Annotated in this window: 51 protein-coding genes; 37 read left to right on the forward strand and 14 right to left on the reverse strand. The window is 65.4% G+C overall.

From position 1 onward, the window contains the following. Positions 1–146 precede the first annotated feature (146 nt). Both guaA and ACQR1D_RS19040 read left to right on the forward strand, forming a co-directional pair. Positions 147–1,754, forward strand: coding sequence for a glutamine-hydrolyzing GMP synthase (gene guaA / locus ACQR1D_RS19035; RefSeq protein ID WP_434839034.1), 1,608 nt, complete (start codon positions 147–149; stop codon positions 1,752–1,754). Between the two features lie 253 nt (positions 1,755–2,007). Next, entirely contained in the window at positions 2,008–3,984 is a 1,977-nt protein-coding gene (locus ACQR1D_RS19040) for an AAA family ATPase (protein WP_434839035.1), read from the forward strand. A gap of 777 nt (positions 3,985–4,761) precedes the next feature. Here the strand turns inward: ACQR1D_RS19040 and ACQR1D_RS19045 are convergent. From ACQR1D_RS19045 to ACQR1D_RS19060, 4 genes are read right to left on the reverse strand one after another with little or no spacing between them, the layout of a single operon-like run. Beyond that, a complete protein-coding gene (locus tag ACQR1D_RS19045; RefSeq protein ID WP_434839036.1) occupies positions 4,762–5,961 on the reverse strand; it encodes a 2Fe-2S iron-sulfur cluster-binding protein in 1,200 nt (399 codons plus the stop codon). Further along, positions 5,958–6,788 carry an FAD binding domain-containing protein gene (locus ACQR1D_RS19050; RefSeq protein WP_315805029.1) on the reverse strand — a complete coding sequence of 277 codons (831 nt, stop codon included), beginning with the start codon at positions 6,786–6,788 and terminating at the stop codon, positions 5,958–5,960. Before ACQR1D_RS19050 ends, ACQR1D_RS19045 begins: the two co-directional genes overlap by 4 nt. After that, positions 6,785–9,157, reverse strand: coding sequence for a xanthine dehydrogenase family protein molybdopterin-binding subunit (locus ACQR1D_RS19055; RefSeq protein WP_434839037.1), 2,373 nt, complete (start codon positions 9,155–9,157; stop codon positions 6,785–6,787). The genes ACQR1D_RS19050 and ACQR1D_RS19055 overlap by 4 nt, the downstream gene beginning before the upstream one ends. Before the next feature lies 1 nt (position 9,158). Continuing rightward, positions 9,159–10,436, reverse strand: a complete 1,278-nt coding sequence (locus ACQR1D_RS19060; protein ID WP_434839038.1) for an amidohydrolase/deacetylase family metallohydrolase — start codon at positions 10,434–10,436, stop codon at positions 9,159–9,161. 174 nt (positions 10,437–10,610) lie between these two features. Here ACQR1D_RS19060 and ACQR1D_RS19065 point away from each other — a divergent pair, with 174 nt between their 5' ends. From ACQR1D_RS19065 to ACQR1D_RS19110, 10 genes are all read left to right on the forward strand, one after another. After that, positions 10,611–11,099 (forward strand): MarR family winged helix-turn-helix transcriptional regulator, encoded by a 489-nt coding sequence (locus ACQR1D_RS19065; RefSeq protein WP_316239091.1) that lies wholly within the window; start codon positions 10,611–10,613, stop codon positions 11,097–11,099. A gap of 436 nt (positions 11,100–11,535) precedes the next feature. Continuing rightward, positions 11,536–12,369: a nitroreductase family protein gene (locus ACQR1D_RS19070; RefSeq protein WP_316239090.1), complete on the forward strand. Its 834-nt coding sequence runs from the start codon at positions 11,536–11,538 to the stop codon at positions 12,367–12,369. A 25-nt stretch (positions 12,370–12,394) separates the two neighbouring features. Beyond that, on the forward strand, positions 12,395–13,249 hold the full coding sequence (locus tag ACQR1D_RS19075; RefSeq protein ID WP_315805024.1) for a transporter substrate-binding domain-containing protein: 855 nt from the start codon (positions 12,395–12,397) through the stop codon (positions 13,247–13,249). A gap of 136 nt (positions 13,250–13,385) precedes the next feature. After that, positions 13,386–14,030 carry an amino acid ABC transporter permease gene (locus tag ACQR1D_RS19080; RefSeq protein ID WP_316218580.1) on the forward strand — a complete coding sequence of 215 codons (645 nt, stop codon included), beginning with the start codon at positions 13,386–13,388 and terminating at the stop codon, positions 14,028–14,030. Continuing rightward, positions 14,027–14,683: an amino acid ABC transporter permease gene (locus ACQR1D_RS19085; protein WP_316182685.1), complete on the forward strand. Its 657-nt coding sequence runs from the start codon at positions 14,027–14,029 to the stop codon at positions 14,681–14,683. The genes ACQR1D_RS19080 and ACQR1D_RS19085 overlap by 4 nt, the downstream gene beginning before the upstream one ends. Before the next feature lie 12 nt (positions 14,684–14,695). Then, positions 14,696–15,463: an amino acid ABC transporter ATP-binding protein gene (locus ACQR1D_RS19090; protein WP_434839039.1), complete on the forward strand. Its 768-nt coding sequence runs from the start codon at positions 14,696–14,698 to the stop codon at positions 15,461–15,463. Between the two features lie 29 nt (positions 15,464–15,492). Further along, a complete protein-coding gene (locus ACQR1D_RS19095) occupies positions 15,493–15,885 on the forward strand; it encodes a RidA family protein (RefSeq protein ID WP_257165825.1) in 393 nt (130 codons plus the stop codon). Between the two features lie 11 nt (positions 15,886–15,896). Beyond that, positions 15,897–16,499, forward strand: coding sequence for an urea carboxylase-associated family protein (locus tag ACQR1D_RS19100; RefSeq protein WP_315805019.1), 603 nt, complete (start codon positions 15,897–15,899; stop codon positions 16,497–16,499). Continuing rightward, positions 16,496–17,305: an urea amidolyase associated protein UAAP1 gene (locus ACQR1D_RS19105; protein WP_434839040.1), complete on the forward strand. Its 810-nt coding sequence runs from the start codon at positions 16,496–16,498 to the stop codon at positions 17,303–17,305. The genes ACQR1D_RS19100 and ACQR1D_RS19105 overlap by 4 nt, the downstream gene beginning before the upstream one ends. Positions 17,306–17,314: 9 nt before the next feature. After that, positions 17,315–17,947, forward strand: coding sequence for an urea amidolyase associated protein UAAP2 (locus tag ACQR1D_RS19110; RefSeq protein ID WP_315805017.1), 633 nt, complete (start codon positions 17,315–17,317; stop codon positions 17,945–17,947). Between the two features lie 58 nt (positions 17,948–18,005). On the opposite strand, the gene ACQR1D_RS19115 is transcribed toward ACQR1D_RS19110, so the two are convergent. After that, a complete protein-coding gene (locus ACQR1D_RS19115; protein WP_434839041.1) occupies positions 18,006–19,394 on the reverse strand; it encodes an NAD(P)/FAD-dependent oxidoreductase in 1,389 nt (462 codons plus the stop codon). After that, the gene (locus tag ACQR1D_RS19120) at positions 19,391–19,804 is read right to left on the reverse strand and encodes a nuclear transport factor 2 family protein (RefSeq protein ID WP_434839042.1); all 414 of its coding nucleotides are present in this window, start codon (positions 19,802–19,804) and stop codon (positions 19,391–19,393) included. The genes ACQR1D_RS19115 and ACQR1D_RS19120 overlap by 4 nt, the downstream gene beginning before the upstream one ends. A 181-nt stretch (positions 19,805–19,985) precedes the next feature. On the opposite strand from ACQR1D_RS19120, the gene ACQR1D_RS19125 reads away from it, so the two are divergent. Next, on the forward strand, positions 19,986–20,804 hold the full coding sequence (locus ACQR1D_RS19125) for a sulfite exporter TauE/SafE family protein (RefSeq protein WP_434839043.1): 819 nt from the start codon (positions 19,986–19,988) through the stop codon (positions 20,802–20,804). A 4-nt stretch (positions 20,805–20,808) separates the two neighbouring features. Here ACQR1D_RS19125 and ACQR1D_RS19130 read toward each other — a convergent pair whose 3' ends face one another. Beyond that, positions 20,809–22,350, reverse strand: a complete 1,542-nt coding sequence (locus ACQR1D_RS19130) for a PLP-dependent aminotransferase family protein (RefSeq protein ID WP_315805013.1) — start codon at positions 22,348–22,350, stop codon at positions 20,809–20,811. A 183-nt stretch (positions 22,351–22,533) separates the two neighbouring features. Between ACQR1D_RS19130 and ACQR1D_RS19135 the strand changes: the two genes are divergently transcribed. The 8 genes from ACQR1D_RS19135 to ACQR1D_RS19170 all read left to right on the forward strand — a co-directional run bounded on the left by ACQR1D_RS19135 (position 22,534) and on the right by ACQR1D_RS19170 (position 31,871). Continuing rightward, positions 22,534–24,180, forward strand: coding sequence for an amidohydrolase (locus tag ACQR1D_RS19135; RefSeq protein ID WP_315805012.1), 1,647 nt, complete (start codon positions 22,534–22,536; stop codon positions 24,178–24,180). Next, positions 24,177–25,121: a CobW family GTP-binding protein gene (locus ACQR1D_RS19140; protein WP_315805011.1), complete on the forward strand. Its 945-nt coding sequence runs from the start codon at positions 24,177–24,179 to the stop codon at positions 25,119–25,121. Before ACQR1D_RS19135 ends, ACQR1D_RS19140 begins: the two co-directional genes overlap by 4 nt. A gap of 81 nt (positions 25,122–25,202) precedes the next feature. Continuing rightward, positions 25,203–26,798 carry an ABC transporter substrate-binding protein gene (locus tag ACQR1D_RS19145; RefSeq protein WP_315805010.1) on the forward strand — a complete coding sequence of 532 codons (1,596 nt, stop codon included), beginning with the start codon at positions 25,203–25,205 and terminating at the stop codon, positions 26,796–26,798. A 50-nt stretch (positions 26,799–26,848) separates the two neighbouring features. Then, the gene (locus ACQR1D_RS19150) at positions 26,849–27,829 is read left to right on the forward strand and encodes an ABC transporter permease (RefSeq protein ID WP_434839044.1); all 981 of its coding nucleotides are present in this window, start codon (positions 26,849–26,851) and stop codon (positions 27,827–27,829) included. Continuing rightward, complete coding sequence (locus ACQR1D_RS19155; RefSeq protein WP_434839045.1) at positions 27,826–28,731, forward strand: ABC transporter permease; 906 nt, start codon at positions 27,826–27,828, stop codon at positions 28,729–28,731. The genes ACQR1D_RS19150 and ACQR1D_RS19155 overlap by 4 nt, the downstream gene beginning before the upstream one ends. Further along, complete coding sequence (locus ACQR1D_RS19160; protein WP_434839046.1) at positions 28,731–29,726, forward strand: ABC transporter ATP-binding protein; 996 nt, start codon at positions 28,731–28,733, stop codon at positions 29,724–29,726. Before ACQR1D_RS19155 ends, ACQR1D_RS19160 begins: the two co-directional genes overlap by 1 nt. Then, complete coding sequence (locus ACQR1D_RS19165; RefSeq protein WP_316239079.1) at positions 29,723–30,733, forward strand: ABC transporter ATP-binding protein; 1,011 nt, start codon at positions 29,723–29,725, stop codon at positions 30,731–30,733. Before ACQR1D_RS19160 ends, ACQR1D_RS19165 begins: the two co-directional genes overlap by 4 nt. 469 nt (positions 30,734–31,202) lie before the next feature. Continuing rightward, positions 31,203–31,871, forward strand: a complete 669-nt coding sequence (locus tag ACQR1D_RS19170) for a helix-turn-helix transcriptional regulator (protein ID WP_315805005.1) — start codon at positions 31,203–31,205, stop codon at positions 31,869–31,871. 17 nt (positions 31,872–31,888) lie between these two features. Here ACQR1D_RS19170 and ACQR1D_RS19175 read toward each other — a convergent pair whose 3' ends face one another. From ACQR1D_RS19175 to ACQR1D_RS19185, 3 genes are read right to left on the reverse strand one after another with little or no spacing between them, the layout of a single operon-like run. Further along, positions 31,889–33,238, reverse strand: coding sequence for an aspartate aminotransferase family protein (locus ACQR1D_RS19175; protein ID WP_316218594.1), 1,350 nt, complete (start codon positions 33,236–33,238; stop codon positions 31,889–31,891). Between the two features lie 18 nt (positions 33,239–33,256). After that, on the reverse strand, positions 33,257–33,922 hold the full coding sequence (locus tag ACQR1D_RS19180) for an HAD family hydrolase (protein ID WP_434839047.1): 666 nt from the start codon (positions 33,920–33,922) through the stop codon (positions 33,257–33,259). Beyond that, the gene (locus tag ACQR1D_RS19185; RefSeq protein ID WP_434839048.1) at positions 33,919–35,184 is read right to left on the reverse strand and encodes a Tm-1-like ATP-binding domain-containing protein; all 1,266 of its coding nucleotides are present in this window, start codon (positions 35,182–35,184) and stop codon (positions 33,919–33,921) included. The genes ACQR1D_RS19180 and ACQR1D_RS19185 overlap by 4 nt, the downstream gene beginning before the upstream one ends. A 205-nt stretch (positions 35,185–35,389) precedes the next feature. Between ACQR1D_RS19185 and ACQR1D_RS19190 the strand changes: the two genes are divergently transcribed. The 12 genes from ACQR1D_RS19190 (at position 35,390) to ggt (ending at position 49,795) form a co-directional block, all read left to right on the forward strand. Then, positions 35,390–36,874: an aldehyde dehydrogenase gene (locus ACQR1D_RS19190; protein WP_315805001.1), complete on the forward strand. Its 1,485-nt coding sequence runs from the start codon at positions 35,390–35,392 to the stop codon at positions 36,872–36,874. Beyond that, positions 36,871–38,250: a transaminase gene (locus ACQR1D_RS19195; RefSeq protein WP_316218597.1), complete on the forward strand. Its 1,380-nt coding sequence runs from the start codon at positions 36,871–36,873 to the stop codon at positions 38,248–38,250. The genes ACQR1D_RS19190 and ACQR1D_RS19195 overlap by 4 nt, the downstream gene beginning before the upstream one ends. A 2-nt stretch (positions 38,251–38,252) precedes the next feature. Then, complete coding sequence (locus tag ACQR1D_RS19200; protein WP_315804999.1) at positions 38,253–39,044, forward strand: SDR family oxidoreductase; 792 nt, start codon at positions 38,253–38,255, stop codon at positions 39,042–39,044. A 231-nt stretch (positions 39,045–39,275) separates the two neighbouring features. Continuing rightward, a complete protein-coding gene (locus ACQR1D_RS19205; RefSeq protein WP_315804998.1) occupies positions 39,276–40,955 on the forward strand; it encodes an amidohydrolase in 1,680 nt (559 codons plus the stop codon). Continuing rightward, positions 40,945–41,991: a CobW family GTP-binding protein gene (locus ACQR1D_RS19210; protein WP_434839049.1), complete on the forward strand. Its 1,047-nt coding sequence runs from the start codon at positions 40,945–40,947 to the stop codon at positions 41,989–41,991. Before ACQR1D_RS19205 ends, ACQR1D_RS19210 begins: the two co-directional genes overlap by 11 nt. A 44-nt stretch (positions 41,992–42,035) precedes the next feature. Beyond that, entirely contained in the window at positions 42,036–43,337 is a 1,302-nt protein-coding gene (locus tag ACQR1D_RS19215; RefSeq protein ID WP_316218600.1) for an ABC transporter substrate-binding protein, read from the forward strand. Positions 43,338–43,348: 11 nt separating this feature from the next. After that, on the forward strand, positions 43,349–44,071 hold the full coding sequence (locus tag ACQR1D_RS19220; protein WP_434839050.1) for an ABC transporter ATP-binding protein: 723 nt from the start codon (positions 43,349–43,351) through the stop codon (positions 44,069–44,071). After that, positions 44,058–44,756, forward strand: coding sequence for an ABC transporter ATP-binding protein (locus ACQR1D_RS19225; RefSeq protein ID WP_434839051.1), 699 nt, complete (start codon positions 44,058–44,060; stop codon positions 44,754–44,756). The genes ACQR1D_RS19220 and ACQR1D_RS19225 overlap by 14 nt, the downstream gene beginning before the upstream one ends. A gap of 10 nt (positions 44,757–44,766) precedes the next feature. After that, complete coding sequence (locus ACQR1D_RS19230) at positions 44,767–45,633, forward strand: branched-chain amino acid ABC transporter permease (RefSeq protein ID WP_315804993.1); 867 nt, start codon at positions 44,767–44,769, stop codon at positions 45,631–45,633. A gap of 4 nt (positions 45,634–45,637) precedes the next feature. After that, complete coding sequence (locus tag ACQR1D_RS19235) at positions 45,638–46,645, forward strand: branched-chain amino acid ABC transporter permease (protein ID WP_315804992.1); 1,008 nt, start codon at positions 45,638–45,640, stop codon at positions 46,643–46,645. 6 nt (positions 46,646–46,651) lie between these two features. Then, complete coding sequence (locus ACQR1D_RS19240; protein ID WP_434839052.1) at positions 46,652–48,151, forward strand: amidase; 1,500 nt, start codon at positions 46,652–46,654, stop codon at positions 48,149–48,151. 21 nt (positions 48,152–48,172) lie between these two features. Next, complete coding sequence (gene ggt / locus ACQR1D_RS19245; protein WP_434839053.1) at positions 48,173–49,795, forward strand: gamma-glutamyltransferase; 1,623 nt, start codon at positions 48,173–48,175, stop codon at positions 49,793–49,795. Positions 49,796–49,982: 187 nt separating this feature from the next. Here the strand turns inward: ggt and ACQR1D_RS19250 are convergent, their stop codons facing one another. Beyond that, entirely contained in the window at positions 49,983–51,563 is a 1,581-nt protein-coding gene (locus ACQR1D_RS19250; RefSeq protein WP_434893955.1) for an endonuclease/exonuclease/phosphatase family protein, read from the reverse strand. Between the two features lie 24 nt (positions 51,564–51,587). Further along, a complete protein-coding gene (locus ACQR1D_RS19255; RefSeq protein ID WP_434893956.1) occupies positions 51,588–52,325 on the reverse strand; it encodes a hypothetical protein in 738 nt (245 codons plus the stop codon). Positions 52,326–52,496: 171 nt separating this feature from the next. On the opposite strand from ACQR1D_RS19255, the gene ACQR1D_RS19260 reads away from it, so the two are divergent. From ACQR1D_RS19260 to ACQR1D_RS19270, 3 genes are all read left to right on the forward strand, one after another. After that, entirely contained in the window at positions 52,497–53,144 is a 648-nt protein-coding gene (locus ACQR1D_RS19260; protein ID WP_316239066.1) for a hypothetical protein, read from the forward strand. Between the two features lie 216 nt (positions 53,145–53,360). Then, complete coding sequence (locus tag ACQR1D_RS19265; RefSeq protein WP_434893957.1) at positions 53,361–53,699, forward strand: hypothetical protein; 339 nt, start codon at positions 53,361–53,363, stop codon at positions 53,697–53,699. Positions 53,700–53,768: 69 nt separating this feature from the next. Beyond that, the gene (locus tag ACQR1D_RS19270; protein ID WP_315804985.1) at positions 53,769–54,224 is read left to right on the forward strand and encodes an RbsD/FucU family protein; all 456 of its coding nucleotides are present in this window, start codon (positions 53,769–53,771) and stop codon (positions 54,222–54,224) included. 271 nt (positions 54,225–54,495) lie between these two features. Here ACQR1D_RS19270 and ACQR1D_RS19275 read toward each other — a convergent pair whose 3' ends face one another. Continuing rightward, entirely contained in the window at positions 54,496–54,873 is a 378-nt protein-coding gene (locus tag ACQR1D_RS19275) for a hypothetical protein (RefSeq protein WP_315804984.1), read from the reverse strand. A gap of 416 nt (positions 54,874–55,289) precedes the next feature. Here ACQR1D_RS19275 and ACQR1D_RS19280 point away from each other — a divergent pair, with 416 nt between their 5' ends. Next, positions 55,290–55,442, forward strand: a complete 153-nt coding sequence (locus ACQR1D_RS19280) for a hypothetical protein (protein WP_315804983.1) — start codon at positions 55,290–55,292, stop codon at positions 55,440–55,442. Between the two features lie 225 nt (positions 55,443–55,667). On the opposite strand, the gene ACQR1D_RS19285 is transcribed toward ACQR1D_RS19280, so the two are convergent. Next, a complete protein-coding gene (locus tag ACQR1D_RS19285; protein WP_434873100.1) occupies positions 55,668–56,273 on the reverse strand; it encodes a GNAT family N-acetyltransferase in 606 nt (201 codons plus the stop codon). Between the last annotated feature and the right edge of the window lie 602 nt (positions 56,274–56,875).

Genomic DNA, 56,875 nt, shown 5'->3' on the forward strand with positions numbered 1-56,875 from the left:
GGATCCCGGCTCGGCGCGGCCCGGCGCAATGCTGCGCATTGCCCCAGCCCGCTTGGCCGGGACGACAGCGGTGGGCGCGGCACGCGCCGGTGAATCGCCCGCTTGCAAGGGTTGCGAGTCCCCCCGCAGCGGCGTAATTCCTTGCCATGACAGCCCCAGCCAACAACACCCCGACCGCCGCCGCCACCGACACCTCCGTGGCCGCGCTCCACGACAAGATCCTGATCGTCGATTTCGGCAGCCAGGTGACGCAGCTGATCGCGCGCCGGGTGCGCGAGGACGGCGTGTATTGCGAGATCGTGCCGTTCCAGAAGGCGGAGGCCGCCTTCCGGCAGATGAACCCGAAGGCCGTGATCCTGTCCGGCGGCCCCGAATCCGTCCACGAGGAAGGCTCGCCGCGCGCCCCGCAACTGATCTTCGACTCTGGCGTCCCGGTGATGGGCATCTGCTACGGCCAGATGACGATGGCCGCCCAGCTCGGCGGCACCGTCGAGGGCGGCCACCACCGCGAGTTCGGCCGCGCCGACGTCGAGGTCAAGACGAACAGCCTGCTGTTCGACGGCGTCTGGCAGAAGGGCGAGCAGCACCAGGTGTGGATGAGCCATGGCGACCGCATCACGCAGATGCCGCCGGGCTTCTCCGTCGCCGGCGTCTCGCCGAACGCGCCCTTCGCCGTGATCCAGGACGAGACGCGAAAGTATTACGGCCTGATGTTCCACCCCGAAGTGGTGCACACGCCCGACGGCGCCAAGCTGATCCGCAACTTCGTCCGCAACATCGCCGGCCTCGGCGGCGACTGGACGATGCACGCCTTCCGCGAGGAGGAGATCAAGAAGATCCGCGCCCAGGTGGGCAACGGCAAGGTGATCTGCGGCCTCTCCGGCGGCGTCGATTCCGCCGTCGCCGCGGTGCTGATTCATGAAGCGATCGGCGACCAGCTCACCTGCGTGTTCGTCGATCACGGCCTGCTGCGCCTGAACGAGGCCGAGACCGTCGTCGATCTCTTCCGGCACCACTACAACATCCCGCTGGTGCATGTGGATGCGTCACAACTCTTCCTCGGCGAGCTCGCCGGCGTCACCGACCCCGAACAGAAGCGCAAGACCATCGGCAAGCTCTTCATCGACGTGTTCGAGGCCGAGGCCAAGAAGATCGGCGGCGCCGATTTCCTGGCGCAAGGCACGCTCTATCCCGACGTGATCGAGAGCGTCTCCTTCACCGGCGGCCCCTCGGTGACGATCAAGTCGCACCACAATGTCGGCGGCCTTCCGGCGCGCATGAACATGAAGCTGGTCGAACCTTTACGCGAATTGTTCAAGGACGAGGTCCGCGTGCTCGGCCGCGAGCTCGGCCTGCCCGACGTGTTCGTCGGCCGCCACCCGTTCCCGGGCCCCGGCCTCGCCATCCGCTGCCCCGGCGAGATCACGACAGACAAGCTCGACATCCTGCGCAAGGCCGACGCCATCTACATCGACGAGATCCGCAAAGCCGGCCTCTACGACACCATCTGGCAGGCCTTTGCCGTGCTGCTCCCCGTCAAGACCGTCGGCGTCATGGGCGACGGCCGCACCTACGACTACGTCGTCGGCCTCCGCGCCGTCACGTCGACGGACGGCATGACCGCGGACTTCTATCCGTTCGACATGAAGTTCCTCGGCAACACGGCGACGCGCATCATCAACGAGGTGAAGGGCGTAAATAGGGTGGTGTATGACGTGACCAGTAAGCCGCCGGGGACGATCGAGTGGGAGTAGGGGAAACGTCAACTTCGATGGTGCTTTTCAGCGAAAGCCACCTACCATCTTGAGATGGAGTTTGTCGATCGTCTAACCTCTTTTTTAGCCACTAGTCGCGGTGCAGGGCCGCTTTCAGTAAAGAGTGCAGCGATTGGAGTGCCTCGCACCGACGATTATCATTCACAGATACCACTTGAAGTAGACGCTCGTTCGTTTCAGGTTTGTTTTTGTACCGAGCAACATTCTGGATATTGATTTAGGAGGGCGTTCAATGAGGCTCATCAAAGCGCGAGCGACCAACTATCGAAACATCATTGATTCTAATGAAGTCGAGATCGCGCAAACTACTTGCTTAGTCGGCAAGAATGAGGCTGGAAAGTCGGCCTTCCTTAAGGCCATCGAAGGCATTCGCTCGGTCGATCCCAATTTCAAGGACTATGGTAAGATCGAAAACTACCCCCGTCGGCATCTAGCCGATTATGCTGAGCGACATCCAGACGGGGATGCTGAAGTCATGCGAACGTATTGGGAGCTTGACGCTTTCGACATCAAAGCTTTGGAGGCTGAGCTTGGACAAGGGGCGCTAAAAAGCTCCTGTGTCTGCGTTTCCAAAACTTATGAATCTGAAACAACCACGTGGGAGATCGATGTCGATGAAGAAAAGGTTATTGGGCATCTCTCCAAGCTGGCAGGACTGACTGAAGAAGATGCGGCTCCGATCAGTGCCGCAAAGACCACGGCAAAGGTTTACGAAGCTCTGGCTGGCATAACAAGTCGGACCCCTAGCCAAGAAAGCATGATTGCGGTCATCGGGAAGTGGCGTAAGCATCGGGCAGTGCTGCGCGCAATCGATATTCTTTCGGCGCGAATGCCCAAGTTTATGTACTTCTCGCATTACGATCGAATGAGTGGCGCTCTCTCGGTCAACCAGTTGAATCAAGAGAAGCAAAATGGGGCGCTGCTGTCGAGCGGAGATCGCGTATTTCTCGATTTTCTTGAGTATGCTGGAACTACGTTGGAGGACTTGGTAGCTACCACTCATTTTGAGGAGCTAAATGCGAAGTGTGAAGCGGCTGCGCTCCGTATCACAGATCAAATTTTTGAGTATTGGACGCAAAATGATGAATTGAAGATAAAGGTAGTATTCTCGGAGGGAAAGAGCGGTGATCCGGCTCCGTTTAACTCCGGACCGGTCGCGCGTGCTCGCGTCGAAAACGCGCTTCATGGCGTGACAGTGCCCTTTTCTGAGCGGTCGGCGGGCTTCATCTGGTTCTTCTCCTTCTTGGTCAAGTTCGCTCAAATTCGAAAGACTAACGGCAATGTGATCCTATTGCTGGATGAGCCTGGCCTTACGCTTCACGGGACTGCGCAAAAGGATCTTCTGCGATTTTTCTACGAGCAGATTGCGCCTAAGCATCAGGTAATCTGGTCGACGCATTCACCTTTTATGGTGCCTGCTAACGATCTCGTTTCAGTTCGCACTGTTGAGGATGTTGTTGAGATCGATAGGCGCGGTCGGAAAGTGTCGATCGGTACTAAGATTCGGTCTGACGTGCTCACGACCGATCCTCAAACCAATTTTCCTATTTTTGGGGCAATGGGATTTGAAGTCACGCAAACTCTTGTTATCGGCACCAATACATTGTTAGTCGAAGGGCCGAGTGATATTCTTTTTCTTCAGGCAGCTTCGTCGGCGCTTAAGGAGGCGGGGAGGTCGCACCTTTCTCCATCCTGGGCTGTGTGCCCGTCGGGTGGCATCGATAAAGTATTGCCGTTCGTGCGACTGTTCTACGGCAATAAGCTCAATGTGGCCGTGCTAACCGACTATGAGCGCGGGCAGAAGCGAAAGTTAGAAGATCTTTACAAGGCGGCCCTCCTCAACAATGACCGTATAATTCTTGCTACCGAAGTTGCGGGGAAAGATGAGGCGGATATCGAAGACTTTTTCGACCCAGCTTTCTTTGTCGATCTTGTCAACAAAACATACGCGCTAAGAGGCGTTCATGAGCTAACGGTTGAAAAGTTGGAGGCAGCGGATACTAGTACGGCTAGGCTAGTAAAAAAGGCCGAAGCCTACTTCAAGCTGCTCCCGGCTGAGATTGCTGAGTACAGTCACTTTGATCCAGCTCTTTACCTTCTGCAGCACCCAGAGTTGCTTAAAGGAGAAGGCAAGCCAATTCAAGAAACCCTTGCGCGGTTTGAGGCTGCGTTCGTGCGAATCGCAAGGTTCTTGCCGCCGAGTCAATAGCTTCTTAGCTACTGTACAGGGTTGTGACGACATTGCGCCAAACTCGTTGTCCCTTCGCTACCATCGAGAAAGTTGGTCGAGACGTGGCGACGGCGAGAGCCATGCGCGGACAGTCCGTCGTCGTCCAACTGAGCATCTGCCCGACGGGCAATCCTTGCATGCCCCGCATGCGCCAACTGCCCGTCGTGCCAGTTTGTCGCGCACGTCTCCCTTGCGCCGTCGGGCAAATCACCTGCACATTTCCGCGCATCCCGGCTCGCTGAAGAGGGACGTTTCGCGATCGTCACGAGCGTCGAGCCGGAAGATGCGATGGGCGCGTTGCTCTGCAGCCGGGTGTCAAAGCCTGCGCCGACGAACGGAGTGAGGCGACGGCGAAGTGGTGTGGTCCTGGCATCCCGGTGCTGATGCCAAGCCGGCGGTGATGATGATCCGCTGGCGACGGGGGCAAAAAGCCGGTCCCCGGGGAGAGCGCCTATAACCCGTCAAACCGTCGCGCAGGGAAGGCCGGATATTGGGCTGAACCTGTGGTTCTGCCGCGTGCTTTTTGCTGCACGCGGACCGCGGGTATCAGCCGATACCCGGTCTTCCCTGCGCCTCTTCTTCGGACGAAGAGGTCGATTGATGGCAAAGCTCGGGCGAATCTCGCCGCGAGAAAGCCGGGGCATGCCCGTTGTTTGAAACGTGGAGACAGGTGCCGGGACGAGGCGCGCGCGGGTTTTCAGCGCCGATGTCACAGCCGGCCGTGAGCGAGAGCCGGTTCGCCGGTGCGCGGCGGTCTCATGGCCCGCGCAGGCGATGGGCCAAGCCGGTGAGGCGTTTGCGTACGACGTCGAGCAGCAGGGCAAGCGCGTTGAGGCGCTGCGGCTCCGGTGTCTCCGCCGGGCCCGCGGTGCCGTTGAGATGCCGCTCGCAGTTTTGCGCGAAGGTCGTGGTGATGCGCGACGCCAGATCGCGCACCAACCCATCACGCGCGATCTGCGCCAGCGGGCCGGAGAGGCTGTAGCCGATCGCGAGCTCGACGCGGGTGGCTCGTCCGTCGTCGATCGGAAGCATGCGCCAGCTGATCTGTCCGGAGGTCGAGGTGCGGCTCAGCCGGTCACGTCCGGTGCCGATGAGCCGGCCTGACAAGTCCGCCGCGTTGCGGTCGATGCGCGCAGAACCGCGGAACACGGCCGAGAGCGGGCCGATGGCGACACTGATCGCGCCTTCGATGCGATCGGGCGCAGGGAGATCCGTGATGGTGGCGCCGGGAAAGCATGCGGCGAGGGTCTTGGGCTGACCGAACAGCGCAAAGACCTGCTCTGGCGCGGCGTTCACCGTGAACGACGCATCGAAGCTCTTGGCGGGCATGACCTCGGAAGGATCGAGCGAACCGAGGGCCACGTCGCCGGAGCGCTTGATGCCCGTCGCCGCTGGCCGCGCTGGCGAGGCCGCGGCAGCGATGGCGCCGGGCTGCGATCCCAGCGGGCCGAGCGATGTCCGACCTGCGCCGATCACGGCCGCGATGCCTCGCTGCCGTCGTGCCGCGATCACAGCGCCGACCGCCCGTACGATCCCGGCGTAACCGGTGCAGCGGCACAGATTGCCGCTCAGGCCGACACGGATGGCGTGTTCGTCCGCGTGATCGAGGCGCAGCACGAGGTCGCGCGCCGACATGATCATGCCGGGCGTGCAGTAGCCGCATTGCAGGGCATGCTCGCGCGTGAAAGCCACGCGCAGCTCGGCGGCGATCTCATCCTCGTCCAGGCCTTCGATCGTCGTCACGGCAGCGCCAGCGCAGGCCACGGCGAGCGTGATGCAGGAACGGGCCGGAGCGCCGTCGAGCAACAGCGTGCAGGCGCCACAGACACCGTGCTCGCAGCCGAGATGCGTCCCGGTCAGGTCAAGCTGATCACGGAGGACGTCGGCGAGATGGGTGCGAGGTTCGACCGTTGGCTCGATCGCACTGCCGTTGACGGTGAGCTGGATCTTGTTCACGCGGCCGCCTCCGCGATCGCCCGCGCGAGCACGCTGACATGGATGTGCCGGGCGGCCGGATCGGCCACGCCGGCCTGGATGAGCCGGCGGTCGGCGAGGGCGCGATCGAACTGCGGGGTGAGATGGCTGGTCGCGCCGCCGAACAGGGATGAATCGTCGATGATGATCGGTGTCGTGTCGATGGCGCCGATGACGATGCGGCTGCGGGCGGTGTCGGGCTCGATCAGCACGGCGGCCATTGCATGGGCGAATTCTCCAGGCTTGCGACAGGCCTTGGCGTAGCCGAAGCGTGCCGTGGGTGACAGCGAGGGCAGGCGGATCGCGGTGACCAGCTCGCCGGGACGCAGCGCCGTCTGCAGCACGCCCTGGATGAACTCCGTCACGGCGAGGTCACGCCGTCCCGCCGCGCCTGTCAGTTGCACGCTGGCGCCGAGGGCCGTGAGCGTCGTCACCCAGTCGGCGGCCGGGTCGGCATGACCTAGCGAGCCGCCGATGGTGCCGCGATTGCGCACGGCGCGATAGGCGATGCCACGGGCGATCCGCGGCAAGATGCCATGGGTCACGTCGGGGAGGCGGCCGTCCTCGATGTCGGCATGGGTGACGCAGGCGCCGATCACGAGCGCATCGCCATCGCGCTCGACCGAACGAAGCTCGGCAAGGCCGGCGATGTCGATGATGAGCGGCGGCTGCACGAGACGCAGATTGAGCATTGGACCGAGCGACTGTCCGCCGGCCATGATCCGTGTGCCGTCCTCGGCCTTCGCGAGCAGGCCGACCGCGTCGCTGACGCTCTGGGGACGCGCGTAGTTGAAGGAGGCGGCCTTCACGGCGAGCTCGCCTGTTTCGCTGCCAGCACCGCCGCGACGATCCGGCGCGGCGACAGCGGCGACTGCATCATTTCAGCACCAAGCGGCCGCAGCGCGTCGTTGACGGCGTTGGCGATTGCCGCCGGCGGCGCGATCGCGCCGCCTTCGCCGATGCCCTTGACGCCGAACATCGTGTAGGGCGACGGCGTCTCCATGTGGAACAGGCGCGGCTCCGGGACTTCGGTCGGACCCGGCAGCAGGTAATCGGCCAAGGTTGTCGCCAGCGGCTGCGCGGCATCGTCGAACGGCATCTCCTCGTACAGCGCGGTGCCGATGCCCTGGGCGAGGCCGCCGAGAATCTGGCCGTCGACGATCATCGGATTGACGAGGACGCCGCCGTCCTCGACGACGACGTAGTCGAGCAGCTCGACCTCGCCGAGATCCGGATCGACGGCGACCGTCACGGCATGCGCCGCGTAGGAGAAGGTGCCGCTGTCACGCACCGGCTTGTAGCCGCCGGTCGCCTCAAGGCCCGCCGGATCGACGTCGTTGGGCAGGTCCTGCGGCCGGCGGTACCAGGTGTGAGCGATCTCGGCGAGGCTGACGCTGCCGTTCGGCCCGCAGGCCTGGCCCTCGCGCCACGTGACCGCCTCGGGCGCGAGCTGCAGCAGCTTGGCGCCGATGCGCGTGGCGCGCGCGACGAGTTGCGCGCAGGCCGTGCCCACGGCGCCGCCGGCCATCACCATCGACCGTGAGCCCCAGGTGCCGGTGGAGTAGGGCGTCATCGCGGTGTCGCCGAGCACGACGCGGATCTTGTGGGGATCGACGCCGAGGATCTCGTGCGCGACCTGGGCGAGCGTCGTCTCCAGTCCCTGGCCGTGGGAGTGGACGCCGACACGCAGCTCGAGTCCGCCGTCGGGCGTCAGCCGCGCGGTGGCCTGCTCATGGCCGGGCACCATCGGGATGCCCCACCCGGCATAGACCGAGGTGCCATGCGCGGCCTGCTCGCAATAGATCGACACGCCGGTGCCGATCAGCCGGCCGTCCGGCTCGCCGCGCTGCTGTCGTGCGCGCACGGCGGGGACATCGATCGCCGTCAGCGCCCGCTGCAGCGCGCCGGGATAGTCGCCGCTGTCGAAATGCTTGTTGGTGATGTTGTCGAACGGCATGTCCTGCGGCTGCACCAGATTGCGCAGCCGGACCTCGCCGGGTTCGAGCCCGGCCTCGGTCGCGACGGCGTCGAGCAGCAGCTCGAGGGCGAAGCAGACGCCGGTGCGGGCGACGCCGCGATACGGCAGGATCGGGCATTTGTTGGTCGCGACCGAGTAGGTCCGGCAGCGATAGGCCGGCATCCGATACGGCCCTGGCAGGATGCTCGCGATCTGCGCCGCTTCGAGGCAGGCCGAAAACGGATAGGACGAATAGGCGCCGGAATCGACCGTGGCCACGCAGTCGATGCCGCGCAGCCGGCCGTCGCGATCGGCGTAGACGGTGATGCGATAGGCGTGCTCGCGGCAATTCGCGCTGGCGCTCAGATGTTCGCGCCGGTCCTCGAGCCAGCGCACCGTCCAGCCCCTGTGCATGGCGAGCCAGCTGAGGCAGACCTCCTCGGGCAGCAGGATGCCCTTGTGGCCAAAGCCGCCGCCGATGTCAGGCGCGATGATGCGGATGCGGCCCTGTTCGATGCCGAGGCAGTCGGACAGACCGTTGCGCACGATGTGCGGCATCTGCGAGCCGGTGTGCAGCGTAAGCTGATCGAGCCGGTGATCGAACGTCGCGACGACACCGCGGCCCTCCAGCGGCGCCATGCACTGGCGTGCGGTCGTGATCTCGCGCGTCACCTTGATCGGCGCGTCAAGCGCGGCTGATATGTCGACCTCGAAGTTGGTTTCCAGGAAGACGTTGTCGCCCCAGTGCTCGTGCACCAGCGCGCTGCCAGCCTCGCGCGCCAGGCGCATGTCGTGCACCGCCGGCAGCGGTTCCAGGTCGAGCTCGACCGCCGCGGCGATGTCCTCCGCTTCGGCGCGGCTGCGGGCGACGCACATCGCCACAAGCTCGCCGACATGGCGCACCTTGCCGGTCGCCAGCACCGGCTGCTCGGAGATCTTGAAGCCGGGCAGGCCGGAGACCGCGCGGATCGGGTTGATGCCAGTGAGGTCATCGGCCGTGAACACGACGTCGCGGTATTCAGCGGGAACGTGGATCGCCTTGATCCTGGCGTGCGCGATAGGGCTGCGCACGAAGGCGACGTCCTTCAGTCCCGGCAGCCTGATGTCGGCGACGTACTGACCGCGGCCGCGCAGAAAACGGTCGTCCTCCTTGCGCGGCAAGCGCGCGCCGACACCGCGCGGCGCGCGGGCATCCGAGGCGGTCGAGGCCGCGTCCGTCACGTCAGGCCGCGACCGCTGCGGGCAGGATCGGCGCCGTGGCGTCGTGCCGGACGCCGGCGCGCAGGCAGCACACCGGCTGCAGCAGCTTCTCGGCGATCACCTCGGTCTTCTCGTTGTCGCGCAGCACGAAACGGCCCTGCTGCTCGCGGAGCACGCTCACATCAGCCTCCATGCCTGGACGCAGCGCGCCGATCTGATCGGACAGGCCGAGCATGGCGGCGGGGTTCGACGTCACCATCGGCACGACCTGCTCCAAGGTCAGGCCAAGCGCGACCATCGAGCTCATCGCCTGCACGAGGCTGAACTTGGCTTGGCCCGCGAACGGATGGTTCTCGTCGTCGGCATGCTCGTCCGGGGTGCCCGCGGGCGCCGGCACATGGGTGTTGTAGCCGTGGATGTCGGCGCCGAGCGTATGCGGCACGATGCCGGCGTCGATCGCCTTGCGTGCCAGGCGGTAGGAGAAATGGCTGCCATGGCCGACGTCGACCTTGAGCCCGCGATCGAGCGCGGCCTGGATCACCGGATGCACCTCGCCCTTGGTGTTGACGAAGCCGCCGGGATGCCGCGTGAACGGATGCGCCAGCACGTCGCTCGGACGCAGCAGCGGGATCACGCGCTCCAGGATGGTGTCGACATCCTCGCCATTGGTGCCGCTTGCGGGCAGGCCCCACAGTTGGCCGAAATGGACATAGACCGGCAAGTCGGCGCGGCGGCCGATCTCGGCCGCCATCTCGATGACGCGGATGCCCCAGCGGGCGAAGCCGCCGATCTCGGCATGCGCCTTGATGCCTCGGACGAGGTCGCGGTTGGCAACCGCGGATTTCACCGTCGCATCGATGTCGACGCAGTCGGGCCGGTAGAGATCGGGATAGTAGTGGCCTTCGAGGCCACCGACCAGATAGGCCGACAGGAACGCATAGACGCGCGATTGCGCCTGCTCGGCGACGAAGTGGCGGAAGCCGGGCAGGGTCATGCAGGACGGGCCGCCCTGGTCGATCACGCTGGTGACGCCCGACTGCACGCCGACCATGTCCGCGTTCATGCCGAAGCGGCCGGTGACGTACTGATAGACATGGGCGTGGGTGTCGATCAGTCCCGGAAGCACGAGCTGGCCGCTGACATCGATGACGTCCTTGGCGCTGGTCGGCAGAATGTCGGATTGGACGGCCGCGATGCGGCCGTTGCGGATGGCGACGTCTCTCAAGCCATCGATGCCGGAAGCGGGGTCAATGACGCGGCCACCGCGCAGCAGGAGGTCGAACGAGGCGCTCACGGACATGCAAGGTCTCCTTTCCGGGGCGCGTGGTCGTCCCGGTCAAAGCCTTCTTCGACGAGCCAACGCAAATGATGCGCCGACTTAGTTACGAAGCATGCTTCGCATTACATCAAGATCCGTGCCATAGACAGCTTCAAATTGATGCAACGTGATCAGCGCTTATGCGGGAGCCGTTCGATGGCCGGAAGGAACAAGCCTAAAGCCGATAGATCGTCTTGGCCGCTCGAGGAGCGTCCGGGCTACCTGATCCGGCGGCTGCACCAGATCCACGTCGCGCTGTTCCAGGAGAAATGCGCCGCCTATGAGATCACGCCGTTGCAGTACAGCCTGTTGACGGCGCTGGCGAAACGGGGAGCGGCCGATCAGACGGCGCTGGCCCAGGACATCGCCCTCGACCGGACCACCACGACAGGCGCGCTGAAGCGGCTGCAGGCGCGGGGTTTCGTCGATCGCAGCGTCGGACAGCACGACCGACGGTCGCGGACCTGTCGTTTGACCCCGTCTGGCGCGGCATTGCTGCGCAAGATCGAGCGGCCGGCACGGGCGGCGCATCTGGCGACGGTCGCGGATCTGACGAAGGCCGATCAGAAGCGGTTCATTGCCATGATGCAAGCGATTGTTGCGGCGCAGGGGCAAAGACTCGACGCGACACGCTCGCCGGACTGACGGCTCCGGCTTGCGATGAGCTCCGATTAGATAATGGGCATGTTGCTGCCCGAAAAGCAGCGCGTCATCGGAGCGCGGTATCCGGCCATGGCGTTCGTTGCGCCAACTACGAAGCATGCTCCGCATTTTCGCGCTGCGGCGTTTTGTCCGCAAACGGCGCATCTGCCAGCCCAATTTCTGCTGACGCCATCGTGGACGCCGATGCGCAGACGTTGCGCTGCGCGTGGCAGGGCGGCGTCTGGCATGTCCCTTGCTGACATGACCGACGACAGCTGCGCGGAAGCCGCGGCGAAATGAATCCGGGGCGGCGACATCGATGTCGCGGCGTGGAGTAAGCGATGCGATGTCTGCCGCGGCGCAACCCGCCGATCATTGCTCGGGCCAAGAGCGTTCGTGCGCCGTGGTGCGTTGCGCATGACGCGACGGGAGCACCCTGATGCCGGAGCATGCTGATGTCATTGCGACACGCTTCGGAGATGGCGGGCCCGACGGCGGCGACGCCGAGTCCAGCGCATTTTTGCACGGCGTGCTGTCCCGCAAGACGGTGCGCCGCTATAGCGACCGGATGCCGGAAGAGGGGCTGCTCGATCTGCTCGTCGCCTGCGCGCTGAGCGCCTCGGCCAAGTCGGATTTCCAGCAGGCCTCGATCATGCGCGTGCGTGACGCGGAGAAGCGGGCGGCGATCGGCAGACTGTTTCCGAGCATGCCCTGGATCGGAGTGTCGCCGGCGTTCTTCGTGTTTCTGGGCGATGCGCGGCGGCTGCAGCGGATCGGCGAACTGCGTGCCAAGCCCGTCAAGAACGGGACCCTGGAGGGCTTTTTCAACGCCTCGGTCGACGCCGCGCTGGCGCTGCAGACGATGATCCTGTGCGCTGAGTCGGCCGGTCTCGGGACCTGTCCGATCAGCGTCATCCGCAACGAGATCGACACGGTCGCCAAGGTGCTGGAACTGCCCGACATGGTGTTCCCCGTCGCCGGGCTGTGCCTCGGCTATCCCGCTGGGGAGGGCCATGTCAGCCTGCGGCTGCCGCGCAGCATCACCACGCATGTCGACCGCTACGGCGACAATGCGCTGCCCGCAGCGCTCGACGACTACGACCGGCGGCGTCATGCGCGGCACGCGATTCCGAAGGAGCAGCAGCGCGGCAATGCCGAGTTCGGCGAGGCCGACTTCTACGGCTGGTCGGAGGACAAGGCGCGTCAGGCCGCCAAGGCGGAGGGCGCGGCCTTCCCACCCTATCTGCGCGCGCACGGCTTCAGCTTCGACTGATCAGTTTCATATGAGGAGATGTGAGATGACCAAGCCTTCGTTTCTCCGCCTGTCGGCGCCGTCGCGGCGCGTCGCGCTGGCCCTGCTGGCGGCCGCGCTGACGCTGCCGGCCGCGTTCACCGCCAAGGCCGGCAGCATGGACGAGATCAAGAAGCGGGGCCTCATCGTTGCCACCGAGGACGACTTCCGGCCCTTCGAGTTCGTCAAGGACGGCAAGCCGACCGGCTTCGACAACGAATTGATCGAGGATCTGCGCAAATATGCGCCGTTCGAGATCAAGCAGCAGATCCTGCCCTGGACCGGCATCCTGGCCGGCGTCTCCACCGGCAAATACGACGTCGCCATCACCGCGGCGATCATCACCAAGGAGCGCAAGAAGTCGCTCGACTTCACCAGTCCGATTGCCGACGCGACGCATTATTACGTCAAGCGCAAGGACGACAAGAGCATCAACGCGATCAAGGATCTCAGCGGCAAGACGGTCGGCGTTCAGGCCGGCAGCGCGCTGCTGGGGCGGCTGCCCGAGCTCCAGGCGATGCTGGAGAAGGAGGGCGGCAAGCTCGGCAAGGTGGTCGAATACACCTCCTATCCGGAAGCCTATCAGGATCTCGCGCTCGGCCGCGTCGACTACGTCGTCAACACGATCATCAACATCAAGGCGCTGGTCGCCGAGAAGCCCAACGTGTTCGCGGTCGGCCAGCCCGTCTCCGGCAAGTCGTATCCGGCCTGGGCGGTCGCGAAAGGCAATACTGAGCTGGTGGAATTCCTGAACGGCTTCATCGCCAAGGAGAAGGAAAACGGGCGCTTCGCCGAGTTGCAGAAGAAGTGGTTCGGCGAAGCCTTCCCTGATCTGCCGGTCACGTTCGAGCCGGAATTCTGACGGCGCGGCGAGGGCAATTCATGTGCGGGTGGCGATCGCTGCGCGCCCATCCGTTTGACGGTCGCGTGGTCCTCCAGCGGGCGCGGTCGGCCGGTGCAGGGCGCCGGCCCCCGCGCGGCGCTGCGGATGGATGGTCATGAGCACGGCCGACGTCCTGGCCATCCTGCAGGGCGCCGTGGTCACGGTGACGCTGTCCTTCGTCGGCATCCTGATCGGGCTTCCCATCGGATTGGGTCTCGCGCTGTTGCGCTGGGCCGACGTGCCGGTGATCGCACGGATCGTGGCCGTCTACGTCTCGGTCCTGCGCGCGACGCCGCTCGTCACCCTGCTGCTGCTGTTGTTCTTCGCGCTGCCCAATATCGGGATCGCAATCGGGCCGGTGTCGGCGGCGATCCTGGCGCTGGTGATGAATACCTCGGCGTTCAACTGCGAGGTCTGGCGCGCCGCCCTGATGAATTTTCCCAAGGAGCAGTACGAGGCGGCGCAGTCCGTGGGCATGCATGCGAGCCTGCGCTTCCGCCGCATCGTGCTGCCGCAGATCGTGCGGGTCAGTCTTCCTGGCCTGGTCAACGAGATGTCGCTGCTGATCAAGGTAACGCCCGTGCTCGCGGTCGTGGGCGTGGTCGACATCACGCGCGCGGCGGTGCGGATCGGCGCCGAGACCTATGAGCCGCTGCCGCCGTTCCTGGTGGCCATCGCGATGTATGCGCCGATCGTGTTCGCGCTCGTCTCCCTGCAGCGCTTCATCGAGAAGCGCCAGCGCGCAAGCGAGGCGGCATGATCCGGGATTTCGCCATCGTCTGGAGCGAGCGGGATCTGCTGCTGAGCGGGCTCGGCAATACCACGATCCTGTCGGTGCTGTCGGCCATCGCAGGCCTCGTGATCGCGTTCGTGCTGACGCCGGCGCTGATGTCGCAGCGGCGCTGGCTGGCGCTCACCGTGCGCGTGTTCGTCGACGGCATGCGCTGCGTGCCGTTCCTGCTGTTCGCTTATATCGTCTACTATGGCTTGCCCTCGTTCGGCATCCGGCTCGACAACTGGAGCTCCGGGCTGGTGGCGCTGACGGTCTATCACGCCGCTTACCTTGCTGAGATCCTGCGTGGCGCCTGGGCGGCACAGCCGCGCGAGCCGCTTGAGGCCGGTGTCGCCTTCGGCTTCTCCGGGGCGCGATTGTTCCGCCGTATCATCCTGCCGCCGCTGCTGCTCGCGGCAGGGCCCGTCATCGGCAACCAGATGATCCAGATCGTCAAGGACAGCGCCTTTCTCACCATCATTGCGTTGCCCGAGCTGACGCATGCCGCAAGCTCGATCCAGTCGCGCCACTACGTGCCGTTCGCCGCCTTCATCACCGCCGTGGTCCTCTATTGGGGCCTCTGCCTGGTGATCGAAGCCGCCGTCAGCGGCATCGACCGGCTGGCGGCGGCGCGGCGCTGAAAGGAACCTGGGATGACCGACGACATGGCCGTGCTCGACGTCGCCGGCATCTCCAAGCGCTTTGGCGAATTGGAGGTGCTCTCCGACATCAGCTTCACGGTGACGCGTGGCGAGACGGTCTGCGTGCTCGGCCCGTCCGGTTCCGGCAAGTCGACCCTGCTTCGTTGCATCAACTGGCTGGAGCGGCCCGACGCCGGACAGATCTATCTCAATGGCGACCGCATCGGCATCAACAATGGCGGTGTCGTGATGTCCGATCGCGAGCTGTCGCGAGTTCGCACGCGGATCGGCATGGTGTTTCAGCATTTCGCGCTGTGGCCGCATTTGACCGTCCTTCAGAATCTCACGGAGGCGCCGGTGCAGGTGCAGAAGCGCCCCGTGGCCGAGGTGCGCGAGGAGGCGATGGCGCTGCTTGCCAAGGTCGGGCTCTCCGACAAATGCGATGTGTTCCCGGCGCGGCTGTCCGGCGGCCAGAAGCAGCGCGTCGGAATTGCGCGGGCGCTGGCGATGAAGCCGGATGTTCTCTTGTTCGACGAGCCGACCAGCGCGCTCGATCCGGAGCTGGTCGGCGAGGTGCTGGTGGTGATGCGCGAGCTCGCGCGTGAGGGGCGGACGATGGTGATCGTGACCCACGAGATGGGCTTTGCGCGCGACGCTGCGACCCGCATTCTGTTTATGGATCGCGGCCGCGTCGTCGAGACCGGGCCGCCGGAGCGCTTCTTCGTCAACCCGGATACCGAGCGCGCGCGCCAGTTCATCCAGCGCTATGCCGCCGGATGAACCAGAAACGACACGAGGAGAGACACGCCATGGATCCGATCTATCATCTGCTCCCGGATGCGCCGAAGCCGGTCACGCCCTACAGCCATGCCGTGCAGGCTGGGCCGTTCCTGTTCGTCACTGGCCAGCTCGCGACCGATCCCGACGACGACGCGCTGCCGCTGCCCGATGGCATCGAGGCGCAGACCCGCAAGGTGATGGACAATCTCGCGCGCGTGCTGAAGGGCTGCGGCATGAGCTTCGCGAACGTCGTGTTTGCCCGCATCTACCTGACCGACTTCAAGCGCGACTACGCGCCGATGAACGCAATCTTTTCGAGCCATTTCGACGATGCGCACCGGCCGGGCCGGACCACGATCGGTGTCTGCGACCTGGCGCGCGGCGGCATCGTCGAGATCGACATGGTCGCCTACAAGCCCTGAGGGAGAGGTCAATGGATCCGATCGAGATTCCGGCACGGCGCGGCAAGGCGGCCTTCGTCAGGGCAGGCCAGGTGGTCACCGTGATCAACACCCATGGCGAGCAGGTGGTCGACACCTGGGCCTTCAACCGCGCCGACCTCTCCGAGTTCATGTCGAATGAGCACACGCGGGCACATTCGCTGCATCTGGTGCCACGGCCGGGCGACGTGCTCCGCACCAATATGCGCCGGCCGATCCTGACCTTGGTCGAGGACACCTCGGGCGGCATCCACGACACGCTGATCGCGGCCTGCGACCGCCATCGCTACGCGTTCCTCGGACACGAGGGCCACCACGACAATTGCACCGACAATCTGTTTGCCGGCATGGCGGAGCTTGGCTTGACGCCGCCGGAGGTGCCGAGCCCGCTCAACCTGTTCATGAACATTCCGTGGGATGCCGAGGGCACGCTCGGCTTTGCCGCGCCGCCGCGCCCCGTTCCCGGCGGCCATGTGCGCTTGCGCGCGGAGATGGACCTGGTGATCGCGTTCTCGGCCTGTCCGCAGGACATCCTGCCGATCAACGGCAAGGCGGGGCAGCCGGTCGAGGCGCATTTCACGGTGACATCAGCATGAGCGCAGAGAGCAAGGCGGAGCGTGCCGCCGCCAACCGCCGCCGCTATGAGGAGTTGCGTGCGGCCGGGCAGGAGCTGAAGCAGCTGCCGCCGCCGACGGCGCTGGATGCCGCGCCGATCGCGGAGGGCGCGATCGTCCGGAGCGAGCGGGTGCCGTCCGGCTGGCACACGACGGTGCGGCTGTCGCGCGGCGAGGCGTTGCGCATCATCGATGATCACGGGCGCTCGAGCGCATCGTTGCTGGCATGGCGCGCCGAGGATCCGAGCGAACGGATCAACTGTGCCGACACGGTGAAGGTGCAATGGAGCGCAGCGCTGTCGAAGGGCCGGATGATCCTGTCGGACATGGGACGTGTGCTGCTGTCGGTGATCGAGGATACCTCAGGTGCGCACGATCTTCTGGTCGGCGGCTCGACCGCGGACTCGACGCTCGCGGCCTATGGCGAGGTGACGCGCAACACGCAGGCGAACTTCATCTCCGCCGCTGCCAAGATCGGACTGGGCGTGCGCGACATCCCGCCCTGCGTGACCTTCTTTGCGCCCGTGACGACGGACGTGACCGGGCGGTTCGTCTGGCACGCCGCGCGCAAGCGACCCGGTGATTTCGTCGATCTGCGCGCCGAGATGAACCTGATCGTCGCGGTCTCCAACTGCGCCCATCCGCTCGATCCGGCACGGCCGGTGGCGAGCGCGCCGATCACCCTGATCCAGCATCGGCTGCCGCCGCCCGCGGCCGATGACGTCTGCCGCACGGCATCAGCGGAAGCGTCGCGCGCCTACGCCTTCACCGATCAGCTGTTCGCCTGAGGAGCGCTCATGTCGCCGACCGATCCGGACCGCATCGTCTATGTCTTCGACATTCCCGCCGAGCAGCCCTGGTCACGGGTGCTGAACAAGGGCCAGACGCTGCGTATCATCGACAGCGAGGGCGAGCAGGCGGTGGACGCGCTGATGTATGTCGCCGACGACACCGCGGAGCGCTACAGCGCACAGGACACGTTGCGCGTCCAGGGCTCGGCCTATCTCGAGCTCGGGACGCGGCTGATCTCCAACCGCGGCCGGGTGATGGCGCGGATCACTGCCGACACCTGCGGCCGCCATGACACCTCGGCGGGCTGCTGTTCGTGCGAGAGCAATGCCGTGCGCTTCGGCGAGGCGACCCGCTACCTGCACGCCTGTCGGGAGAACTTCATCCTGGAGCTGTCGCGCTACGGCCTGACCAAGCGCGACATCGTCTCCAACCTGAACTTCTTCATGAACGTGCCGATCGACCCAAACGGCAATTTCACCGTGCTGGACGGCCCCTCGGCGGCCGGCAACTACGTCGACGTCACTGCGGAGATGGACGTGTTGTTTGTGATCTCGAATTGTCCGCAGGTCAACAATCCCTGCAACGGTTTCGATCCGACACCGATCCGCGTGGAGATCAGGCAGGCCTCTGTGCCATGAAAGCTGTCAATTCTGCTCGCAAGCTCGCTTGATCGATGTTGCATCAAGCTTGAGAGGCTCAACTTGCTTCGTCGCGCAGGTGATACCAGCGATAGAGCAGGCGCTGGCCGATGCGTCGGAACGGCGCGAAGGGATGCGTCGGCAGCGGCGAGGTGAAGATCGGCAGGTCCTGTCCCTTGAACGATTGGCCCGCCAGCATCTGCGCCATGCGGCGGCCAGCCTGCGCCGAATAGGATACGCCGTTGCCGCCATAGCCGAGCGCATAGACCAGCTTCGCCTTGGGATCGGGACGCACGATGCGCGGCATCATGTCGTGGCTGACATCGACCCAGCCCCACCAGGAGTAATCGATCTCGATGCCCGTGAGTGCGGGAAACTTGCGGTGCAGGCCGTCGATCAGGAGCTGGAGGTGCCGGTCATGCGTGGCATCGGCGCCGGTGATGGCGCTTCGGCTGCCGATCTGAACCCGGTCGTCCGGCAGCAGCCGGTAGTAGAAGCGCAAGGTGCGCGTGTCCGTGATCACCTGCCGCGTCTTGAAGCCGGTCGCAGCGCGTTCGGCGGCCGTGAGCGGGCGGGTCACCAGCGAGTTCGATAGGATCGGCATGCAGCGGCCCGACAATTCCGGCGTCAGCCCGAGCGACGTATAGGCCCCCGTGGCGATGCCGACGCCGTTCACGCTGACGGCGCCGCCGGGCGTATGCAGAACGAATCTGCCGTTGGACTGCTCGATGCGTGTCACGGGGCTTGCGGTATGAACCCGCACGCCGAGCGCGCGCGCCATCTGCAAATAGCCGAAGGCGAGCTTGGCCGGATGCACGCCGGTTCCGAGCGGCTCGTGCACCGCGCCGACGGCCTCGGCCTCGTTGACGAAGTCGCTTGCCAATTCCTCGCGCGAGATGACGCGCGAGGCGTAGCCGAACACGTCATTCAGCACCTTCGACTCCGCCGCGATCTTATCGAGATTGCGCTGGCGGTGAGCGACGTAGAGGTGCCCACCGCGCTGCGGCTCGACATCGACAGGGCTCGATCGCACCAGCTCCTCGAAGGCCTCGAACCCTTCGGACACCTCGGCATGCATGCGCTTGGCGACGTCGAGCCCCCAGCGCTCGATCCATTGCGAGCGCGTCAGGCGGCCCGAGGCATTCTGTGCCTGGCCGCCATTGCGCGTGCTGCAGCCCCAGGCCACGCGGTTGGCCTCGAGCACGATCGCCTTGATGCCGTGCTCGCGCGCCAGGAAGATCGCGCAGGCAAGACCGGTATAGCCCGAGCCGATGATGGCGACATCGGCCGTCGTGTCGGTCGTGATCGGACCGTCGCTCTCCGGAGGGGTGCCAGCCGTTGCGATCCAGTAGGTCGGAGCGTAGTCGCGGTTGCGACCCGGGCCGTCGGCGACCAGCGGGTCGTAATGGGGATCATACGCAGCCGTGGGCAAAGCATGCATGTTCATCGCGCGGCACTCGCGCTCGTGGCCGGCTGCGGCGGGCGGTCCTTGCGGAAGGCGCTCTTCGTACAGATTTTGTCGCCGCGGAAGCCGAACAGGTCGCAGCCCTGCACCTCGATGCGCCGGCCGTCCGGTGCAGTTCCACGGAAGATCCATTCGGACAGGGCCCGATCGCCGAACACCGTATGGCGCGTGCACTCCCAGCTGACGTCGGGCATGCCGCCCCAGGTCGCTTCGAACGCGGCGCGTACATCGGCTGCGCCGCTGATGCGACGGCCGCAGCTGTCGGGCCCTGCGGCCGCGTCGAACACGATGTCGTCGGTCATGCGGGCCATCACGCCTGCGCCATCGTGCCGGTTGAAGGCGGCGAACAGATTATCGAGCAGTTCGCTGCGGACGGTTTCGAGATCGGCCATGTCATGTCCTTGCGCATCGCGCCGCGGCTGGAGCTTGGCTCGCATGTGCCACGCGATCGGCTGGAGGCCCTAGAACCAGAGCGCGCGACCTCTGCGGCCAGAACTGGCCCGATGGTAGGGCGCCGGCTGGCCCTTTCATCACCATGGCGGAGTTGCTGACTGGCCGGATGATGCCGCCTTTGTGCTCTCACGCCCCACGCTGACGATGGCCCTGCAGGAACTGGCCGTCGCGGTCCATGACATCGCCGCCACATCGCTGCCGAGCCCGGCCCTGGTACTCGCTGCGGCGCTGTCGATCTTTGCCGCGGCGCTCGTGCGCGGCTTCACGGGATTCGGTTTTGCGCTGACGGCCGTGCCGCTGCTCGGTCTGTTCATGCCGCCGACGCAATCGGTGCCGGTTGCGGTCTGTCTGCAGCTTCTGATCGGGCTCGGCGATCTGCCGCGCGCCTCGCGGGTCTGCGACTGGTCGTCTCTGCGCTGGCTGACTCTCGGAGGCCTGATCGGCTCACCGACCGGTGTGCTGGTCCTGAGTCTGGTATCCGCCTCAGTGGCACGCGTTGTCATCGCGCTGATCACCGTCGGCGCGGTCGTGCTGCTCAATGCGGGGTTTCGGCTGGCGGCGGCGCCAGCGCGCTGGATCACGGCGCTGGTCGGCCTCGCCGCCGGTCTGTTCAACGGCCTTGCAGGCATGCCCGGGCCACCTGTGATCGTCTATTACAACGCGGGCGCATTCGACCGGGTTGCCGCCCGCGCGTCGATGATGGTGTTCTTCCTGGTCTCCTCTATCGTTGCGACCGCCAGCCTCGCCTGGTTCGATCTCCTGGACCTGCACATTGCGGTCCTGACCGCGCTCGGCGTTCCCGTGATGCTGGTCGGCACCTGGCTCGGCGATCTCGGCTTTCATCGCGGCAGCGACACGCTGCATCGTCGGGTGTCGATCGCAAGTCTCGCGGTGGTCGCACTCGGTAGTGCGCTCAAGGGGCTGAGCGACCTGCTGTAGCCGCTCAGGTCGTTTGCGACGACATGTACCGCGTGAAGATCTGGCCCAGCTTGGCAATTCCCGGCGCGATCCGGTCCGTGCGGATCGAGGAGAAGCCGAGACGGAAGCAGTTGCGCGTCGCCTCCGGGTTGATCGAGAACACGTCGCCGGGCTCGATGACCACGCCTTCGGCGCGTGCGACCTCTGACAGCTTGATCGTATCCGTTCCCGCAGGGCAGGTGATCCAGTAGCTGGTGCTGCCCGGGCCGCGCGACCAGGTGCAGCCCGGCAGCGCCTGCGGCAACAGCGCGTCGAGCAGGGTGGCGCGTTCGAGCAGCACGCGGCCGACCTGCTGCAGATGGGAGCGGTAGTGCCCGAGACCGATGAACAAGGCCGCGACGCGCTGGTTGTTCAGCGGCGGATGGCGCAGCATCAGCCGGCGCAACGCGCGCAACTCGCGGATGACGGGCGCAGGCGCCACGACGTAGCCGAGCCGCAGGCCGGGGGCCAAGGCCTTCGACAGGCTGCCGACGTAGAGCACGCTCTGGTCGCGGTCCAGGCTCATCAGCGGCGGCAGGCTGCTGCCCTCCGGCATCAGATCGCTTTCATAATCATCCTCGATCAGGACGATGTCGCGCTCGCGAGCGACCTGGAGAATCTCCTCGCGCCGCGCCCGCGACATCGCGGTCGTGGTCGGGCATTGGTGGCTCGCCGTGACATAGGCCAGCGCGCAGCGCGCGAACGCCTCGTCAGGGACCAGGCCCTGATCGTCCAGCCGAAGCGGCACAACCTGCGACGTCATCATGCCGAAGATGTTGCGTGCGTCGGGATAGCCGGGATCTTCGATGCCGATCGGGGTGTCGGGCTGCAGGAACAGCTTCGCAATCAAATAGAGGGCGTGCTGTGCTCCGATCGTGAGCATGATCTCGTCGGCACGGGCGCGAATGCCGCGGCGCGGCAGCACCTGCCGCTGCAATTGTTCGATCAGCGCCGGATCGTCGCCGTCGATCATGTCGCGCGCCCAGTTGTTGATCTCGGGGACGCTGAGCGCCGCGCGCGCGCTCTCGCGCCAGTCGTTGGTCGGAAACAGGCTCGGGTCGAACTGCCCGAAGATGAAGGGATAGGGATAGGTCTGCCAGTCGAGCGGCTTGACGATGTTGCGAAGCGCCGACGGCTGCAGCGCGAACCGCTCGGTCCAGCGCCGGCTGTAGACCTCCGTCGCAGGCTGCCGGGCTTCGCCGATGTGCTTGGGCAGGCCGGCCACGAAGTAGCCGCTGCGCTCGCGCGACACCAGGAAGTTCTGGTCGACCAGCTGCTCATAGGCGATGACGATGGTGTTGCGCGATACCTTCAGGAGGGCTGCGAGATCGCGGCTCGACGGCATGCGGACGCCGAGCGGCAGACGGCCGTCCTCGATCGCGGTCACGATCATCTGCCGGATCTGAAGCTGCAGGAAGGTGCCGCCGCGGTCCAGGCCGTCGAACAGCGAGATCCAGAACAGCACGTCATGGATCGGAACAGCCGGTCCGGTCGCTGGGGATCGCAGCAGGGGCGCGAATTTTGCCATCGAGGTATTTGGTCCTGAAAGCCGTGAGGCGCTCAAACTAAAGCAAAAACCGCGCCATAGCGGAATGATTGCGGGCGTGGCTCGCATGGGCTGGCTCCATTTGTGCATGGCATCTGGCGCTGGCCTGGACCCATCCGACACCGCAGGTTTCGACAACGGCTTGGGAAGTTGAGGGAGTTCGCGGTGAGCTCAGATACCGTCGTCTACGCGGCCCGCAGGATCGTGACGATGAATCCGTCACGCCCGTTTGCGACGCACGTTGCGGTGCGGGAGGGGCGGATCGTTGCCGTTGGCAGTGAAGCGGAGATCGCGCAATTCGCTCCTGATGGTCGGATCGACACGCGCTTCCGCGACAAGGTGCTGTTACCTGGGTTCGTCGAGGGCCACAGCCACATCATGGAAGGCATGATGTGGTCGCTGCCCTATGTCGGGGCCTTCGAACGGCGCTCGCCGGAGGGCAGGGCGGTCGCCGGCGTTCCCAACATCGATGCGATCGTGGCACGCCTCCGCGAGGCCGAAGCCGGGATGGCTGATCCGAACGCAACGCTGTTCGCATGGGGTTTCGATCCGCTGCATATCGGTGGTGAGAAGCTGACGCGCGAAGCACTGGACCGGGTCTCGACGACGCGGCCGATCATGGTGATCCACGCCAGCTTCCATATCAGTGTGGTCAACACGCTGGTGCTGGAGCGCACGCAGCTTCTGCATGCCACCGACATCTCCGGTGTCGTCGCCGGAGCCGGCGGTCTGGCCAGCGGCGAACTGCAGGGTATCGCAGCCCGGCTGCGGGCGTTCCGCTTGGTGGGCAATCCGCTGTCGGAGCTGCTGACCATGTCCGACGTGCAGCGCTACGCGTCATCGGCCTGCGTGCAGGGCGTCACCACGATCACCGATCTGCACAACGATCTCACCGACAACACGTTGGACCTTTATCGCTCCGCGACGCAGCAGGCGGAGTTCGGTGTGCGCCTGGTACCGGCGCTGGCCTCGGCCACGCATCCTCCGGACAAGGCCATCGAAAAGATCGCGGCGCTGCGCGAGTCCGGCAACGACAAGCTGCATTACGGCATTGTCAAGCTGGTCGTCGACGGGTCGATCCAGGGCTTCACGGCCCGCCTACGGTGGCCTGGATATCACAACGGCGCGCCGAACGGCCTCTGGTACATCGCGCCGGAGGAGCTGCCGCGCCTGGTCGAGCTCTACCACAAGGCCGGCATCCAGCTTCACATCCACACCAATGGCGACGAGGCGACCGAGCTTGCGCTGGACGCCGTGGAAAAGGCGCAGACCGCTCACCCGCGGCTGGATCATCGCCACACGCTGCAGCACTGCCAGATGGCCGACGCCGCGCAGTTCCGCCGCATGAAGGCGCTCGGTCTTTGCGTCAACCTGTTTGCCAATCACGTCTTCTACTGGGGCGATTCCCACTACGAGCTGACGATGGGACCAGAGCGGGCGAACCGCCTCGATGCGACAGGCACGGCACAGCGGATCGGCGTTCCCTACTCGATCCACTCAGATGCGCCGGTCACACCGCTGTCGCCGCTGTTCACCGCGTGGTGCGCCGTGAACCGCGTCTCCTCGTCGGGCCGCAAGCTCGGTGCCGAGACCGAGGCGCTGAGCGTGGAGCAGGCGCTGAGTGCCATCACGATCGGCGCAGCCTACACGCTCAAGCTCGATCATCTCATCGGCAGTATCGAGACCGGCAAGTACGCGGACTTCGCGGTCCTGGAGCAGGATCCATTGACGGTCACGCCGGAGACATTGAAGGACGTTGCGGTCTGGGGCACTGTCGTCGGCGGCATCGTCAAGGAAGCGCCGCGCGCATGACGGCATCCGCGCCCATTCCGTTCACCGTGATCGGCGGCTTTCTCGGCGCCGGAAAGACGACGCTGCTCAACCGTCTGCTGTCGGCTAGCACCGAGCGCTGCGCCGTGCTGGTGAACGATTTCGGCGAGATCAATGTTGATGCCGCGCTGATCCGCAGCCACGACGGCACGACGATGTCGCTCACCAATGGCTGCGTCTGCTGCAGCATCGGGACGGGCTTTCTCGATACGCTGGCGCGGCTGCTCGACGATATCGGGCGCTTCGATCGCGTGGTGATCGAGGCCAGCGGCGTCGGCGATCCCTGGCGCATCGCGGAGATCGCGCTGGTCGAGCCGTCGCTGCAGCTCGACGGCGTCGTCGTGCTGGCCGATGCAACCCGCATCACGGTGCAGTGCGAGGACCGGCACATCGGCGAGACCATCCGCAATCAGTTCGCCAAATGCGACGTGGTGCTGCTGAGCAGATGCGATCTGGCCAGCGAGAGCCAGCGCAAGGCGGCGTGCGCCGCCATCGGCGCCATCCGGCCGAATGTGCCGATCGAACAATTGTCGACCCTGACGCCTGTGCATCAGGCGGTCTTCGGGCGGGGGCGGGCGGCGCGTTTCCGCGCCGATCTGGTCGCGGAGACGGTCGACCACGAGAACGACTTCCGTCGCTGGACCTATCAGCGGGCCGGACGTTTCAATCGCGACAGGCTGGCCGCCGCGGTGGGCGCCCTGCCGCGCGAATTGCTGCGGCTGAAGGGAATTTGCCGGGTCGACGGCGACGGCCGCGCGCAGGTGTTCCAACTGGTGTCGCGCAACTGGTCGCTGACGCCGGCCGAGGATGGTCCGGCGACCGCGTCGGAGACGATCACGCTCGCCGGCGTGGGGACCGCGGATCTGCCATCGGATCAGGAGCTCGACGCGATCCTCGACCATGCCCTGTCTACCGCAGCGTGACGCAATGACATCAGAGCCCATTGGACCACCACGCCAGTTTCTCATCATCCACCCGGTCGTGAATCAGGAAGCGGGATAGCCATGTTGATCAGACGACATTTTGTGCTCGGAGCTCTCGGTCTCGTCGCGGCCACGGCCGCATCCCCCGCGGCGCAGGCGCAGTCATCCGGCGGCAACACCTTGGTGGTCGCGACCACGCAGGTGCCGCGGCATTTCAACGGCGCCGTGCAGTCGGGCATGGCGACGGCCATGCCGACCGCCCAGATCTTCGCGAGCCCGCTGCGCTATGACGACAAGTGGAATCCGCAACCTTATCTGGCGCAGTCCTGGGAGGTCGCGGCTGACGGGCTTTCAGTCACGCTTCACTTGGTGAAGGACGCCGTCTTCCACGACGGCCACCCCGTGACGTCCGAGGACGTCGCATTTTCGATCATGGCCATCAAGGCCAACCATCCGTTCCAGACGATGCTGGCGGCGGTCGACAAGGTCGAGACGCCTGATCCCGCGACCGCCATCCTCCGTCTGAAAAACCCGAGCCCGTCGCTGCTCCTGGCGATGTCGCCGGCGCTGATGCCGATCCTTCCCAAGCACATCTATGGCGACGGCCAGGACCTCAAGACGCATCCGGCCAATCTGAAGCCGATCGGGTCCGGCCCGTTCAAGCTGACCGAGTACAAGCAGGGCGAATACTACACGCTGGAGAAATTCGACAAGTTCTTCATCCCTGGCCGGCCCAAGCTCGACAAGATCGTGGTCAGGCTGGTGTCGGATCAGAATGCGGCCGTCGTCTCGCTGGAACGCGGCGATTTCAACGCGTTTCCCTTCATCGCAGGCGCGCGCGACATCGATCGTCTGCAAAAGTCGCCGAACCTTGTCGTGACCGACAAGGGCATGGCGGGCGTCGGCCCGCTCAACTGGCTTGCCTTCAATACCAAAAAGAAGCCGCTCGATGATGTCCGCGTGCGCCAGGCCATCGCCTATGCGGCCAATCGCGACTTCATCGTCTCCAAGCTGATGGGCGGCAAGGCCACGCCGTCGCTGGGGCCAATCGCACCGGATTCGCCGCTCGCCGAAGCCGCCGTCGAACCCTACAAGGTCGACTACGCCAAATCGGCCGCGCTGCTGGATGCTGCCGGCTACGCCAAGGGGGCGGACGGCTCGCGTTTCTCGCTGACCATCGACTACATTCCGGGCGGCGACGAGCAACAGCGCAACGTCGCCGAGTACCTGCGCTCGCAGCTCAAGCGGGTCGGCATCAATCTCGAGGTGCGCGCCGCGCCGGATTTCCCGACCTGGGCGCAGCGCGTCTCGAACTTCGATTTCGACCTCACCATGGACACCGTCTACAACTGGGGTGACCCGGTGATCGGCGTCAACCGCACCTATCTGACGTCGAACATCCGCAAGGGCGTCATCTGGTCGAACACGCAGCAATACTCCAATCCCAAGGTGGACGAGCTGTTGCAGGCGGCGGCGGTCGAAACCTCGCCCGAGAAGCGCAAGGCGCTGTACTCGGAGTTCCAGAAGATCGTCGTCTCGGATGTGCCGATCTACTTCATCAACGTCAGCCCGTACTACAATGCCTTCGCCAAGGGGCTCGGCAATCTCCCGAACTCGATCTGGGGCATGATGTCGCCGCTCGACGAGCTCTACTGGGAAACGCCGCCGAAGACCTGAGGCGGAGCTATCCCCGGTTTCGTGAGAGCCACGAGGAGACTTGCTGCACCATGGCATTCGCCACCCATCTGGCCCGGCAGATCATCAATGCTGTCGCGCTGCTGATCGCCGTGCTGGTGCTCAACTTCTGCCTGATCCATCTTGCTCCCGGCGATCCCGTCCAGGTGATCGCCGGCGAGATGGGCGGCGCATCGGCGGAGGTCGTCGCGGCACTGCGGGCCAAATACGGCCTCGACCAGAGCCTGTTGCAGCAGATCTCGATCTATCTCGGCAACGTCGCGATGGGCGACTTCGGCTACTCCTACTATTTCAACCAGCCCGTGCTCGGCCTGATCCTGCAGCGGCTGCCGGCGACGCTCTATCTGACCCTGTGCGCCTTGTCCGGTGCGCTCGCGGTCGGCACCTTGCTCGGTGTGGTCAGCGCGCGGCGGCCGAACGGCCTGTTCAGCCACGCCGTCACCGTGGTGTCGCTGGCGGGCTATGCCGCGCCGATCTTCTGGACCGGGCTGATGTTGCTGCTGCTGTTCGGCTCGGTATGGCCGATCCTTCCGGTTGTCGGCATGACGGACGTGGTGAATCCCAAGCAGGGCTTCGCCTACGCGCTCGATGTCGGCCGCCATCTGGTGTTGCCGTCGCTGACGCTCGCACTCGTGTTCATCGCCCAATACAGCCGGCTGGCGCGCGTCAACATGATCGAGGCACTGTCCGCCGACTATGTCAGGACCGCCCGCGCCAAGGGGCTCCCGGAATGGCTGGTGGTCGGCAAGCACGCGCTGCGCAATACGCTGATCCCGATCGTGACCGTCGCCGGCCATCAGTTCGGCAATCTGTTCGCCGGCGCCGTGCTGGTCGAGACCGTGTTCAGCTGGCCCGGCATGGGCCGGCTGGTGTTCGATTCCATCCTGCGTCGCGACTATCCGACCCTGATGGCGGTGCTGTTCTTCTCTGCGCTGATGGTGATGACCGCCAACATTCTGACTGACGTGGTCTACCGCCTCGTTGACCCGCGAATTCGGACAGGACGGCGATGACGGTGATCGAGAGCACCTCGCAGGTGTCGACGTTGCCGGCCGATCTGCCCGCGCGAACCGCCGCGTCGCCGGGCCGCCTGGCGCTGCGGCAGTTCATGAAGAGCCGGTCCGGCGTCGCCGGCGCCTGCATGCTGGTCCTGATCATCCTGGTGGCCGTGGTCGGGCCGTCGCTCTATCCGGTCGATCCACTCGATCTCGTCGGCGCGCCGTTCATGCCGCCCGATGCCGATGCCTGGTTCGGCACCGACTATCTCGGCCGCGATGTCCTGGCCGGGCTGATTCATGGAGGGCGCGCGACGCTCGCGGTCGGTGCCGTCGCAGCCCTCATCACGATCGCAATCGGACTCGTGATCGGCGCGGTCGGCGGCTTTTTCGGCGGCGCCATCGATGCCACCATGGTCAAGATCACCGAGTTCTTCCAGATCCTGCCGCCATTGCTGTTCGCGATGGTGCTGGTAACACTGTTCGGGCCGAAGCTGACCACGATCACGCTTGCGATCGGCGGCGTGAGCTGGACCTCGGTGGCGCGGCTGACGCGGGCGGAGTTCATGCGGCTGCGCGATCTCGATTTCGTCAAGGCGTCGCGCGCGGCGGGCGCCTCCAACGCGAACCTGATCCTGCGCGTGCTGCTGCCCAATGCGCTGCCCGCGGTGATCGTGTCGGCGACGCTGGCGATCGGTGTCGCGATCCTGTTCGAGGGCGGGCTGAGCTTCCTGGGTCTGGGCGACCCGAACGTCATGAGCTGGGGACTGATGCTGGGCCAGAACCGCAACTACATTCTCGATGCCTGGTGGGCGGTGATGTTCCCGGGAGCGGCGATCTTCCTTGCGGTGCTCGCGATCAGCCTGGTCGGCGACGGTCTCAACGACGCGATCAATCCGCGTCTGCGGCGGAGGTCGTGATGAGTGCGCTGCTCGAAGTGGATGATCTCAACGTCAGCATGCGCAACGGGGCCGGCCGCCTCGTCCCGGTGATCGAGAACCTGTCGTTCACGGTCGCACCGGGGCGGACCCTGGCGCTGGTCGGTGAATCCGGCTGCGGGAAGAGCATGACGGCGCTGGCCCTGATGCGGCTGCTGCCGGAGGATTTCGTCATCACCTCCGGCCGCATCGTGCTGGAGGGCAGGGACGTCCTGGCCTTGCCGCCGAAGGAGATGCGGGGCTTGCGCGGCAGCGCTATGTCGATGATCTTCCAGGAGCCGATGACGGCGCTCAATCCGCTGTTCACCGTGGGTGATCAGATCGGAGAGGTGCTGCGCTGGCACCAGGGGCTCGATCGCGCGGCGGCGCGCTCGCGCGCCATCGAGCTGCTCCGCGCCGTGCAGATTCCGGCGGCCGGGCAGCGGATCGATGCCTATCCTCACCAGCTCTCGGGAGGCATGCGCCAGCGCGTGATGATCGCAATGGCGCTGGCCGGGCGGCCGAAGCTCTTGATCGCCGATGAGCCGACCACCGCGCTCGACGTCACCGTGCAGGCGCAGATCTTCGACCTGCTGGCCGAGCTGCAACGCAGCACCGGCACGGCGATCCTGCTGATCACCCACGATCTCGGCGCGGTCGCAGAGCTCGCGGACGAGATGCTGGTGCTCTATGCCGGACGCTGCATCGAGGCGGGGGCCGCGGACGCGATCGCGACAGCGCCGCGTCATCCCTATACGCGGGGTCTGCTGAACTGTGTTCCGCACCTCGCCCTTGGCGAGCCGCCGCGGCCCTGGGTCGATCTCGGCGAGATCCCCGGCATGGTGCCGCCACTCGGCGCGCGCGGTGCCGATTGCGCCTTTCTCGCAAGATGCGCGCAGGCCCGCGACATCTGCCGTGCGAAGCTGCAGCCTGCGCTCGAGCCGATTGCCCCGGGGCACGCCGTGTCGTGTTGGCGCAGGACGGAGATCGCGGCATGAGCATGGCGGAAGCCATCCGCGGGACAGGCGCCCAAGAGGTGCTGCTCGACGTCAACGACCTCGTCGTGCATTTTCCGGCCGGCCGCCGCCATGGCAAGCCGTCCTTCGTGCACGCGGTCGACGGCGTCAGCTTTCGCGTTCGCCGCGGCACCACCTTCGGCATCGTCGGCGAGAGCGGCTCGGGCAAGTCGACCACCGCGCAGGCCGTGATGCGGCTGGTGCCGGCGACATCCGGCCAGATCGTGTTCGGCAACCGCGACATTGCGGGCCTCACCGGCCAGCCGCTGCGCGAGGTGCGGCGGCATCTGCAGATCGTGTTCCAGGACCCGTTCTCGGCGCTCAATCCGCGCCGCCGCGCGGGCGATCAGATCCGCGAGCCCCTCGACCTGCTCGGAATCGGGACGCGCAGCGAGCGCGACGAGCGGGTGCGCAGGCTGCTGGCCGAGGTTGGATTGCCGCCGCAAGCCGCCGACCTGTTTCCGCATCAGTTTTCCGGCGGCCAGCGCCAGCGTTTGTGCATCGCTCGGGCGATGGCGCCAGAGCCCGACCTGATCGTCTGCGACGAGGCGGTGTCCGCGCTCGACGTGGCGATCCAGGCGCAGATCCTCAATCTGTTGAAGCGGCTGCAGCGCGAGCGCGATCTCACTTACATCTTCATCTCGCACGATCTCGGCGTGATCCAGAAATTCTGCGATGAGGTCGCGGTGATGTATCTCGGCAAGATCGTCGAGCAGGCGCCGGCGGCCGACATCTTCGCCGCGCCCCGTCATCCCTATACGTGGTCGCTGATTGCGGCCGCCGCGCCGCCCGGCCCGATGCGTGAGGACCTCAAGCGCCGCTATCTCGTCAAGGGCGATCCGCCGAGCCCGGTCGATCCGCCGCCCGGCTGCCGTTTCGCGCAGCGCTGCCCGATGGCGATCGACGAATGCACGCAGCGTCTCCCCGTTCTGGATGCAATCGGATCACATCATTACGTTGCGTGCCACCGTGCTGCCGAGCTGCCCTGAGACAAGCGGGCCGTGCAATCGCGCGATATCAGCTCGGCGCACGCGAGCCTGCTCGGCTCCAGCTGGAGTATGAGGTCGACTGATCGCAGAGCTCGGGCCCAGGTCGCCGCGAGACAGCCCAGTCATGCCTGCTGTTTGAAACGTGGAGAAGGGCCCAGACTATTCCGCGCTGGCGTTGCCATGTGTCCTTTTCCAGGAGCCCTTCGACGAAAGCCCGTTCGTGGACATGCATCGGCCGTCCGCGCCGTCGTGCAACACGAACCGGACTATGCACCCGCTGGAAAGACATGGATGTTGGCCAGTCAATCAACCGATTGGTTGAGACCCGGATTCGTCGGCTCAGGGGGCCGGCGCGAAATGATCGGCGTGGTCCGGAAATTGCTTGACTAAGTGTGGTGCCTGTCTCAGCGTCATCAGCGCGAGGACACGGCAGATGTCCCGAATGGAGTGAAATCGAGGAGGGGAGGCCATGCTGATGCTTTTGGGCCGCTCGGACGCGGCAACCAGCGAAGCCGTGCACTTCGCCCAGTCCATATTGGACGGATCGGCGACAGCATTTTATGAGATCGACGGAGGGTACAATCTCCAGCGCTTCCTGTTGTCGGGCATTCCGGAGCCGTTTCACCGGCAGTATCTCGAGGGCATGAGCGAGTTCGATCCGCAGCATCCGCGTCACGCGGGAGCTCTTGCGGTCGCGCGGCTGAGCAGGACGATGTCTGGCAAACAGCCCGACGAGATGGCGCCCTACCGCGCCTTCGTCGATCAGTGCGGGATCGTCGATATGGTCGACTTCTTCTTCCGGCGTGATGACCAGATCGTCGCCGGCATGAGTGTCGCATGGAACAAGGATGCACGGATTCCTGAGGGGGCTGAGGCCATCGCCCAGAAGATTCATCAGTATCTTCAATTCAACCTTGTCGGCCGGCCAGCCGGGTCCGAGGACGGGCAACGCTACGGTCTGACCAGCCGCGAGATGGATGTGGTGCGGCTCCTGTGCTGCGGCCGCACCAATCGCGAGATCGGCGAATGTCTGAAGATCGGCCAGGCGACGGTGAAGACGCACCTGATCCACATCTTCGAGAAGCTCGGCGTGGAAACGCGATCCGCCGTCGTGGCGCTGATGGCGCGGCCGAACTAGCGCGCGGCCGCTCTCGCTCAGGTGCTTGCGAGGCCGTGGTCGATGGCGGCGGCGATTGTTCTCGCATCGTCGGCGGTGATGATCAGAGGCGGCGACAGGATGATGTTGCTGCCGGAGACGCGCACCATCACGCCGGCCTCGTAGATCGCATCGGCGATCCTGCCGACAGTCTTCTTGTCGAGCGCCTTCTTCGTGGCGCGATCCGCCACCAGCTCCAGCGCGGCCATCAATCCCTTGCCGCGGACATCTCCCACGATGTCATGCTTCTGCTTCAGCGCGGCGAGCGCGTCGTTGAGCACGATGCCCGAGGCTGCGGCCTTTGCATCGAGTTGCAGCCGCTTGGTTTCAGCCAGCGCGGCAATGCCGGCGGCGCAACCCACCGGGTGACCCGAATAGGTGTAGCCGTGGCCGATCGAGCCGAAGCTGGTCTCGTCGCTCTCGAACGCCTCTGCCATCTTGTCGCCGATCATGGTTGCCCCCAGCGGGAAATAGCCTGACGTGACCGCCTTCGCGATCGTCATCATGTCCGGCTTGACGTTCCAGAGCCGTGCGCCGGACCAGGCGCCGGTGCGGCCGAATCCGGTGACGACCTCGTCCGAGATCAGCAGGATGCCGGTGCGGTCGCAGATCTCGCGCACGAGTCCCATGAAGCTGTCATGCGGCACGATCACGCCGCCGGCGCCCAGCACGGGCTCCATGATGAAGGCGGCGATGGTATCCGCGCCCTGGAATTCGATCTCATCGACCAGCGCATTGGCACAGAGCTGCGCGAGCTTGGCCGCATCGGTCTCGTTGAACGGATTGCGATAGGTCCAGGGCGAGGGGATGTGGTGGGCGCCCGGCAGCAGCGGCTCGTAGTTGCGGCGGAAATTGGCGTTGCCGTTGACCGACGCGCCGCCGAAATGCGTGCCATGGTAGCCCTTTTTGAGCGACAGGAACTTGGTGCGGTCGCGCTGACCCTTGATCTTCCAGTACTGCCGCGCAAGCCGCAGCGCCGTCTCGACGGAGTCGGAGCCGCCCGAGGTGAAGAACGCCCGGGTCATGCCTTCGGGCTTGAACCATTCGGTCAGCTCGTAGGCAAGCTCGATCGCCGGGCCTGTCGACACGCCGCGGAAGCCGGAATAATACGGCAGCTCGCTGAGCTGATCGGCAATCGCCTGCTTGATCGGGTCGCAGCTATAGCCCAGCGTCACGTTCCAGAGGCCGCCGACCGCGTCGAGCACCGACTTGCCATGGATATCGGTGACGTGGACGCCCTCGCCCTTGGCGATGATGCGCGGCGGATGGTCCCGCATCTCCTTCGGATGCGCCATCGGGTGCCAGATGCGCCGGGCGTTGTTCTCGATGAGAAAGTTGATGTCGCGCATGGAGTGCTCCGATGGTGGTCAGTCGAAAACGAGGCCAAGCATCTGCAAGGCCTGACTATACGATTTTTCGGGGTGCCGGACATCGAACCAGACGGTCGACAAGCCGCAGGCGACCGCGCCGTCGATGTTGCGCTGCTGGTCGTCGACGAAGACGCAGGCTTGCGGCGCGAGCCGCAGAGCGTCGCACGTCGCCAGGTAGGCGCGGCGATCAGGCTTCAGGATCCCCGTGTGCGTGGCATCGATGATGACGTCGAAATGCGCGAGCAGCGGCAGCCGGTGCCGAAAGTCCTCACCATAGAAGAGGTCGAGCTCGTTGGAGAGAATGGCAAGCTTGCAGCCGGCGCGGCTCGCAATGCGAATGGCGCGCTCGGCTTCGGGACGGATGACCAGCGCCGGATCGGCGCCGCGCGCGCGGCGCACGAAGGTCTGCATGTCGCGCCAGTCCTCGCCGACGAGCCTGCCGACCTCGCGGCTTCGGGCCGCCCAATAGTCGCGCTCGGACAACTCGCCACGTTGCATGGCCGACCAGAGCGGATCGCTGTCCTCAGCAAACGGGCCGCGCCAAGTCAGCGTGCCCGCGGCAAGGCCGAGCACGGCCTCCGTTGCGTCGTGGGTTTCGAACAGGGTCTTTGAGATCACCCCGCCGAAATCCAGAACCAATGCACGTGACGAGGCGGCGGTCATCGCTGCTCCGCGTGGGGCACGCCGGCCGGGATGATGCCGCCGGCAACCCAGCGATCGAAGATCGCGAGCACCTTTGCAGCGAAGCCCTTGTCGTTGATGTGGTCCTCGATCTCATGCAGCTCGACCGGCGGATGCAGGGCGCCGCGCATTTCCGTGACGAAGGCGTCGAGGCCCTCCGGATCATGCAGCGGCTCGCCGTCCTGATCCCATTGCTGGATCCCGCCGGCCGGGAGCACAAACGCAACTGGCGCATTCATCGCAGAGAGCTTGGCCGCGATCGCGCGCGCGATCCGGCGCCGGTCGGCGGGACGCGACGTCGCGGAAGCGAGCAGACGATTATGCGCGTGGAACGGGCGGTCGGCGAGCTCGGTCGGCACCGGCAGCCAGGCGGGGAAGTCCACCATGTCGATGGCGCCGGGCGCCACGATCTGCGGAATGCCGTTGCGGCCCGCATTCGTCAGCCGATCGGAGCCGGAATTCACCACCGAGCCCATCAGCTGATTGGCGACCTCCTGCAGGCTGAGATCGAGCACCGCGGCAAATCCGCGATGCGCAGCGATCGACTCCATCGCGCGGCCACCCATGCCGGTGGTATGAAAAACCACGACCTCGTAGCCGCGCGCCTCGAGCTGAGGCTTCAGATCGACCATGTAGCTCAGGCAGCTCTTGCCGAGCGACGTCAGCGCCACGATCGGCCGGTCGGGCCGCGGCCTGATCGCGCTGCGGGCTGCGCCGACGATCGCACCGCAGCCTTGCGACAGCACCGCGGTGCAGGTGCCGTTGAGGCCATAGAGCCCGCCCGCCCACAGGATCATCATCAGATCGGCCGCGATGCGTTCCGGCGGGATCAGATGCGAGAACGCGATCGTCGAGACGATCAGCTTGGGAAAGCCGAGCGGCAGCGCAAGTGCGACGTCGAGCGCCAGGTCGGTGCCCATGGTGCCGCCGATCGCGATCATGGCGTCGATCTCACCTTGGTCGCATAACCGTCGTGTCAGGCGCGCCGCGCCGCGTGCCATCAGGGTCATCGACGAGTTCTCGTCGCCGCTGGCGATCACCGCTTCGATCGTCGTGTCGGCAGCGGCAGCCACGGCATGCTTGTCGTGCGCTGCCGCGTAGGGAGGATCGCCGAGCACGCTGATGTCCATCATGACGGCCTCGCCGCCGGCGCCGCCGATGCAGCGCTGCATGAACAGGAGCTCGTCGGCCTTGGTATCGCCGGTGCCGATCAGCAGGATGCGCGGAGGTGATCTGTTGGTCATGGTCTTGGAATGTCGTCTCGAATGCGAGGAGGGCGGCAATCTGTCGTCGTGAGCAGCCGAGTGGTGCCCGCAACCTATGAAGTTGTTGCAATGCATGACATCCACCTATCGGTGGATTGCGAGAAAAGGCTCATCCGGCTGAATGAGGTACGATCGGACTCGGCAGCGTGGCGATCGATCAGCCGGTTCTTTACAGGGCTCCTTCATGTTACAATCCGAAATCGACGCGTTGCGTGGAGCGGCTGTCTCTGCGCAACGGCTCTTCATCGCCGGTGCCGTTGCCGAGAGTTCGGCCGGCAGTCGTTTGGACGTGATCTCCCCGATCGATGGCAGGCGGCTGACGACGATTGCTGACGGCAGCGCCGAAGATATCGATCGCGCGGTGCTGGCCGCGCGACGAGTCTATGACAGCGGAGCATGGTCGCGCGCGGCGCCCGCGGAGCGCAAGACGGTGCTGCTGCGATTCGCCGATCTCGTCGAGCGCCATGCGCTCGAGCTCGCGGTGCTCGGCGTGCGCGACAACGGCACCGAGATCGGCATGGCCTACAAGGCGGAGCCGCTGTCGGCAGCAGGCTCCATCCGCTACTACGCGGAGGCCATGGACAAAGTCTATGGCGAGATCGCGCCCACCAGCCGCGATGTGCTCGGCTTGATCCATCGCGAGCCGCTCGGCGTGATCGGCGTGATCGTTCCATGGAACTTTCCGTTGATGATCGGCGCCTGGAAAATCGCGCCCGCGCTTGCCGCCGGAAACTCCGTGGTGGTGAAGCCGCCAGAGACCGCGTCGCTGACGCTGCTGCGCCTGGCGGAGCTGGCGAGCGAAGCCGGTTTGCCCGAAGGCGTGCTGAACGTCGTCACCGGGCGCGGCGCCACCGCCGGCGAGGCGCTGGCCCTGCACATGGATGTCGACGTTCTGGCGTTCACGGGGTCGGGAGCAGTCGGGCGACGGCTGCTGGAGTATTCGGCGCGCTCAAATCTGAAGCGAGTCTATCTTGAGCTCGGCGGCAAGTCGCCGAACGTGGTCTTCAACGATGTCGTGGACATCAAGCAGGCCGCCAAGGTGTCGGCGAACGGCGTCTTCCGCAACTCCGGTCAGGTTTGCGTGGCCGGCTCGCGGCTGCTGGTACAGTCCAGAATCTATGACCGGTTCTTGAGCGAGCTGCTCGCGGTCACAGCCAAGCTCAGGGTCGGCGATCCCCTCGATCTCAGCTCCGATATCGGCGCCGTCAACAGCGATGCTCAATTGCGCAAGAATCTCGACGTCGTACGGCAGGCGGAGGAGGAGGGGGGAGAGCGGCTGTGTGGGGGTGAGCGGCTGCATGAGACCGGCGGCGGCTACTACATGGCTCCGACAATCTTCGCCGGTGTGAGCCCCGGCATGCAGCTGTGGCGCGAAGAGGTGTTCGGCCCTGTGCTTGCGGTGACGCGGTTCGAGGATGAGGACGATGCGGTGCGGCTCGCCAATGCGAGCGTCTACGGACTGGCCGCCGCGGTCTGGACCGGATCGCTCCGGACAGCGCATCGGATGGTGCGCGCGATCAATGCCGGCGTGGTGCATGTCAATACCTATGGCGGCACTGATCTGACGGTGCCGCTCGGAGGTTTCAGGCAGTCCGGCTTCGGCCGCGACAAGTCGCTGCACGCGCTCGACGAATACACCGATCGGAAAACCGCCTGGATTGCGCTATGACGCCGCCAGCACATCCGGCGCTCGACCGGCTGATCGACGCGGAGCAGGCGCGCTTCCTGCGCGAACATCCGCGCTCGGCGGCCGCGTGGCGGGAGGGGCAGCGACACTTCCTGTATGGCGGCCCGTCGCACTGGATGCGTCGCTGGGCGGGCGGCTTTCCGGTCTATGTCGATGCGGCGTCCGGTGCCCATGTCAGGGATATCGACGGTCGCGATTATGTCGACTTCTGCCTTGGCGATACGGGCGCGATGTGTGGCCACGCGCCCGAGGCCGTGACGCGAGCGGTTACGCGGCAGATCGCGCGCGGCGCCACGATGATGCTGCCGACCGAGGACAGTCTTTGGGTCGGCGCCGAGCTGTCGCGCCGCTTCGGTCCCCGCTATTGGACCCTGACGACCTCGGCAACCGATGCCAACCGCGCGGCCATTCGGATAGCACGCATGATCACCGGTCGTGCCAAGGTCCTGGTGTTCTCCGGCTGCTATCATGGCGGGGTCGACGAGGCGCATGTCGAACTTCGCGACGGGCGGGTCGGGCTGCGCAACATGATTCACCCAAATGCAGTCGCCTATGACGCCGTGGCGAAGGTGGTCGAATTCAACGACGTTGCGGCGATGGAGATGGCGCTTGCGGAAGGCGATGTCGCCTGCGTGCTCACCGAGCCCGTGATGACGAATTTCGGCATGATCCCGGTCGCCGACGGGTTCCACCGCGCCCTGCGCGAGGCGACGCGGCGCGCCGGCACCGTGTTGATCATCGACGAGACGCATACGTTGTCGTGCGGGCCGGGCGGCTACACCGCGCTTCACGGGCTTGCGCCGGACATCCTCGTCGCCGGCAAGGCAATCGCCGGCGGCATTCCGGCCGGTGTTCTCGGTCTCGATGAGGCCGTTGCCGAGCAGCTGTGGCACATCGTGCCACAGGTCAATCCGCGGCAGCGACAATCGGCGCACCTTGGGTTCGGCGGCACGCTGGCTGGCGGCGCGTTGGCGGTGGCCGCGATGCGTGCCGTCCTGGAGGACGTGCTGACGGCCCCAGCCTATGCACGCATGATTGGACATGCCGAATGCCTCGCCGCGCGGGTCGGAGACTTGATCTCCCGCAACGCTTTGCCCTGGCACGTGACCCAGATCGGCGCCCGCATCGAGATCATGTTCATGCCTGATGCGCCGCGCAATGGAGCCGACGTGATCGCGGCACGACAGCCGGATCTCGAGACGTTGATGCACGCCTACTACATGAACGAGGGCATCCTGATCACGCCGTTTCACGGAATGCTGCTGACCTGCCCTGCAACATCGTCCGCCGATGTGGACACGCATGGCGAGATTTTCGAGCGCTTCGTCGGGCTGGTCCGAGATGCAGGAGTGATCTGATCGTGGCGTCGCCGTTCGACCTGACGGAGCGCGTTGCTCTGGTGACCGGCGGCGGCCGGGGTATCGGCGCTGCGATCGTGACGCGGCTGGCGGAGGCGGGAGCTCACGTCGTGATCGCCAATCGCTCGCGTAATGTGGCCGAATCGCTCGCGGCCGATTTGGGCGGACGGCATCTCGCGGCGAGCGTCGCGGGGTTCGATAAACTCGATCGTGGCGGTCTGCACGAGCTCGTGAGTGACGTGGCTGGCCGTTTCGGCCGGCTCGACATTCTGGTGCACAACGCAGGCGGCTGTCCCTGGGCCGGCATCGAGGAGCTCGACGAAGACAAGCTCGATCAGGCCATGTCGATCAACCTCACCGCGGCCATCTGGCTCATCCAAGCGGCCGTGCCGTTCATGCGCACGCAGCAATATGGGCGAATTTTGGTGACTTCGTCGATTTCGGCCCGGCTGGCGATGGGGGGAGGCGCGCACTACTCGGCCGCAAAGGCAGCGATAAACGCATTCATCCGAGGCACGGCCTTCGAATTGGCGCGCGACGGGATCACGGCAAACGCCGTGGAGCCGGGGTTCATCGCCAAGCCCGGGCGAGGGACCTTTAGCACTCCCGAAAATCTGTCCCGGGTCGCTCGCCATATTCCGATGGGACGGATCGGGACTGCCGACGACGTTGCCTACGCGATGCTTTATCTCGCCTCCGAGCAGGCCCGCTACGTCACCGGGCAGACCATTGTGGTCGACGGGGGAGCGACGCTTCCCGAGACGGGCTTTGCAGTCGAACGACAATGGGGCTGATGCGCGAGCCGTTGGCGCCGCAGTAGCCGCGCGCCGCGGCGATTACTCATCAACAAATGAAGGCCAGTCGTGACACCGATCGACGCGAACGGGTCGCCGGGAGCGGCCCGTGGTCGTGTGCGGGGCGGCCGTCCGTCCGGCAGGTACGGGACTCGCTGCGTCATCAACCAAACGGCTGATTGTGACAGGCGGACGCGCGGAACAAGCTCAGGGCGCAATCGGGATCGGGGAATGAGCGAGATCAAGACTAGCGCCGACATGCTGTTCCGAAACGGGCGGATCTACACTGTCGATCCCGGCCGTCCCTGGGCAAGCTGCGCGGCGGTGAAGGCAGGGCGCTTCGTCGCCGTCGGCGAGGAATCCGACATCGAACCCTTCGTCGGCAGCGACACCGAGGTGGTGGATCTTGCGGGCCGTATGGCCATGCCGGGCATCGTCGACATCCACAACCACATCATGATGGGTGGTCAGGCCGATCTCTACGAGCTGCGCTTTTCGTCGAGCCATTCGATCAGCGAAATCGCGGGTGCCGTGAGGGGGGCGGCGGAGAAGGCGGCTCCCGGAAGCTGGATCGTCGGTGGACAGTTCGGCAACGACCTGTTGCAAAGGCTCAACACCGATGCCGCGGCAGCGGAGCTCAACGCTGCGAGCCTCGGCCACCCCGTGCTGCTGCGCGACGACAGCTATCACAATCGCTGGGCGAGCGCCGAGGCGTTACGGCTCGCAGGTGTCACCGAGGAGACGGAGAACCCCGTCGACGGCGAGATCGGCCGGGATCTCGACAGTGGCAGGCTGACCGGGCTGATGGTGGAAGCAGCCTCGGGCATCATCGAGCGCGCGCTCGCGAAGGTCGGCCATTACACCGCGGAGATGGACCGCGCTGCGGTCGCCCGTTCGATCGCCGTGCTGAACTCGTTCGGCGTTACCGGCTTCGTCGACGCCGCGAGCATGCAGCCGATCCTGGCCGCGCTGAAGGGGCTTGACGACCGCGGCGAGTTGTCGGCGTGGGCGGTCTGCGCCATGCCCATCGTGGAGCCCGGCTTCATGTTCGGCACCTCGGGCGAGGAACTGTTCGCGTTGCGCGATCAGTATCGCTCCGCCCACGTGAAGCCCGACTACGCCAAAATGTTTCTCGATGGCGTCCCCGGCGCCAAGACGGCCGCTTTTCACGAACCCTACGTGGCCGATCCCGTGCGCGGCTGCTGCTTTCGCGGCACCACCATGCTGACCGTGCCGGAGCTGATCCGCTGGCTCGGAAAATGCGAGAAGCTCGGCCTCGCGGCCAAGATCCACTGTGCCGGCGATGCCGCCGTCACGCAGGCGCTCGATGCAATCGAGGTGGTGCGCTCGTTCAACGGGCCGACGGCACTCATCCATCACGTCGCGCATGCGAGCTACATTGCGCCCGACGATATCCGGCGCTTCGCCGATCTCGGTGTCGCGGCCGACCTCTCGCCGATCATCTGGTTTCCGACGGTCTTCCTCGAGGCGCACAAGGCAGCGATGGGCGCGGAGCGGGCACAGCGGTTCTGGCCCAATCGCGATCTGAAGCTGGCCGGTGCGTTGATGGCCGGCGGCTCGGACTGGCCGGTCATCCCGAACCCGGATCCCTGGCACGGCATCGAAGGCATGGTGACGCGACGCAATCCAGCGGGCGACTTTCCCGGCCTGGCGCTCTGGCCCGAGCAGGCGCTCGACCTGGCAACAGTGATCGAGATCTACACCATCGATGCCGCGCGAGCCGCTGGCCTCGGCGGCTTCACCGGATCGATCGAGGTCGGCAAGTCTGCCGATTTGATCGTACTGAACCAGCCGCTCTTCGAGATCCCTGCTGATCAGCTCGCGGAAACGATTGTGCAGATGACCTTCTTCGAGGGGCGCAAAGTCTATGAGCGAAACCATGAGCAGTGACTCGCTCATTCCAATCACCGTTCTGACCGGCTTTCTCGGTAGCGGCAAGACCACTGTGCTGAACCATCTGTTGCGTCAGCCCGGCATGGACGGGGTGGTCGCGATCATCAACGAGTTCGGCGAGGTCGGCCTCGATCATCTCCTGGTCGAGACGAGCGAGGAGCGCTTCGCACTGCTCGACAATGGATGTGTCTGCTGCTCGGTCCGCGAGGATCTCGTCGCGCTGCTCGACGACCTGTCGTCGCGTCAAGCCAGAGGTGCGCTACCGCCGGTCCGGCGCATCCTGGTCGAAACCACCGGTCTTGCCGATCCGGTGCCGGTGCTGCACACGTTGATGACGGCGCCGAGCGTGGTCGCGCGCTATCGGATCGATGGTGTCGTGGTGACTGTCGACGCGGTCAACGCGATCTCCTCGTTCGAGAGGCACGAAGAAGCCGTCAAGCAGATCGCGATGGCCGACCGGATCTTGTTGACAAAATCCGATCTCGCCGAAGCTGGGACCCTCGCTGCGGTGGAGCAGTCGATCCGCTCCATCAATCCGACGGCCCCCGTCATCCGCGTGGCGCACGGAGCGATCGCGCCGGACGCCGTATTCGAGGCCGGCCTGTTCACGCCGCAGGTGCGATCGGAGCGGGTCGAAGCCTGGTTTGCAGCGGCCGCCGCGGCCCACGCGCAGCCGCATCCTGATCATCACGCGTACGGCAAGCGCATCTCTTCCTTCAGTCTGGTCGTGAACGAGCCGATCCGCTGGGCCGCCTTCTCGCGCTGGCTGGACTACGTCGTCGCGCTCAAGGGAGACGACCTGCTTCGGTTCAAGGCGCTGGTCAACGTCGAAGATCGGCCGCAAGGGCCCTTGGTGGTGCACGCGGTGCAGCATGTGCTGCATCCGCCGATCGCGCTGGAGTCATGGCCGTCGGACGACTGCAGCTCCCGCCTCGTGTTCATCGTCCGCGATATTGCCGCCCACGCCATCGAGCACACGCTCGCGCGTTTCGGCGAAATCAGTCGCGACAGCATTGCGCGGCCGGCTGCATGAGACCGGCGGCTTTCCATTAACGCTTGATTTGCAGGAGACATGTCGTGACGAAGATCGGTAGCGGGAAGGTCAGTCGGCGCAGCCTGCTCAAGGCCGCCGGAACGGCAGGATTGGCGGCGGCCAGCAATGTGCCGCTGGTGAATATTGCAGGAGCCGCGTCGAGTACCATCAAGATCGGCTGGTGCGGCTGCCTTTCGGGAGTACGCGCCCCCTTTGCCGAGCCGGATCCCTGGATCCACGAGCGGATGAAGGGTCTGGTGAAGGACGGTCTGAAGATCGGCGGCAAGAACTACGCCGTGGAGTTCGTGATCAAGGACGATCAGTCCGATCCCAACCGTGCGTCGGTGGTGGCCAGCGAGCTCGTACTGCGAGAGAAATGCGATCTCATCCTGGTCGAGGATGGCGATGCGGAGATCCCGATCGGCGAGCTGGCGGATGCGCGCGGCGTGCCGACGATTTCGACCATGCTGCCCTGGCAAGGCTGGATGTTTCCGCGCAAATCCACGCCCGATAAAGGCTTCCCCTACACGTTCCATTTCTTCTGGGGCGCCGACGACGTCGTGAAGAATTTCGTCGGCATGTGGCAGTCGGTCGAGACCAACAAGAAGGTCGGGACGCTCTACATCGACAATCCCGCAGGCACGGCGTTTTCCGATCAGAAGCTCGGCCTGCCGGCCGGCATCAGGCAGGCCGGCTTCCAGGAGGTCTCGACCGGCAGCTTCCAGATCGCAACCGATGACTTCTCCAATCAGGTGTCGACCTTCAAGAATGCCGGTGCGGACATCGTCTCGGGCTTTGCCTACGGCAATCATTGGGTCACGTTGTGGAACCAGGCCGCGCAGGCCGGCTTCAAACCGCAGATCTGCACCGTCGCGGCGGCTTTCCTGTTTCCAAGCGCGGTCAATGCGCTCGGCGACCGCGGCGACGGCATGTCGACGGAGGTGTGGTGGACGCCAGCCTATCCGTTCAGATCCTCGCTCACCGGCCAGAGTGCCGCCGAGCTTGCGGCCGAGTGGGAGAAGACGACCGGCAAGCAATGGACGCAGCCGATCGGCTATGCGCACGCGCTCTGGGAGGTCGGCTTCGCGGCGCTGCGCAACAGTGATCCCAAGGACAAGACTTCGCTGCGCGATGCCATCGCCGGGCTCGATCTCGAGACCGTCGTCGGCCCGGTCAAATTCAAGGGTAGCCCGATTAAGAACGTCGCGGTGACCTCGCTGTCGGGCGGGCAATGGCGCAAGACCAAGAGCGGCAAGTCGCCCTACGAGCTCCTGATCGTGCACAATGGCACCGCGCCGTTCATCCCGAAGCAGGCCGATCTCGCACTGCTGTCGAAGCTCGCCTGAGGGATGGCCGCGTGCTGCGCGTAAAGAATCTCTGCAAGAATTTCGGGGTCATCCGGGTTGCGGATGACCTCGACTTCGAGCTCGCTCGCGGCGAGTGCCTCGGCGTGATCGGTCCGAACGGCGCCGGCAAGAGCTCGATTCTGAACCTGATCGTCGGACTGATCAAGCCGGATGCCGGCACGATCATGCTCGATGGCCGCGATATCACCGCCGAGCCGCCGCATCGCCGGGCCCGGCTCGGCATCGGCCGCGCCTTCCAGATTCCGCAGCCATTCCCCCATCTGTCCGTCTATGAAAACGTGCTGGTCGCCGCAACCTATGGCGGCCGCCTGCACGGCGCCGCGGCCACCGACTGGGCCATGGAGGTGCTTGGCCGCACCTCGCTCGCCGGCAAAGCGGATCGCGTCGCCGGCGCCTTGCCGCTGATCGACCGCAAGCGGCTCGAATTCGCCAAGGCGCTCGCCTCCAGGCCGCGCCTGATCCTGCTCGACGAGATCGCTGCCGGACTGACCGAGCCGGAGGTCGAGCGGCTGATCGACATCATCGCGGGCGTGAAGGCCGATCACGCCATGATCTGGATCGAGCACATTCCGCACGCCCTGCGCGCCGTCGCCGATCGCATCCTCGTGCTGAATTTCGGTCGCAAGGTGCTGGATGGACCGCCTGCGGAGGTGATGGAGAGCCGGACGGTCAAGGAAATCTACATGGGGCTCACGGCCGATGACATTGCTTGAGGTGGCGGGCCTCGACGTCTTTCACGCCGATCTGCAGGCGGTGTTTGGTCTCGACTTTACGGTCGCCGAGCGCGAAGCCGTGGCGCTGGTCGGCGCCAATGGCGCTGGCAAGACCACCTTTCTGCGTGCGCTGGTCGGACTGATCGACAGCAAGCGCGGCAGCGTCCGGTTCGCCGGCGGCGACATCGTGAACATGCCGGCCGAGCGCATCGCGCGGCTCGGCCTCGGCATGGTGCCCGAGGGGCGCATGCTGTTCGATACGCTGACCATCGAGGAAAACCTCCTGATGGGGCAGGTGAGCAGGCGGCCGGGGTCGTGGACCCTGCGGCGCGTGTACGACCTGTTTCCGGCGTTGCAGGAGCGGCGCAACCACATGCCGCAGCAGCTCTCCGGCGGGCAGCAGCAGATGGTCGCGATCGGCCGCGCGCTGATGTGCAATCCGCGCCTGCTGCTGTGCGACGAGATTTCTCTCGGCCTGGCGCCGGTCATGGTGGAGCAGATCTACGGCGCGTTCGCCGACATTCGCAGCGAAGGGACGGCGCTGGTGCTCGTCGAGCAGGACGTCAAGCGCGCCGCGAGTGCGAGCGACCGCATCTACTGCCTGCTCAAGGGACGCGTGTCGCTGTCGGCGAGCGCAGGCGAGGTCGGTCTCGCCGAGCTGACGCAAGCCTATTTCGGAATGTAAGCGAGGGGACATGGCCTGGTTGGAGACGCTGGTGAACGGGGCGCTGCTGGGCGGGCTATACGGCCTGCTCGGCATCGGGCTTGCGCTCGTTTTTGGCGTGATGCGGCTGGTCAACATTGCCCATGGCGAGTTCATGGTGCTGGCGGCCTATCTCGCCGTGATGCTCGTCGGCCTGTTTCCGCAGGTGCATCCGCTGTTCGTGCTGATCCCGGTTGTGGTCGCGGCGTTCGGCGTCGGCTATCTCTATCAGGCAGCTATCATGAACCGGGTGGCCCGCGCGCCGGACCCGCTGGCGCCGCTCTTGCTGACCTTCGGGGTTTCGATCGTGCTGCGCAACCTGATGGTCGAGATCTTCGGCGCCGACGTCAGGGGATTGCAGCTCGGCGAGCTCTCCCGCGCGAGCATCAGTCTGTTCGGGCTGACCATCGGCGTCATGCCGTTGCTGACGCTCGGCGTGGCCGTGTTGTTGTTCCTGCTGCTGCAATGGGCGCTCAAGCGCACGGTGTTCGGCCGCATCGTGCGGGCCACCGCGGACCGGCGCGACATCGTCCGCCTGTTCGGCGTCAGGCCGGACATGGTCTACAACTACGTCATGGGCCTGTCGCTGGCGCTCGGCGCCATCGGCGGCGTGCTGCTGGCGGTTCGCTCAAGCTTCACCCCGTTCTCCGGCGTCGAACGCCTGCTGATCGCCTTCGAGGTCGTGGTGCTCGGCGGCATCGGTTCGTTCTGGGGCGCGCTGCTCGGCGGCATCGTGCTCGGCATGGCGCAGCTCGCCGGCCTGAAATGGGACGCGAATGCGGGCCTGCTCTATGCGCATCTGTTGTTCTTCGTGATGCTGCTGATCCGGCCCGCCGGCCTGGTCGCGAGCAGGGCGTGATCCGATGAGAGCAATCGTGATCTCCTCGACCATCGCGGCGGCGCTGCTCGTCGCCGGCCCATGGCTGCTCGGCGAGGGCACCTTGCGGTTTGCGACCGAGTGCCTGCTGGTGCTGGCGATGGCGCAGATGTGGAATCTGCTGGCCGGGTATGCCGGGCTGGTGTCGTTCGGTCATCAGGTGTTCGTCGGCATCGGCGCCTACGGTCTGTTCCTGATCTCCGATACGTTCGAGCTGTCGCCTTACTGGGTTCTGCCGGTCGCGCCGCTGGCCTGCGCGACCGTCGCTGCGATCATCGCGCTGCCATTGTTCCGGCTGCGCGAGGCGTATTTCTCGATCGCGATGTGGGTGTTCTCGGAGATTGTTGCCGCCCTCGTCATGAAGGCCGGCTGGCTTGGCGGGACGTCGGGCCTGCCGCTGAAATCGAGCCGGCTCATGGATCTCGACTGGTTCGAGCCGGCGCTGTTCTGGATGGCCGGGACGCTGGCGCTCGGGACAATCGGCGGCCTGTTTGTTCTGATGCGCTCCGGCTTCGGACTCGGCCTGATGAGCGTGCGCGACAACGATCTGGCGGCAATGAGCGTCGGCGTCGACGTCCAGCGCAATCGCTTCATCGTGTTCGTGTTGTCCGCCGCCGGCTGCGGGCTTGCCGGCGCGGTCTCCTTCCTGGGCAACCTCTATGTCTCGCCCGCCGCGGCGTTCGACGTGAACTGGGTGGTCTACATGATGTTCGTCGTGATGATCGGCGGCATCGGCACGCTGGAAGGGCCGATCATCGGCACGGTGATCTTCTTCGGCTTGCGCGAGCTGATCACCGACCAGCTCGGACTATCCGCCGGCTGGTACCTCGTCGCGCTGGGTTCGGTCGCCGTGATCATCATGTTGTGGTCGCCGCGCGGGCTGTGGCCGCCGCTGCGCGATCGATTCGGGCTCAATTTTCTCGGCGTCGGCCGGACAGCCCCTGCCGCGCCCGCGCTTGCTCCGCTGGCCGACAAGGCCGGACAAATGGGATAATGCGCCATGTCTGTGAACGGAATGCCGACCACCGCGACGGCTCCCGACGAGATCTGCTTTCTCAGCGCCACGGAGCAGCGCAAGCTGCTCGCCTCGCGGCGCATCAGCGCGCGCGAATTGCTGGACCTGCATCTCGATCGCGTGAAGCGCGTCAATCCATCCTGCAACGCCGTGGTCGCGCTGGATGAGGAGGGCGCGCGCCGTCAGGCCGTCGCCGCCGACGCGATAATGCCGCGTGGCGAGCAGGCCGGGCCGCTGCATGGCCTGCCGATGACGATCAAGGATTCCTTCGCCGTGTCGGGCATGGCCGCGACCTGCGGGCTCGAAGACTTGCGCGACCATCGCCCGCCGTCGGACGCCGTCGCCGTGGCGAAGATCCGCGCCGCCGGCGCCGTGATGTTCGGCAAGACCAACCTGCCGGCGGGAGCGGCGGACCACCAGTCCTGCAACACGCTGTTCGGCCTGACGCGCAATCCGTGGGACGGCGAGCGCACCGTCGGCGGCTCCTCCGGCGGCTCGGCCGCAGCGCTCGCCGCCGGGCTGACGTCGCTGGAGCTCGGCAGCGACATCGGCGGCTCGATCCGTGTGCCCGCGCATTTCTGCGGTGTCCATGGTCACAAGCCGAGCTACGGCCTCGTCAGCACCGAGGGCCACATTCCGCCGCCGCCCGGCCATATCGCACCTGCTGAGCTCGGTGTCGCCGGCCCGTTGGCGCGCAGCGCGTTCGATCTCGAGCTGCTGTTCGACGTCGTCCAGGGCATGTCCGAGATCGAGGCTGCAGGGGCCGAGCTGCGGCTGCCGCGCGCACGGCATCAGGATCTCCGCGCCTTCCGCGTGGCGGTGTGGAGCGATGCAAAGTCCTATCCGCTCGACAATGGCTACGCGGCGGCGATCGACGCCTTCGTCGATGATCTCGTTCGCCTCGGCGTGACGGTCGACAGGGAGGCGCGTCCGCCGATCGATCCTGCTGCGAGCTACCAACTCTACCTGCAGACCTTGTTCGGCATCATCGGGGCCGGGCTGCCGCCGCCCGCCCGCGACGCGCTGCTCGCCGCGGGGGAGCAGGCGGAGCAGGGCAGCTACGCGCGCCGCGTCGCCGACGCGGTCAGCCAATCCTTGCCGCAGCATCTCGCCGCGGCGGAGCAGCGCCATCAGCTCTATCGCGCCTGGCGTCGCTTCTTCGCCGACTACGACGTGCTGATCTGCCCGGTGACGCCCACGGTGGCGTTCCCGCACGATGTCGAGCGGCTCGATCTCGCCGCGCAATTCACCCGTCGCCTGGCCGTGGATGGCGGCACAGTTCCGTACATGGACAATCTGGCCTGGCCCGGATTGGTCACCGTCGCCAACCTGCCGGCCACGGCCATTCCGACCGGCCGCAAGGTCGGCAGCGTCCCCGCCGGGGTGCAGGTCGTGGGACCGTATCTCGGCGATCGCACCACGCTGAAGTTTGCCCAATTGGTCGAGCAGGCCCTGGGCGGCTTCGCCCGGCCACCCGGCCTCTGATTGGCTGTCAAAGGATCTGTCATGGACATCAGCACCGGTCGGCCGGTTACGCTTGCGCCCCGCGGAATGGTGACTTCGCCGCATGCGCTCGCTTCGAGCGCGGGGGTCGACATCCTGCGCGCCGGCGGCTCCGCGGTCGATGCCGCGATCGCGACCAGCGCCGTGCTGTCGGTGGTCTATCCGCACATGACGGGCCTCGGCGGTGACGCCTTCTGGCTGATCCATGACGGCCGCAGCGGAGCGGTCAAATTCCTGAACGGCGGCGGCAAGGCAGCCGGATCGGCCTCGCTGCCGGCGTTGCGCGAGAGAGGGATCAGCGAGATCCCGCTGCGCGGCATCATCCCGGCCACGCTGACGGTGCCGGGCGCGGTTGCCAGCTGGACCGAGGCGCATCGCGCCTTCGGCTGCCTGCCGCTCGCCAAGGTGCTCGAGAACGCCATCGCCTACGCGCAGGATGGCTTTCCCGTCACAGCCCGGCTGGCGAGCTTCATCGAGCTGATGCGTGACGAGCTTTGTCGCCAGCCGGAGGCGGCCGCGCTGTTCATGCCCGGAGGCGCAATCCCCGCGGCGGGCGCGAGGCTCGCAAATCCGGATCTCGCCCGGACGCTGCGCGCTGTCGCGGACGCGGGCTGGGCCGGCTTCTATGGCGGGCCGGTGGCCGACGAGCTGACGCGCGTCTCGCGCGAGGCGGGAGGCTTTTTTGGCGACAGCGATCTGGCACGGCAGCGGGCGGGCTGGGGCACGCCGCTCGTCGGCCGCTACCGCGGCGTCGAGATCTACAACACGCCGCCGCCGACCCAGGGCTTCTCGGTGCTCGAGATGCTCAATCTGCTCGAGCCTCACGGACTGCACGAGAAGGATCTGCTCGGTCCCGACCGCGTGCATCTGATGGTCCAGGCCAAGCAGATCGCCTATCACGACCGCGACCGCGTGCTCGCCGACCCCGCCTTCGTCGATGTGCCGGATCAGGAGCTCATTTCCAGAGCCTATGCGGACAGCCGCGCCGGACTGATCGATCCTCGTCGCGCGCTGCGCTGGGATCAGATTCCCTCCTATGGCAGCCTGGCCGGCGACACCGTCTATGTCGCGGTGGTCGACGGCGACGGCAACGCGGTCTCGCTGATCCAGAGCCTGTACGGTGCGTTCGGATCCTGCCTGGTCGCCGGCCGCACCGGAATCGTGCTGCAGAATCGCAGCGCGTATTTCTCGCTCGAGCCCGACCATCCCAATCGGCTCGAGCCGGGCAAGATCCCCTTGCACACGTTGATCGCCTCGATCGCCAAGCGCGATGGCCGGCTGTGGAGCGTGCTCGGCTGCATGGGCGCGGACGGGCAGCCGCAGATCCAGCTCCAGCTGTATTCGGCGATGATCGATCACGGCCTCGACATCCAGGAGGCCATCGAGCTGCCGCGCTTCCTCTCCGGCCGCTTCGGACTCGGCGAGGCCCGGGATACGCTTCACATGGAAGGCCGCTTCCCGGAGGAGACGGTCAGCGAGCTGGCGCGGCGCGGGCACATCATCAACCGCTGGGGCGCATGGAACGAGATGGCCGGCCACGCCCACGGCATTACGCGCGACCCGCAGAGTGGCATTCTGGCCGGAGGTTCAGATCCACGGAGCGACGGTGCGGCCCACGGTTGGTAGTTCGGCGCGGACGTCGGATGGGGGCGCGACCGCTGTAGCGTGGCCTGCCGTTTACCAGGTCGAGTGCGAAGACGCCTCAACTTGGCTTCCCGCCGTCGAGCGCTGCGCATCGACGATGAGCGACCCATTCAGTGAATTGGAGCCTCTTGCCGCGCTTCTTGAACACCCAGTGCGCCAGTGCCTTGGGTCAGTGCCTTGGGCTGGCGAACAAAGTCGTCTCCAATCCGATGTGGTCCGAGAGATAGTCCTGCGGGCCGGGGGTGACGACCCAGCGAATGCGTGACTTGAAAGCGCGCCGGCGCACACGCGAGACGTCGAGATTGAAGCCGTGAAATGCAGTCGCACGTTCCATGAACAGGTAGTCGATCCTGGATCCGGTGGGATTCGCGTCGTCCGGCTGCATGTCGTCGCAGTAGCAATCGACATCGTCCGACATCGTTGGCGTGGCAAGGGCCGGATCGTAGGCTTGCCGATATGCCTCGCTGGCGCGATAGACCTTACAGTTGGTATTGAAGTCGTTGTAGATCGGCTCGTCGCCCTCGCCGTGACGGTCGGTCAAACCATCGCTTTTCATCGTATCGAACGGGACGGTCCACAGGTCATAAAAGCCGGCCTGCTCCATCGCCGCGACCAGATTGTGGTATTCGTCGGTGTCCGCGCCGATGTTGAAATCTCCGGCGACAATGGCCACGTTGGATGGAAGGTGCGTCGCCTTGATGAAGGCAATCAACTCGTCAATCTGCCTGCGCCTGACGTCGATCTTCTCCGCGTCGGTCGGGCCGGGCGACAGAAGGCCGCCGTCGCCGGCATAAACATGCGTCGAATATAGCTCGATCGCACCAAAGCCAACCGGGATACGCGTGAGCTGCACCCCCTTGTTCGCCCATTTGTCGGAATCGAACATGTAGCTCATCTCGCATCCGCCGGGCATGACGCGCGACACGCCGTCCGCGGCATAGACATGCCCGCCGCCATTCTCGATCGTCCGCGTCGGGCTGAGTACGAGAATCCCACTCTGCAGCTGCTTGTAGGCGAGGGAGCCGGTCGGTCCCTCGACATGCTGCGCGGTGCCATGTGCCAGGATCTTATCCCTCGTATCCTGGTCCCAAGCCTCGACCAGCGATACGAGGTCGTAGGCGAACACCCTCCGGCCGATTTCGTCGGCGCGCTCGGGGATAACCGGCTTCTCCATGGCGCTCACTTCGAACACGCCAAGTACCGGCGCGACCATCTGCATCAGCAGCTCGAATACGACCTCCTCCGGGATCGAGAAGAGGCTTATCAGCCAGTCGAGGTCGGAACTGAGATGTTCGATGATGTATCCGCCGAGCGAGAGGCAGTCGCCCGCCAGCTTGCAGGCATCGTTCAGCGGGTTGACGGAAACGCCGCAGACTTCCACGATCGGTGGGAAGATGCGGTCGCAGACATCTCCGATGTCGGCCCCGACCATCTCCAGTGCCTTGCCGATGAACTCGGCCGACGAGACCCCGAGACAAGCCGCGAAGTGGCCCACTCCCCCGGCAGCGGCGACGATCTCCTTCAGTCCGATCTTCGCGCGCAGGCACCAGATGTTGTAGTGCAAGAATGAAATTCGTGTCGTGGAGGGGCCCGACAGGCGCCAAGCTGCGTCGGCGAACGAAGCCGTCGGCAAGGTCGTTCCCGGTGCCGCTCCGGGGTAGCGCAGCCTGGACAAGAGGCTGTGCAGCGATTGCGGCGGGTGAAGTGCGTCGGCCTGCTGTGCGAGCTGATTGAACGACGTGGTGGGCATGCGCGCGTCCTCCCGACTGGTGAATCAGCTTGCCTGGAAGCGGTAGGCAAGCGTCGGCCAGGACAGCCAGCGTTCCGGCGCCCGTCTGACCTCCTGTTCGATCTTCTGGTTCACCCAGGCAGCAAGATCCTCCGGCTGCTTGCCGGCGGTGGGCAGTGTCGCCACCACGTCCACACGGTTGTCCCTGGGCGCTATCGGCGCCAGCGTGTAGCCGTTGCGGATCGCAAGCCTCAGAATGGCGGCCGGGGTCTTGGCGGGGCGCCCGAAGAATGGGCTGCGGATGAACTCGGTGCCCGGATGAATGTTGTCCATCATCGCGAACACGTTGCGGCCTTCGCGCATGTACGCGGCGAGCGCCGACGCACCGCCTTCGGCCCGGAAGTTCAGTGTGGTGCCCGCGTCCTTCAGCTCGGAGAGCCAGGGAGCATCATTCGATACTAGAACGACCACATGCTTTTCTTTCGCAGTGCCGAGCAGGCTCGCGAGCTCCGGGAAGTACCATCCGACAATCAGCAGCTTCTCCGATGCCGGCAGGTTCACATCGATCTGCCGCGTCTTCCATGCGCTTAGATTGCTCATGGCCTCGAGCCAGGCCCGTTGATGAGCCGAGCTGAAATCGGCGCGGGCTCGCGGATGAGGGACGGCGAGCAGCTTGCCTGCCCAGGCAAAGGCATGGTCCGCGCAGGCCGGAACCGACCTCTCGACTGCGTCGACCTTCAATCCGTGAATGCCGCTCAGGACGGTGTGCAGATCATTGGGCATTTCAAGACCCCGCCAGTTCGCATGTTCTGAGCGCGGCCTGTCGCGCGCCAGAACATCCTACTTGATAGCTAACGGTCGCAGGCGCCAGCCGATGGAGCGTTGACGTGAATCAACCCGCGGCGGCCGAGTTGACGATATTTTAAGTTACATCTTCAACGGGAGGCGGCGAACATGACGAGCGACATCAAACTCACCGACACGTCGGTCATCCTGGAAGGATCAACGACTGTGCTGCAGAGCGGCAACGTCAGGATTCCCGTCGACGCGCAGGGCTATCCCGGCATGCTCAGAATCGAGTTTGACGGCGCGGAGGCCCACGCGGGGCGTCTCTTGCTGGCTCCGGCCTGGCTGGGGCGAGCGATGATGGTATGCAACGTCGAGACGGTGCAGCTCCAGAGCCCGAAAGTGCCCCCGGCGGCGCGCGCGGCGCTCTCGCACTCCCAGGCAGACGAGCTTGTTCTCAACGATGGCAAGCATTACGCGGGGGGCGTTTCGATTCACGGTGCTGCGAAACTCGAAGACATGACCGTCAAAGGCGCCGCGCGGTTCGAGAAAACTGTTGCCGCTCCAGACGGAATTGTGGCCGGTGGCGTTACGATCGCAGTCCCCGCAACGCCTGCACTGCAACCGGGTCCAGTTGCGAGCTCCCACACCAGCATGGAGATCAACTCGTCGACCATTCGTGTGACCACGACCCATGTCGGGATGATCGGGCATCAACCCGCGCCGGACGTCCTCGACCTGGTCGCGGAGATCCGCAGCCTTCGCGACCGGGTGGCCGCGCTGGAGAAGAAGGCCGGGGTTCCCGTGCCGGCCTAGCCTCGAGAGCCTCCTCGCCTTGGTCGCGCCGTGGCAAAGCCAAATGTCATGTGTTGGCGTGATCCAACACCGTACCATGTCGGATGATCGCGAGCTTCATCAAGGTCGCTTCCTCACGGCTGCAAACCATCTCTTGGAATGTCCAGTCAATGGCCGTACGTTGGTGGGCGGGACGGAATTCGCCCAAAGCAAACACCGTGGAGAACAGTTGGTCTGATGGATGACGACGACCCGAGCGATCAAATCTCCCTCATCGAGCGGCGGATCGAACAGCTTGCCGAAATGGCCGAGCGGTGTCGAAAGATCATCCTGGCCTCGAAGATCGTGATATCCGGCGGCGCCGCATTGCTGCTCGGGGCGGTACTGGGCCTGCTCGGGTCCAATGCGGTCGTCGTCCTCGGGGCGATTGCCGCGGTGCTCGGCGGCATCGTTTCGCTCGGATCGAACGTGAGCACCTTGCGACAGACCATGGCGGCGATGGCTGCCGCTGAAACGCTGCGCGCGGACCTGATTGGCAGCATCGATCTTCGGCTGGTCGGCGAGGGGCGAGCGTAGCCCGCAATGCGATGGCTGCGGTCGCAACTGCCGACATGGTCCGTCCATGAAAACTGACAGGGAGACCACATGCTCAAGGGGATCGATCCGCTGCTCAATGCCGACGTGCTCTACGCGCTCAGAGCGATGGGGCATGGCGACCGTCTCGTGATCTGCGACACCAACTTTCCGGCGGATGCGATCGCGCGGCAGACCGTCTTCGGCGAGTTGCTGCGCATCGACAATGTGAGTGCGGCCAGGGCCGTCCAGGCGGTGCTGTCGGTGCTTCCGCTCGACACCTTCATCGACGATGCCGCCATCCGGATGGAGGTCGTCGGCAAGCCGGAGGAGGTGACGCCGGTGCAGCAGGAGGTCCAGGCGGTGACCAACAGCGCCGAAGGCAGGCCGTGGCCGCTGGTCGGCGTCGAGCGCTACGCATTCTATGAAATGGCCAAGAGCGCCTACTGCGTGATCGCGACCGGCGAGCGCCGGTTCTACGGCTGCTTCATCTTCAGCAAGGGCGTCATTCCGCTGGATGGCGCATAGCGATCACGATGCCGGCTGGCGCGCCGCATCTGGGCAGGGGTGTGCATGCCGGTAGGTCGCGATCGGTCATCCGCCTCGCGTTCGACGCGTCGCGCCCGCCGCGGCTCAATGGGCGTCGGGGGAATCGACCCGGCGAGAGGTCGGTCTTGCATGTCGCTGCGCTCATGGCGGCTACGGGACTGGTCACGACGGCAGAAAAGGGAGTCCAGCGCCGGGCGAGCGCCACAAGACCTCGCCCGGTGCCGCGCCGAGGTTTCAATCAGAAGCGGCCTCAGCGGCAATTCCAGGTCGTGCCCTGCGCGCAGACCGCGTTCGGGCTGTCGCCGCCATAGACCTGATAGGGGTATTCGCCCTTGCGGTAGTAGCCATAGGCGTGGGGGTTCACGCCATAGTAGGCGGGAGCCTCGTAATAGGCCGGGCCGCCATAGACCGGACCATCGTAGTAATCATAGGCGTCGCGGCTTGCGGCGATCGCAAGACCGGTGCCGATGGCTCCGGCCGCCAGCGCCGCGCCGACGGCAGCGCCACCACCGCCGTGCCAGCGCCCATTCCGAGCGTCGGCGCTGGTCGGGGTCAAGGCGCCGATCGCGAGTGCAGTCAATGAAGCGATTGCGGCCGTGCGGCCGAGCAGAGATTTCTTGGTCGACATGTCAGGCCTCCAGTGAAGTGCGCCGTGATCGGCGGATGTCTTGAGGTGTCCGGCTCTGCCGAGAACTGTTGACGACTGTCAGAAGCGGGGCATGCCGGTAGACGGATGATCAGTTGCCGTGCTGGATCCGACTTCGCTTCAGGTGCCAGCGGCGCTCCCAAAGTGAATGTCAGGGTCCACCGCATTAGAACCGCTGCTGCCCTTTGGAGTTCCGGGTCGCCGACCGAACTTGTGCGCGTCGTCGAATCGCCGTGGAGGTGGGTCTGTCGGCGGATTGACTTCCTGGAACCTCGACGTTACGTCTCCGGCGTCAGCAGGAGCCACTGATCGACCGTCTCGCAAGGGCCGCCGAAGCGGCTCGAGAGGTGGACGGGTGGATATCCGCGAGCCTGCATCGCAGCCTGGATGGGACGCGCGTGGTGAACTACGCGCAAAGCGTGGATCAAGACGCCGCAGCGCGCGTCATCGAGCACCTCATGGCGCGCGGCCTGATCCAGGGCAACAACGCTTTCGGCCAGGCCGACCCTGGCCTCTACGAAGTCGTCTCGACGCTCGAGCGAAAGAGCTGACGACCCGACCACGAGCGCTCGTCCATGAACAGATGCGCGTTTAGATGAGCTTGCGCGACACGTGCGATGGGCTTGCCGGGGCACCGGCCCGCTTGCCTGCGCCGTGAGGATGAAGCGACGGGTCGCCGCAACACCGGCGGCCCCCACGCAAAGCATGCGTTGACGGCCGAAATACCGTGCGCAAGACAACTGATCGATCGCTCAGCGCCAACGTGCTCCATCCGCTCACCGACCGTCCTGCATGAGCTTTTCGAAGCGGAAGAAGTCGCCGTCGTCAGGCATGCCTTGCAGCGGCGGCTGGTGCGGCAGCGGGTTGTAGGCGTTGTAGTACTCGACGATCTTGAAGCCGCATTTGTTGACATAGAAATGAATGTTGCGCTTCTCGAAATAGGGCGTGAACGTCTGCCACACCTTGGTGTCCGGATAGCGCGCCTCGATCGCGTGCCAGGCCCTTTGCCCGATGCCGCGGCCATGCTGCCGGATCGAGATGTAGAATAGATCGAGCGAATTGTGATGCGAGATTGGATCGATGGTCAGGACGGCGCCGCCGACGGGTGTGCCGTCCAACAGGATTTGATATGTCACGGCGCCCGCCGCGTTGACTGACTGTTCGATGTCGTCGTCGGAGGGGATCGATTGGTCCGGGACCGAGCCAACCTCGTCCATCACGGCGGCCGAGAAGGCCTCCTGCAACTCTCTCTTGAAGCCCTGCAGATTCCGGTTGTCCGCGATCTCGAGTGTCACGCGGCTCTCGCCGATGTCATGAGTCAAAGGCTCTCCTCGCTCCAAAAAGCTGCCTATGCGACCTGCGCCACGTGATGTGAACGTCATCAAGCTTACCGCCGTCTGACATGGGCCGAACGGAATCGTCTGGTCGCGCCAGGCGCAAGCGCAGTTTGCCCGCCGGCACGCGTGCGGATCCGGCCGATGTGCACGACGGGCAATCCTCGCATGCCCTCCATGCGCCAACTGGCCGTCGTGCCAGTTTGTCGCGGACTTCTCCCTTGTCACGTCGGGCAAATCACCTCCACATTTCCGGACATCCCGGCTCGCTGAAGAGGGACGTTTCGCGATCGTCACGAGCGTCGAGCCGGAAGATGCGATGGGCGTGTTGCTCCGCAGCCTGGTGTCACAGCCGAGCCGACGAACGGAGCGACGCGACGGCGAAATCGTGTGGTCCTGGCATCGCGGTGCTGATGCCAAGCCGGCGGTGATGATCCGCAGGCGACGGGGGCAAGACAGCCGTTCCCCGGGGAGAGCTCGTATAAGCTGTCAAACCGTCGCGCAGGGAAGGCCGGATATTGGGCTGAACCTGTGGTTCTGCCGCGTGCTTCTTGTTGCACGCGGACCGCGGGTATCAGCCGATACCCGGTCTTCCCTGCGCCTCTTCTTCGTAGGAGAGGTCAACTCCATGCAAAACTCGGGCGTACGCC

The sequence above is a fragment of the Bradyrhizobium sp. HKCCYLRH2047 genome (assembly GCF_051168175.1).
In the GTDB taxonomy this organism is placed as follows: Bacteria; Pseudomonadota; Alphaproteobacteria; order Rhizobiales; family Xanthobacteraceae; genus Bradyrhizobium.

What these genes read in the sequence shown, in the direction of transcription:
- guaA (WP_434839034.1), top strand. Translation starts at nt 147, where the DNA reads ATGACAGCCCCAGCCAACAACACCCCGACCGCCGCCGCCACCGACACC.
- ACQR1D_RS19040 (WP_434839035.1), top strand. Translation starts at nt 2,008, where the DNA reads ATGAGGCTCATCAAAGCGCGAGCGACCAACTATCGAAACATCATTGAT.
- ACQR1D_RS19060 (WP_434839038.1), bottom strand. Translation starts at nt 10,436, where the DNA reads ATGTCCGTGAGCGCCTCGTTCGACCTCCTGCTGCGCGGTGGCCGCGTC.
- ACQR1D_RS19065 (WP_316239091.1), top strand. Translation starts at nt 10,611, where the DNA reads ATGGCCGGAAGGAACAAGCCTAAAGCCGATAGATCGTCTTGGCCGCTC.
- ACQR1D_RS19070 (WP_316239090.1), top strand. Translation starts at nt 11,536, where the DNA reads ATGCCGGAGCATGCTGATGTCATTGCGACACGCTTCGGAGATGGCGGG.
- ACQR1D_RS19075 (WP_315805024.1), top strand. Translation starts at nt 12,395, where the DNA reads ATGACCAAGCCTTCGTTTCTCCGCCTGTCGGCGCCGTCGCGGCGCGTC.
- ACQR1D_RS19080 (WP_316218580.1), top strand. Translation starts at nt 13,386, where the DNA reads ATGAGCACGGCCGACGTCCTGGCCATCCTGCAGGGCGCCGTGGTCACG.
- ACQR1D_RS19085 (WP_316182685.1), top strand. Translation starts at nt 14,027, where the DNA reads ATGATCCGGGATTTCGCCATCGTCTGGAGCGAGCGGGATCTGCTGCTG.
- ACQR1D_RS19090 (WP_434839039.1), top strand. Translation starts at nt 14,696, where the DNA reads ATGACCGACGACATGGCCGTGCTCGACGTCGCCGGCATCTCCAAGCGC.
- ACQR1D_RS19095 (WP_257165825.1), top strand. Translation starts at nt 15,493, where the DNA reads ATGGATCCGATCTATCATCTGCTCCCGGATGCGCCGAAGCCGGTCACG.
- ACQR1D_RS19100 (WP_315805019.1), top strand. Translation starts at nt 15,897, where the DNA reads ATGGATCCGATCGAGATTCCGGCACGGCGCGGCAAGGCGGCCTTCGTC.
- ACQR1D_RS19105 (WP_434839040.1), top strand. Translation starts at nt 16,496, where the DNA reads ATGAGCGCAGAGAGCAAGGCGGAGCGTGCCGCCGCCAACCGCCGCCGC.
- ACQR1D_RS19110 (WP_315805017.1), top strand. Translation starts at nt 17,315, where the DNA reads ATGTCGCCGACCGATCCGGACCGCATCGTCTATGTCTTCGACATTCCC.
- ACQR1D_RS19115 (WP_434839041.1), bottom strand. Translation starts at nt 19,394, where the DNA reads ATGAACATGCATGCTTTGCCCACGGCTGCGTATGATCCCCATTACGAC.
- ACQR1D_RS19120 (WP_434839042.1), bottom strand. Translation starts at nt 19,804, where the DNA reads ATGGCCGATCTCGAAACCGTCCGCAGCGAACTGCTCGATAATCTGTTC.
- ACQR1D_RS19130 (WP_315805013.1), bottom strand. Translation starts at nt 22,350, where the DNA reads ATGGCAAAATTCGCGCCCCTGCTGCGATCCCCAGCGACCGGACCGGCT.
- ACQR1D_RS19140 (WP_315805011.1), top strand. Translation starts at nt 24,177, where the DNA reads ATGACGGCATCCGCGCCCATTCCGTTCACCGTGATCGGCGGCTTTCTC.
- ACQR1D_RS19145 (WP_315805010.1), top strand. Translation starts at nt 25,203, where the DNA reads ATGTTGATCAGACGACATTTTGTGCTCGGAGCTCTCGGTCTCGTCGCG.
- ACQR1D_RS19150 (WP_434839044.1), top strand. Translation starts at nt 26,849, where the DNA reads ATGGCATTCGCCACCCATCTGGCCCGGCAGATCATCAATGCTGTCGCG.
- ACQR1D_RS19155 (WP_434839045.1), top strand. Translation starts at nt 27,826, where the DNA reads ATGACGGTGATCGAGAGCACCTCGCAGGTGTCGACGTTGCCGGCCGAT.
- ACQR1D_RS19160 (WP_434839046.1), top strand. Translation starts at nt 28,731, where the DNA reads ATGAGTGCGCTGCTCGAAGTGGATGATCTCAACGTCAGCATGCGCAAC.
- ACQR1D_RS19165 (WP_316239079.1), top strand. Translation starts at nt 29,723, where the DNA reads ATGAGCATGGCGGAAGCCATCCGCGGGACAGGCGCCCAAGAGGTGCTG.
- ACQR1D_RS19170 (WP_315805005.1), top strand. Translation starts at nt 31,203, where the DNA reads ATGCTGATGCTTTTGGGCCGCTCGGACGCGGCAACCAGCGAAGCCGTG.
- ACQR1D_RS19175 (WP_316218594.1), bottom strand. Translation starts at nt 33,238, where the DNA reads ATGCGCGACATCAACTTTCTCATCGAGAACAACGCCCGGCGCATCTGG.
- ACQR1D_RS19180 (WP_434839047.1), bottom strand. Translation starts at nt 33,922, where the DNA reads ATGACCGCCGCCTCGTCACGTGCATTGGTTCTGGATTTCGGCGGGGTG.
- ACQR1D_RS19185 (WP_434839048.1), bottom strand. Translation starts at nt 35,184, where the DNA reads ATGACCAACAGATCACCTCCGCGCATCCTGCTGATCGGCACCGGCGAT.
- ACQR1D_RS19190 (WP_315805001.1), top strand. Translation starts at nt 35,390, where the DNA reads ATGTTACAATCCGAAATCGACGCGTTGCGTGGAGCGGCTGTCTCTGCG.
- ACQR1D_RS19195 (WP_316218597.1), top strand. Translation starts at nt 36,871, where the DNA reads ATGACGCCGCCAGCACATCCGGCGCTCGACCGGCTGATCGACGCGGAG.
- ACQR1D_RS19205 (WP_315804998.1), top strand. Translation starts at nt 39,276, where the DNA reads ATGAGCGAGATCAAGACTAGCGCCGACATGCTGTTCCGAAACGGGCGG.
- ACQR1D_RS19210 (WP_434839049.1), top strand. Translation starts at nt 40,945, where the DNA reads ATGAGCAGTGACTCGCTCATTCCAATCACCGTTCTGACCGGCTTTCTC.
- ACQR1D_RS19225 (WP_434839051.1), top strand. Translation starts at nt 44,058, where the DNA reads ATGACATTGCTTGAGGTGGCGGGCCTCGACGTCTTTCACGCCGATCTG.
- ACQR1D_RS19230 (WP_315804993.1), top strand. Translation starts at nt 44,767, where the DNA reads ATGGCCTGGTTGGAGACGCTGGTGAACGGGGCGCTGCTGGGCGGGCTA.
- ACQR1D_RS19235 (WP_315804992.1), top strand. Translation starts at nt 45,638, where the DNA reads ATGAGAGCAATCGTGATCTCCTCGACCATCGCGGCGGCGCTGCTCGTC.
- ACQR1D_RS19240 (WP_434839052.1), top strand. Translation starts at nt 46,652, where the DNA reads ATGTCTGTGAACGGAATGCCGACCACCGCGACGGCTCCCGACGAGATC.
- ggt (WP_434839053.1), top strand. Translation starts at nt 48,173, where the DNA reads ATGGACATCAGCACCGGTCGGCCGGTTACGCTTGCGCCCCGCGGAATG.
- ACQR1D_RS19250 (WP_434893955.1), bottom strand. Translation starts at nt 51,563, where the DNA reads ATGCCCACCACGTCGTTCAATCAGCTCGCACAGCAGGCCGACGCACTT.
- ACQR1D_RS19255 (WP_434893956.1), bottom strand. Translation starts at nt 52,325, where the DNA reads ATGCCCAATGATCTGCACACCGTCCTGAGCGGCATTCACGGATTGAAG.
- ACQR1D_RS19260 (WP_316239066.1), top strand. Translation starts at nt 52,497, where the DNA reads ATGACGAGCGACATCAAACTCACCGACACGTCGGTCATCCTGGAAGGA.
- ACQR1D_RS19265 (WP_434893957.1), top strand. Translation starts at nt 53,361, where the DNA reads ATGGATGACGACGACCCGAGCGATCAAATCTCCCTCATCGAGCGGCGG.
- ACQR1D_RS19270 (WP_315804985.1), top strand. Translation starts at nt 53,769, where the DNA reads ATGCTCAAGGGGATCGATCCGCTGCTCAATGCCGACGTGCTCTACGCG.
- ACQR1D_RS19275 (WP_315804984.1), bottom strand. Translation starts at nt 54,873, where the DNA reads ATGTCGACCAAGAAATCTCTGCTCGGCCGCACGGCCGCAATCGCTTCA.
- ACQR1D_RS19285 (WP_434873100.1), bottom strand. Translation starts at nt 56,273, where the DNA reads ATGACGTTCACATCACGTGGCGCAGGTCGCATAGGCAGCTTTTTGGAG.